This is a genomic window from Microbacterium sp. W1-4-2, from assembly GCF_058349885.2.
Genome location: NZ_JBYRJC020000004.1, coordinates 1 through 57267 on the forward strand (window position 1 = coordinate 1; position 57267 = coordinate 57267).

General features: G+C 70.6%; 50 protein-coding genes (1 of these 50 only partly in view). 28 read left to right on the plus strand and 22 right to left on the minus strand.

What is annotated here, in order from left to right:
• From AC3RX0_RS15345 to AC3RX0_RS15385, 9 genes are all read left to right on the plus strand, one after another.
• The coding region (locus tag AC3RX0_RS15345; protein ID WP_491506876.1) for a DAK2 domain-containing protein at positions 1-416 on the plus strand (416 nt) is incomplete at its 5' end.
• Position 417: 1 nt separating this feature from the next.
• Positions 418-915: a ribose-5-phosphate isomerase gene (locus AC3RX0_RS15350; protein ID WP_491506877.1), complete on the plus strand. Its 498-nt coding sequence runs from the start codon at positions 418-420 to the stop codon at positions 913-915.
• Positions 915-1682, plus strand: a complete 768-nt coding sequence (locus AC3RX0_RS15355; RefSeq protein WP_491506878.1) for a triose-phosphate isomerase family protein — start codon at positions 915-917, stop codon at positions 1680-1682. The genes AC3RX0_RS15350 and AC3RX0_RS15355 overlap by 1 nt, the downstream gene beginning before the upstream one ends.
• 28 nt (positions 1683-1710) lie before the next feature.
• A complete protein-coding gene (locus AC3RX0_RS15360; RefSeq protein ID WP_491506879.1) occupies positions 1711-2532 on the plus strand; it encodes a DeoR/GlpR family DNA-binding transcription regulator in 822 nt (273 codons plus the stop codon).
• The gene (locus AC3RX0_RS15365) at positions 2529-3371 is read left to right on the plus strand and encodes a PfkB family carbohydrate kinase (RefSeq protein WP_491506880.1); all 843 of its coding nucleotides are present in this window, start codon (positions 2529-2531) and stop codon (positions 3369-3371) included. The genes AC3RX0_RS15360 and AC3RX0_RS15365 overlap by 4 nt, the downstream gene beginning before the upstream one ends.
• Before the next feature lie 214 nt (positions 3372-3585).
• Positions 3586-4740: a mannose-6-phosphate isomerase, class I gene (gene manA, locus AC3RX0_RS15370; protein WP_491506881.1), complete on the plus strand. Its 1155-nt coding sequence runs from the start codon at positions 3586-3588 to the stop codon at positions 4738-4740.
• Positions 4741-4809: 69 nt separating this feature from the next.
• The gene (locus AC3RX0_RS15375; RefSeq protein WP_491506882.1) at positions 4810-6108 is read left to right on the plus strand and encodes an FAD-dependent oxidoreductase; all 1299 of its coding nucleotides are present in this window, start codon (positions 4810-4812) and stop codon (positions 6106-6108) included.
• An 83-nt stretch (positions 6109-6191) separates the two neighbouring features.
• Positions 6192-6959 carry an SDR family NAD(P)-dependent oxidoreductase gene (locus AC3RX0_RS15380; protein WP_491506883.1) on the plus strand — a complete coding sequence of 256 codons (768 nt, stop codon included), beginning with the start codon at positions 6192-6194 and terminating at the stop codon, positions 6957-6959.
• Between the two features lie 54 nt (positions 6960-7013).
• The gene (locus AC3RX0_RS15385; protein WP_491506884.1) at positions 7014-8369 is read left to right on the plus strand and encodes an NAD(P)/FAD-dependent oxidoreductase; all 1356 of its coding nucleotides are present in this window, start codon (positions 7014-7016) and stop codon (positions 8367-8369) included.
• A 34-nt stretch (positions 8370-8403) separates the two neighbouring features.
• Here the strand turns inward: AC3RX0_RS15385 and AC3RX0_RS15390 are convergent, their stop codons facing one another.
• The 3 genes from AC3RX0_RS15390 to coaBC form a co-directional block, all read right to left on the minus strand.
• Positions 8404-8787 (minus strand): YbaB/EbfC family nucleoid-associated protein, encoded by a 384-nt coding sequence (locus AC3RX0_RS15390; protein ID WP_491506885.1) that lies wholly within the window; start codon positions 8785-8787, stop codon positions 8404-8406.
• Positions 8788-8940: 153 nt separating this feature from the next.
• Entirely contained in the window at positions 8941-10116 is a 1176-nt protein-coding gene (locus AC3RX0_RS15395; protein WP_491506886.1) for a phospholipase effector Tle1 domain-containing protein, read from the minus strand.
• 53 nt (positions 10117-10169) lie between these two features.
• Complete coding sequence (gene coaBC / locus AC3RX0_RS15400; RefSeq protein ID WP_491506887.1) at positions 10170-11372, minus strand: bifunctional phosphopantothenoylcysteine decarboxylase/phosphopantothenate--cysteine ligase CoaBC; 1203 nt, start codon at positions 11370-11372, stop codon at positions 10170-10172.
• Positions 11373-11417: 45 nt separating this feature from the next.
• Between coaBC and AC3RX0_RS15405 the strand changes: the two genes are divergently transcribed.
• Both AC3RX0_RS15405 and AC3RX0_RS15410 read left to right on the plus strand, forming a co-directional pair.
• A complete protein-coding gene (locus AC3RX0_RS15405) occupies positions 11418-12212 on the plus strand; it encodes an NRDE family protein (RefSeq protein WP_491506888.1) in 795 nt (264 codons plus the stop codon).
• Between the two features lie 198 nt (positions 12213-12410).
• A complete protein-coding gene (locus AC3RX0_RS15410; RefSeq protein WP_491506889.1) occupies positions 12411-12863 on the plus strand; it encodes a hypothetical protein in 453 nt (150 codons plus the stop codon).
• Positions 12864-13093: 230 nt separating this feature from the next.
• On the opposite strand, the gene AC3RX0_RS15415 is transcribed toward AC3RX0_RS15410, so the two are convergent.
• From AC3RX0_RS15415 to AC3RX0_RS15425, 3 genes are all read right to left on the minus strand, one after another.
• Complete coding sequence (locus AC3RX0_RS15415) at positions 13094-14899, minus strand: gamma-glutamyltransferase family protein (protein WP_491506890.1); 1806 nt, start codon at positions 14897-14899, stop codon at positions 13094-13096.
• Between the two features lie 194 nt (positions 14900-15093).
• Complete coding sequence (locus AC3RX0_RS15420) at positions 15094-16158, minus strand: TM2 domain-containing protein (protein WP_491506891.1); 1065 nt, start codon at positions 16156-16158, stop codon at positions 15094-15096.
• Positions 16159-16201: 43 nt separating this feature from the next.
• Positions 16202-16807, minus strand: a complete 606-nt coding sequence (locus AC3RX0_RS15425; protein WP_491506892.1) for a hypothetical protein — start codon at positions 16805-16807, stop codon at positions 16202-16204.
• 191 nt (positions 16808-16998) lie between these two features.
• On the opposite strand from AC3RX0_RS15425, the gene AC3RX0_RS15430 reads away from it, so the two are divergent.
• From AC3RX0_RS15430 to AC3RX0_RS15445, 4 genes are read left to right on the plus strand one after another with little or no spacing between them, the layout of a single operon-like run.
• Positions 16999-19017 carry a hypothetical protein gene (locus AC3RX0_RS15430; RefSeq protein WP_491506893.1) on the plus strand — a complete coding sequence of 673 codons (2019 nt, stop codon included), beginning with the start codon at positions 16999-17001 and terminating at the stop codon, positions 19015-19017.
• A 9-nt stretch (positions 19018-19026) separates the two neighbouring features.
• Entirely contained in the window at positions 19027-20715 is a 1689-nt protein-coding gene (locus tag AC3RX0_RS15435; RefSeq protein ID WP_491506894.1) for a class I SAM-dependent DNA methyltransferase, read from the plus strand.
• A complete protein-coding gene (locus tag AC3RX0_RS15440) occupies positions 20712-21926 on the plus strand; it encodes a restriction endonuclease subunit S (RefSeq protein WP_491506895.1) in 1215 nt (404 codons plus the stop codon). Before AC3RX0_RS15435 ends, AC3RX0_RS15440 begins: the two co-directional genes overlap by 4 nt.
• A gap of 53 nt (positions 21927-21979) precedes the next feature.
• Complete coding sequence (locus tag AC3RX0_RS15445; protein WP_491506896.1) at positions 21980-22456, plus strand: hypothetical protein; 477 nt, start codon at positions 21980-21982, stop codon at positions 22454-22456.
• Between the two features lie 42 nt (positions 22457-22498).
• Here AC3RX0_RS15445 and AC3RX0_RS15450 read toward each other — a convergent pair whose 3' ends face one another.
• Together AC3RX0_RS15450 and AC3RX0_RS15455 are read right to left on the minus strand one after the other, a co-directional pair.
• A complete protein-coding gene (locus AC3RX0_RS15450; protein WP_491506897.1) occupies positions 22499-22930 on the minus strand; it encodes a type II toxin-antitoxin system VapC family toxin in 432 nt (143 codons plus the stop codon).
• Entirely contained in the window at positions 22927-23220 is a 294-nt protein-coding gene (locus AC3RX0_RS15455) for a type II toxin-antitoxin system Phd/YefM family antitoxin (RefSeq protein WP_491506983.1), read from the minus strand. Before AC3RX0_RS15455 ends, AC3RX0_RS15450 begins: the two co-directional genes overlap by 4 nt.
• 177 nt (positions 23221-23397) lie before the next feature.
• On the opposite strand from AC3RX0_RS15455, the gene AC3RX0_RS15460 reads away from it, so the two are divergent.
• Positions 23398-26583 carry a type I restriction endonuclease subunit R gene (locus AC3RX0_RS15460; RefSeq protein ID WP_491506898.1) on the plus strand — a complete coding sequence of 1062 codons (3186 nt, stop codon included), beginning with the start codon at positions 23398-23400 and terminating at the stop codon, positions 26581-26583.
• A 19-nt stretch (positions 26584-26602) separates the two neighbouring features.
• Positions 26603-27619 carry a hypothetical protein gene (locus tag AC3RX0_RS15465; protein WP_491506899.1) on the plus strand — a complete coding sequence of 339 codons (1017 nt, stop codon included), beginning with the start codon at positions 26603-26605 and terminating at the stop codon, positions 27617-27619.
• Positions 27620-27652: 33 nt separating this feature from the next.
• Here the strand turns inward: AC3RX0_RS15465 and AC3RX0_RS15470 are convergent, their stop codons facing one another.
• The 3 genes from AC3RX0_RS15470 to AC3RX0_RS15480 all read right to left on the minus strand — a co-directional run bounded on the left by AC3RX0_RS15470 (position 27653) and on the right by AC3RX0_RS15480 (position 30649).
• Positions 27653-28279 (minus strand): FMN-binding negative transcriptional regulator, encoded by a 627-nt coding sequence (locus AC3RX0_RS15470; protein WP_491506900.1) that lies wholly within the window; start codon positions 28277-28279, stop codon positions 27653-27655.
• 94 nt (positions 28280-28373) lie between these two features.
• On the minus strand, positions 28374-30017 hold the full coding sequence (locus AC3RX0_RS15475) for an MDR family MFS transporter (protein ID WP_491506901.1): 1644 nt from the start codon (positions 30015-30017) through the stop codon (positions 28374-28376).
• Positions 30014-30649, minus strand: coding sequence for a TetR/AcrR family transcriptional regulator (locus AC3RX0_RS15480; RefSeq protein WP_491506902.1), 636 nt, complete (start codon positions 30647-30649; stop codon positions 30014-30016). Before AC3RX0_RS15480 ends, AC3RX0_RS15475 begins: the two co-directional genes overlap by 4 nt.
• A gap of 216 nt (positions 30650-30865) precedes the next feature.
• On the opposite strand from AC3RX0_RS15480, the gene AC3RX0_RS15485 reads away from it, so the two are divergent.
• The 7 genes from AC3RX0_RS15485 to AC3RX0_RS15515 all read left to right on the plus strand — a co-directional run bounded on the left by AC3RX0_RS15485 (position 30866) and on the right by AC3RX0_RS15515 (position 40208).
• Positions 30866-31534, plus strand: coding sequence for a GTP pyrophosphokinase (locus tag AC3RX0_RS15485; protein WP_491506984.1), 669 nt, complete (start codon positions 30866-30868; stop codon positions 31532-31534).
• 112 nt (positions 31535-31646) lie between these two features.
• Positions 31647-32135 (plus strand): glutaminase, encoded by a 489-nt coding sequence (locus AC3RX0_RS15490; protein ID WP_491506903.1) that lies wholly within the window; start codon positions 31647-31649, stop codon positions 32133-32135.
• A gap of 233 nt (positions 32136-32368) precedes the next feature.
• Positions 32369-34567 carry a glycogen debranching protein GlgX gene (gene glgX / locus AC3RX0_RS15495; protein ID WP_491506985.1) on the plus strand — a complete coding sequence of 733 codons (2199 nt, stop codon included), beginning with the start codon at positions 32369-32371 and terminating at the stop codon, positions 34565-34567.
• Between the two features lie 60 nt (positions 34568-34627).
• Entirely contained in the window at positions 34628-35254 is a 627-nt protein-coding gene (locus AC3RX0_RS15500) for an RNA polymerase sigma factor (RefSeq protein ID WP_491506904.1), read from the plus strand.
• Entirely contained in the window at positions 35244-35726 is a 483-nt protein-coding gene (locus AC3RX0_RS15505) for a hypothetical protein (RefSeq protein WP_491506905.1), read from the plus strand. Before AC3RX0_RS15500 ends, AC3RX0_RS15505 begins: the two co-directional genes overlap by 11 nt.
• 112 nt (positions 35727-35838) lie before the next feature.
• A complete protein-coding gene (locus tag AC3RX0_RS15510; protein WP_491506906.1) occupies positions 35839-38274 on the plus strand; it encodes a CHAT domain-containing protein in 2436 nt (811 codons plus the stop codon).
• Between the two features lie 260 nt (positions 38275-38534).
• On the plus strand, positions 38535-40208 hold the full coding sequence (locus AC3RX0_RS15515) for a S8/S53 family peptidase (RefSeq protein ID WP_491506907.1): 1674 nt from the start codon (positions 38535-38537) through the stop codon (positions 40206-40208).
• Positions 40209-40229: 21 nt separating this feature from the next.
• Here AC3RX0_RS15515 and AC3RX0_RS15520 read toward each other — a convergent pair whose 3' ends face one another.
• The 3 genes from AC3RX0_RS15520 to AC3RX0_RS15530 form a co-directional block, all read right to left on the minus strand.
• On the minus strand, positions 40230-40973 hold the full coding sequence (locus tag AC3RX0_RS15520; protein WP_491506908.1) for a LysR substrate-binding domain-containing protein: 744 nt from the start codon (positions 40971-40973) through the stop codon (positions 40230-40232).
• A 153-nt stretch (positions 40974-41126) separates the two neighbouring features.
• Positions 41127-42530 (minus strand): aspartate aminotransferase family protein, encoded by a 1404-nt coding sequence (locus tag AC3RX0_RS15525; protein ID WP_491506909.1) that lies wholly within the window; start codon positions 42528-42530, stop codon positions 41127-41129.
• Entirely contained in the window at positions 42527-42991 is a 465-nt protein-coding gene (locus AC3RX0_RS15530) for an Lrp/AsnC family transcriptional regulator (protein WP_491506986.1), read from the minus strand. The genes AC3RX0_RS15525 and AC3RX0_RS15530 overlap by 4 nt, the downstream gene beginning before the upstream one ends.
• A gap of 143 nt (positions 42992-43134) precedes the next feature.
• On the opposite strand from AC3RX0_RS15530, the gene AC3RX0_RS15535 reads away from it, so the two are divergent.
• Positions 43135-44523 carry an NAD(P)/FAD-dependent oxidoreductase gene (locus tag AC3RX0_RS15535; protein WP_491506987.1) on the plus strand — a complete coding sequence of 463 codons (1389 nt, stop codon included), beginning with the start codon at positions 43135-43137 and terminating at the stop codon, positions 44521-44523.
• A 180-nt stretch (positions 44524-44703) separates the two neighbouring features.
• Here AC3RX0_RS15535 and AC3RX0_RS15540 read toward each other — a convergent pair whose 3' ends face one another.
• The 7 genes from AC3RX0_RS15540 to AC3RX0_RS15570 all read right to left on the minus strand — a co-directional run bounded on the left by AC3RX0_RS15540 (position 44704) and on the right by AC3RX0_RS15570 (position 52799).
• Positions 44704-46128 (minus strand): gamma-aminobutyraldehyde dehydrogenase, encoded by a 1425-nt coding sequence (locus AC3RX0_RS15540; RefSeq protein ID WP_491506910.1) that lies wholly within the window; start codon positions 46126-46128, stop codon positions 44704-44706.
• Between the two features lie 10 nt (positions 46129-46138).
• Positions 46139-47500 carry an aspartate aminotransferase family protein gene (locus AC3RX0_RS15545; RefSeq protein WP_491506911.1) on the minus strand — a complete coding sequence of 454 codons (1362 nt, stop codon included), beginning with the start codon at positions 47498-47500 and terminating at the stop codon, positions 46139-46141.
• Positions 47501-47613: 113 nt separating this feature from the next.
• Positions 47614-49173: a CoA-acylating methylmalonate-semialdehyde dehydrogenase gene (locus AC3RX0_RS15550; RefSeq protein ID WP_491506912.1), complete on the minus strand. Its 1560-nt coding sequence runs from the start codon at positions 49171-49173 to the stop codon at positions 47614-47616.
• Between the two features lie 285 nt (positions 49174-49458).
• On the minus strand, positions 49459-49866 hold the full coding sequence (locus tag AC3RX0_RS15555; protein ID WP_491506988.1) for a transferase: 408 nt from the start codon (positions 49864-49866) through the stop codon (positions 49459-49461).
• Positions 49867-49922: 56 nt separating this feature from the next.
• Complete coding sequence (locus tag AC3RX0_RS15560) at positions 49923-51707, minus strand: MFS transporter (protein ID WP_498166013.1); 1785 nt, start codon at positions 51705-51707, stop codon at positions 49923-49925.
• Positions 51708-51732: 25 nt separating this feature from the next.
• Positions 51733-52350 (minus strand): TetR/AcrR family transcriptional regulator, encoded by a 618-nt coding sequence (locus tag AC3RX0_RS15565; RefSeq protein WP_491506914.1) that lies wholly within the window; start codon positions 52348-52350, stop codon positions 51733-51735.
• A 74-nt stretch (positions 52351-52424) separates the two neighbouring features.
• Positions 52425-52799, minus strand: a complete 375-nt coding sequence (locus AC3RX0_RS15570) for an SPW repeat protein (RefSeq protein WP_491506915.1) — start codon at positions 52797-52799, stop codon at positions 52425-52427.
• A 168-nt stretch (positions 52800-52967) separates the two neighbouring features.
• On the opposite strand from AC3RX0_RS15570, the gene AC3RX0_RS15575 reads away from it, so the two are divergent.
• Positions 52968-54593 (plus strand): PucR family transcriptional regulator, encoded by a 1626-nt coding sequence (locus AC3RX0_RS15575; protein WP_491506916.1) that lies wholly within the window; start codon positions 52968-52970, stop codon positions 54591-54593.
• 6 nt (positions 54594-54599) lie between these two features.
• Here AC3RX0_RS15575 and AC3RX0_RS15580 read toward each other — a convergent pair whose 3' ends face one another.
• Positions 54600-55229, minus strand: coding sequence for a TetR/AcrR family transcriptional regulator (locus tag AC3RX0_RS15580; protein ID WP_491506917.1), 630 nt, complete (start codon positions 55227-55229; stop codon positions 54600-54602).
• Between the two features lie 77 nt (positions 55230-55306).
• Between AC3RX0_RS15580 and AC3RX0_RS15585 the strand changes: the two genes are divergently transcribed.
• Entirely contained in the window at positions 55307-56443 is a 1137-nt protein-coding gene (locus AC3RX0_RS15585; protein ID WP_491506918.1) for an agmatine deiminase family protein, read from the plus strand.
• 1 nt (position 56444) lies between these two features.
• A protein-coding gene (locus tag AC3RX0_RS15590) for an amidase (protein ID WP_491506919.1) crosses the window boundary here: on the plus strand, positions 56445-57267 show its 5' end (the start). The gene runs 863 nt beyond the window's last position; only the first 823 of its 1686 coding nucleotides appear in the window; its start codon is at positions 56445-56447; its stop codon lies off the right edge, out of view.

Sequence of the window (57267 nt, forward strand, 5' to 3'; positions counted from 1 at the left end):
CGCTGTGGGGCGCCGGCCTGTGCGCGGCCGGGGACCGCATCGGCGACGCCGCCGCCCCCGACGCGGCTGCGGTCGCTGCGGCCGTCGCCGCGGCCCGCGACGCCGTGCAGTCGTTCGGCAAGGCGCAGGTCGGCGACAAGACGCTCGTCGACGCCCTCGTTCCGTTCGCGCGACGCCTCGCCGAGCGCGCCGAGGACGGCGGCGAGCTCGCCCCCGCGTGGACGGATGCCGCAGCCGCGGCGACGACGGCCGCCGAGGCGACCGCCGACCTGGTGCCGCAGGTGGGCCGGGCACGCACGCACGGGCAGAAGAGCGTGGGAACCCCCGACCCGGGGGCGATCTCGTTCGCACGCGCGATGACGGCGGTGGCCGCGGTCATCGGGCAACGCGAGACATATGAACAGAAGGAGAACTGAGATGGCCCGCACATGGCGTGTGATCGTCGGATCCGACGACGCCGGGTTCCAGTACAAAGAGGCGCTCAAAGCGGACCTCGAGGCCGACCCGCGGGTCGCCGAAGTCGTCGACGTCGGGGTGGACGCGCAGTCGCACACGCCGTACCCGACCGTCGCGATCGCGGCGGCCGAGAAGGTCGCCGCCGGTGAGGCCGACCGGGCGCTGCTCGTGTGCGGCACGGGCCTGGGCGTCGCGATCGCGGCGAACAAGGTGCCCGGCATCCGCGCGGTCACCGCGCACGACAGCTACAGCGTCGAGCGCAGTGTGCTCAGCAACAACGCGCAGGTCCTCACGTTCGGGCAGCGGGTGGTGGGCCTCGAGCTCGCGCGGCGCCTCGCCCGCGAGTGGCTCGGCTACGAGTTCGACGAATCCTCGGCGTCCGCGGCGAAGGTCGCGGTGGTCGTGGACTACGAGAACGCGAAGCCCGGCGACGGTCCGTCGTCGGGAGACGCTTCCTGATGGGCGGACGCGCCGGGGTCACCCTGGGCGTGAGCCTCAAGCTCTACCTCGACATCCCCCGCACGGTCCGCTGGGCGAAGGAGGTCGCCTCGATCGCGCGCCGGCATCCGGCGGTGCGCGCGGGCGACGTCCGACTCATCGCGCTGCCGTCGCTGCCCGCACTCGACGCGACGCGCACCGCGCTCGCCGACAGCGGCGTCGAGCTGGGCGCGCAGGACCTGTTCTGGGAGGACCGCGGCGCCTACACCGGAGCCGTCAGCGGCAGCGACCTGCGGCAGGCGGGCTGCGCCTACGTCGAGATCGGCCACGCCGAGCGCCGGGCCCTGTTCGGCGAGGACGACGACATGATCCGACGCAAGCTCGCCGCGGCCGTCCGCAACCGGCTGGTCCCCATCCTGTGCGTGGGCGAGGCCACGCGGGGGGAGGATGCCGCGCAGGCCTGCGTCGCGCAGCTCACCTCGGCGCTGGACGGGCTCGACTCGGCCGCGGTCCTCGACGAGCTCATCGTCGCGTACGAGCCGGTCTGGGCGATCGGCGCACGCCGGCCCGCCCCGGCCGAGGACGTGACCGGCGTGATCGCCGCCCTGCGGCGGGCCCTGGACGACGATCCGCGGGTGGCCGCGGCATCCGTCATCTACGGCGGCAGCGCCGGACCCGGCCAGCTGGGCACGCTCGGCCGGGGCGTGGACGGACTGTTCCTCGGCCGCTTCGCGCACGACCCCGCCCAGCTCGAACGCGTGCTCGACGAGGCCGCGACGATACTCTGAACCAAATCGGGACGTGGGGGGAGAGGCCGTGAGCGCACCGACGAGCGCGCCGCTGTCACGCCAGAGCCGACAGCAGGCGCGGCAGCGCGAGATCACCGAGGCGGTCATGGCCGAGGGCGCCATCCGCATCGAGCAGCTCGCCGATCGTTTCAAGATCAGCGTCATGACCGTCCACCGCGACCTCGACGAGCTCGAAGGGCGCGGCCTGCTGCGCAAGGACCGCGGGGTGGCCACGGCGATGTCGACCGCGCTCGTCGAATCCAGCGACGTCTACCGCTCCAGCCGCCAGCTGGCCGAGAAGGACGCCCTCGCGCGCGCCGCGCTCGAGTTCATCGAGCCGGGGCAGGCGATCATCCTCGACGACTCGACGACCACCCTGCACCTGGTGCCGCTGCTGCACACCAAGACGCCGCTGACGGTCATCACCAACACGCTCACGATCATGGAGCAGCTCAAGGGCACCCGGGGGATCACGCTGCTGTCGGTCGGCGGCCAGTTCTACAACTGGTGCTCGGCGTTCATGGGCCGCATGGCCGTCGAGGCGTTCTCGTCGCTGCGCGCCGACGTGCTCGTCATGTCGACCTCGGCGATCACCGACGACATCGCGTTCCATCAGACGCTCGAGACCGTGGACGTCAAACGCGCCATGTTCGAGTCGGCGAGCACCCGGATCCTGCTCGCCGACCACACGAAGTTCGAGCGGCGCGCGCTGCACGCGATGCTGCCGCTGAGCGAGTTCGACGCCGTCGTGGTCGACGCCGAGACCGACCGCGCCCACGTGGAACGACTGCGCAAGCGCGGCGTCACGGTCGTGATCGCCAAGAAGGCCGGGCGGGACGGCCGGCCGTGAACGCCTCGTCGGCGCCTCGCCTCGACGTCCTCGGCGCCATCAACCAGGACGTCGTCGCACGGGTGCAGCGGGCGCCGGCCCTCGGCGAGACGGTGGCCGACGGCATCCTCACCCATCAGCCCGGGGGCAAGGGCGCCAACCAGGCGACCGCGGCGGCCCGGCTGGGGGCGTCGGTGCGGATGCTGGGGGCGGTGGGTCAGGATGCCGCGGCCCGGCAGATGCGCGACGCCCTGGCCTCGGCGGGGGTCGACGTGTCGGCCGTGCAGACCGCCGACGACGCGACCGGCACGGCCCTGATCGTGGTCGACGCGGCCGGCGAGAACTCGATCGTCGTGTGCCCCGGAGCCAACCTGCGGATCGACCCGGCGCGCCTCGACCGCGATCCGGCGGTGCCGGTGCTCGCCCAGCTCGAGGTCGCCCCCGACGTCGTCGACCACGTCGCGCGCACGGGCACCGGCCTGTTCGCGTTGAACGTGTCGCCGGCGCGCGAGCTGAGCTCGGTGCTGTGGGAGCGGACCGGCCTGTTCATCGTGAACGAGGGCGAGTACGCGGCGCTGCCGCGCCTGGCCACCGCGCCCCTGGTGGCGCTGACCCTCGGCGCGGACGGCGCGGTGATGCTGCGGCACGGCCGGCAGATCGCGTCGGCGCCCTCGACGCCGACCTCGGTGGTCAGCACCGTCGGGGCCGGCGACGCGTTCGCGGCGGCCTTGACCGTCGCGATGCTGCGCGGCATCGACGACGAGGCCGCGCTGCGCGCCGCGTGCGCGGTCGGGGCCGCCGCCGTCGCCGACGAGCGCAGCCAGCCGTTGCTGCAGCCGCTCGACGCCTACCTCGGGTGAGCTCCTGCCCCCTCTCTCCTGTCCCCTCTCTCCTGTCCACTCTCTCCTGTCCCTCGCCGAATCCATAGGGATTGGGCGAGTCCATAACCTATGGCCCATGGAGTCGCCGAATCCATAGGGATTGGGCGACGGGACGTCGGGCATCGCGGGGATCTCGGAGCGCACCGTACGCTGGATGGGCACGCGACCCTGGGCGCGCGACCGGAAGGATGCCATGACCTCCCTCATCCCGCTGACCAACACTGCTCGCGACTACGCCTGGGGGGCCGTCGACGGCGTCGCCCGCGTCCTGGGCTGGGATGCCACCGGGGGTCCGCAGGCCGAGCTGTGGCTCGGCGCGCATCCGCTGTCGCCGAGCCGCCCGGCCGGCGCCGACCAGCCGTGGGCCGACCTCGCCGAGTGGGAGCAGCGGTCGGGCGTGGCACTGCCGTATCTGCTGAAGGTGCTCGCCGCTGCAGCACCCTTGTCGCTGCAGGCGCACCCCACACCCGAGCAGGCGGCCGAGGGCTTCGCCCGCGAAGAGGGCTCCGGCATCCCGCTCACGGCGCGCGAGCGCAACTACAAGGACCCGAACGCCAAGCCCGAGCTGATCGTCGCGATCGACGACGGGTTCGAGGCGCTGTGCGGCTTCCGGCCGGCCGGCGAGACCGTCGCGCTCATCGACGCGTTGACCGCCCAGGCAGGGCCCGGCGACACCGAGGCGCTCGCCGACTGGCGGCGTGAGGCCGACGCCGGGGTGCAGGGCGCGTTCGCGTGGCTGCTGTCGGGCGATGCCGACGTCGAGCGGGCGGTGGACGCGGCATCCCGCATCGCGCAGGCCCACCCGCGGCGCTTCGAGCTGCTCGACCGGCTCTCGCGCGAATACCCGGGCGATGCGGGCGTGCTGGTCGCGCAGATGCTCAACCACGTGACGCTCGCGGCCGGTGAGTCGCTGTGGCTGCCGGCCGGCAACATCCACGCCTACCTGCGCGGCACCGGCGTCGAGCTCATGGGGCCGAGCGACAACGTGCTGCGCGGAGGCCTGACACCCAAGCACGTCGACCGCGACGAGCTGCAGAAGGTGCTCGACTTCACGCCCGGCCCCGCATCCTGGCTGAAGCCGACGACGGTGTCGCCGAACGTCGTGTCGTACCGCCCGGCGTCGCTGCCGTCGGGCGAGGGCGTCGACTTCGAGCTGCTGCTGGTGACCGGCGACGCCGAGTTCACGACCGGGTCGGCGGCCATCGCCGTGGGCGTCGAGGGCACGTTCGCCCTGACCGTGGAGGGGAAGGATGCCGCGGCCGCCCGCGGCGACATCGTCTTCGTCGACGAGCCGGCCGAGGTGCGCGCGGCCGGCTCCGGCCGCCTCTTCGTCGCTACCGGCATCTGACCGGCCGCCCGCCGACGCCGGGCCGGGCGGACTCTGGCGGGGCCGGGGCGCCGCGCGTAGTCTGCGCGTGTGACCACCCTGCACACGGACGTCGCGATCGCCGGGGGCGGCCCCGCCGGGGTCATGCTCGGGCTGCTCCTGGCCCGGCAGGGCGTGGACGTGACGATCCTCGAGAAGCACGACGACTTCTTCCGCGACTTCCGGGGCGACACGGTGCACCCGTCGACCCTGAACATCATCGACGCGCTCGGACTGCGCGAGCGTTTCGACGCCATCACGCACAAGCCGCTGCCGCGGATGGATGCCGTGGTCAACGGGATCCGGATCCACCTGGTCGACTTCTCGACGCTGCCGCCGCCGAACCGCTTCGTCACCCTCATGCCGCAATGGGACCTGCTCGACCTGCTGGCCGACGCGGGGGCGCAGCATCCCTCATTCCACCTGCGGATGGGCGCCGACGTCACCGGCGTGATCGAGCGCGACGGACGGGTGCGCGGCGTGCGCGCGCAGACCGCCGAGGGAGAGCTCGAGGTCGAGGCGACCCTGGTCGTCGGCGCCGATGGCCGCACCTCGACGGTGCGCGAGGCTGCCGGGTTCGCGCCGCACGCCTACGACGTGGACCTGGACGTGTTGTGGTTCCGCGTGCCGCGGCCGCAGCGTCCCCTGCCCGACACGCTCGGCTGGGCGGGCCCCGGGGGCCTTGTCATCACGATCCCGCGGCCCGCGTACCTGCAGTGCGCGCAGCTGATCCCCAAGGGCACGTTCGACGACGTGCGCACCGCCGGGATCGCCGCGTTCCGCGACCGCATCGTGCAGATCGTGCCGCGGCTGTCCGAGGTGATCGACGCGGTCGGGTCGTTCGACGACGTCAAGCTGCTCTCGGTGCGCATCGACCGGCTGCCGCGCTGGTGGCGGCCCGGCCTGCTGTGCATCGGCGATGCCGCCCACGCGATGTCGCCCGTGTTCGGCGTCGGGATCAATTACGCGGTCCAGGATGCCGTGGCCGCCGCGCGGGTGCTCGCCCCGGTGCTGCGGGGTCGAGGTGCGGGGACGGATGCCGCCGGGGCGGGTGCGGACGGTGCCGCGGGGCTCGTTCGCCCCGATCACGCGGCGATCGACCGGGCGTGCGCGGCGGTGCAGCGCCGGCGGGGCTGGCCGACCGCCGCGATGCAGGGGATCCAGCGCCTGGCCCACCGCCTGATCGACACCGGCCGGGTGTCGGGCCTGCTCGACAATCCGCCGACACGCGCCCAGCGCGCGTGGCTGCGCTACGTCCTGCCGGTGGTGCGCCCCCGCGTCGTGCGGATGGTCGGCTACGGCTTCCGCCCCGAGCGTCTGGAGCGGCCTGGCCGCGATCGCTCTGCGTGACGGAATCCGGCCGTCCGCAACCCCCTTCGCATCACGGTCTCTGAGCGGTTGACTGCCCGATATCGAGGTGAAGGAGGCCGAGCATGCTGCTCGAAGGGAAGTGCGTCATCGTCACCGGTGGCAACAGCGGGATCGGCGAGGCCATCGCGCTGGCCGCAGCCAGAGAAGGCGCGAACATCGTGATCGACTACGTCGCGCACGAGAGCGATGCCGAGTCGCTGGTCGACCGCATCCGCTCCGGCGGCGGGCAAGCCGTCAGCGTCGACGCGGATGTCAGCAAGGTCGACGATGTGCATCGCATGGTGGATGCCGCGGTCAAGGCCTTCGGGCGACTGGATGTGATGGTCAACAACGCGGGGATCGAGACCCGCACCTCGGTGCTCGACACGACCGAGGAGCAGTACGACAAGGTGCTCGACGTCAACCTCAAGAGCGCGTTCTTCGGAACCCAGATAGCGGCCAAGCAGTTCCTCGCGCAGGGTGGCGGCGGCGTCGTGGTCAACATCTCTTCGGTGCACGAGGACTGGCCGATGCCCGGCAACACCGCGTACTGCCTGTCGAAAGGCGCGGAGCGGATGCTGGCGCGCACGGCGGGGGTCGAGCTCGGACCCCACGGCATCCGCGTCGTGAACATCTGCCCGGGCGCGGTGGACACGCCGATCAACACCTCGACCCTGGACGACCCCGACAAGGCCGAGAAGCTGAAGGCCGCCATCCCGCTCGGTCGCGTGGCGCAGCCCTCGGACATCGGGGATGCGGTCGTGTTCGTGGCATCCGACCGCGGCGCCTACATCACGGCGACGAGCGTGACCGTCGACGGCGGCATCATGCAGGGCAGCGTCGGACTGTGAGCACTCGATGAGCGGTCGTCCAGACGGGCGATGGAAGAACGGGCAGGAGGAGAAGTGAGCACACCACACGTACTCGTCGTCGGCGGAGGATTCGCCGGCCTGTACACCGCCTACGGGCTCAAGCGGGCAGCGAGACGCGGCGACGTGACGGTCACCATCGTCGAGCCGAGCCCCTACATGACCTACAAGCCGCTGCTGCCCGAAGTGGCCGGCGGCGAGACGCACCCCCGTGACGTGGCGGTCCTGCTGCGGCGCGCGCTGCGCCACTGCTCCCTGGTCGCCGGCCGGCTGGAGTCGCTCGACAGCGACGCCCGCACGGCGACCGCCCGACGTCTGGACGGGACCACGGCCGAGCTCCACTACGACCAGGCCGTGCTCGCGACCGGCGCCATCACGCGGGTGATCCCGACGCCGGGCCTGGCCGAGCAGGGCATCGGCTTCTCGACGCTCGAAGAGGCGATCCACCTGCGCGACCACGTGCTGGACTGCGTTCGGTCCGCGGCATCCACGCACGACCGCGATGCGCGATCCAGGGCGCTGACGTTCGTCTTCGTGGGCGGCGGCTACACCGGCGTCGAGGCGATCACCGAACTGCAGGACCTCGCCGCGCGCGCCATCGACTGCCACCGGGAGCTGGCCGGAATGACGCCTCGCTGGCTGCTCGTCGAAGCGGCCGACGCGGTCGCCGTCGAACTCGGGAGCGAGTTGGCGCAGTGGACCGAGGACCGGCTTCGGCAGCGCGGCATCGACGTGCTGACGCGCACCACCATGACCTCATGCGAGAAGGGCAAGGTCGTGCTCGACAACGGCACGACGGTGCGGGCCGACACCATCGTCTGGACCGCCGGTGAGACGCCGAATCCCGTCCTCGACGGCACCGATCTGCCGCGCGGACCCAAGGGCCATGTGGTCGCCAACGCGCGCCTGCAGGTCGTTCGCGGCGACGGAACGGTCGTCGCGGGCGCGTGGGCCCTGGGCGACAACGCGCAGGTGCCCGATCTCACCCAGAAGAAGCAGCCGGCGTACTACCCGCCGACCGCGCAGAACGCGGTGCGCCAGGCGAAGCAGCTCGCGCGCAACATCGAGAGCGTGCTCACCGGACGAGAGCCGGCCGACTTCCGTCATCCATCCCTCGGGACGATGGCGAGCTATGGACCGCACCGCGGAGCGGCGGTCATCAAGGGCGTCAAACTGCGCGGCCTGCCGGCGTGGATCGTCGACCGGCTGTACCACGGCGTGGCGATGCCGACCCTCTCGCGCAAGATCCGGCTGTTCGCCGGCTGGGCGACCGACGCGATCGTCGATCGCGACCTCGTCTCCACGTCAGCCGCACTGCATCCCCGCCGTCCGTTCAAGGCCGCCGCCGCGGTCGCTGCGGCCAGGAAGGGCGCCCAGAAGAAGCACGACTGACCACCCGCCCCCCCTCACCCTCGCGACAGGGCGGTCAGCGCTCGGCGGCGTCGGTGCGGGAATCGAGTTCGGCGCGCAGCCGGTCCACGACGGGGGAGTTCTCGCCGAAGGCGCGGGATGCCACGGCCATCGCCTGTTCGCCGGCGTCGCGCTGGGCGGCACCGGCCGTCTCGATGATCAACCGCCCGAGCTCCTTCGCCCGCAGGTCGAGCGCCGCGTCGGCGATGTCGATGTCGACGAGACGTCCCGACGCATCGACCGTCACAGCCACCTCCCGCCGCGGCGAGGTCGCCGTGCCGCGCAGGGCCTCGACCTCGGCGCGCATCTGCTGGGCGGCCTGCGCGCGCTGCTGCGCCTGCGCGACCTGCTCCTGCACGCGCGCGATCAGGATGTCGGGGTCTTCGGCGAACTCGTCCACCGTTCCACACTATGCGACCCCATGGATCGTGCCCAGCCTCCGCCGCCTCCCGCCCGAGTCATCCCCGCGAAGGTACAGCTGACGGGCGAGGGGCAGGGAAACACCCACACCCTCGCCCGTCAGCTGCACCCTCGCGGATCGGTGGGCGGATTCTTACGCCGCCTCGGGGGTTTCGATCGTGGGAAGGGATGCCTCGACCCGCGGCATCCACCATTCGGCGTCGGTCCAGCGGTCGGCGTCGTCGGCACGGGCGAGGCGCGGAAGGTACGCGGGGATCGCGGCGCGGCGTTCGCGCACGGACTCGTGCAGCACGGCGTCGTCGGGGATGCGCCGGCGCAGCGGAAGCAGCAGGTTCCACGCCCAGGCGTTGACGTGGGTGGGGCCGTGCGTCGCGAAGCTCCGCTCGACGCCGCAGTAGCGTCGGTAGATCTCGGCGGCCATGCGGTCGCGCAGCAGCAGCCGGTCGCACACCCCGTCGAACACCCACTTCAGCGCGACGGTGGCCAGCTCGTGCTCGGCGAACGTGCCGCCCACGTCGCAGTGCACGCCGGGGAACCAGGCCTCTTCGAATCCGTCGCGGCGATCGACCGGCAGGTAGCGGAACGGGCGTCGCGCCTCGTCGATCGAGACCGCGTGGCGCAGCTTCTTGACGTTCCACAGCGACGCGGTGTCGGGCCAGTCGAGGCTGCCGAGGCCCGCGAACCACGCCTCGACGGTGTCCCAGATGCCCAGGTACTCGATCGGGATCGCGTGGACGTCCTGTCTCAGCTCGTCGTCGACGGATTCCGCGAACCCGCCGGACGCGCCGGCGATCGGCTCGCCGTCGGTGCCCCAGCACAGCGCGTCGGCGAACGCCTTGGCCTCGCGGGCCCGCTGGGCGACCGCCTTGCGGGTGCCGGCTGGCTTGACATACTGTGCGACGGCGTAGTCGACCAGGTGCTCCGACCCGGCGCGCAGCAGGCCCGGGCGGGCCAGCAGCGCGGCCAGCGCCCGCGCCGTGTACGCGCCGCGGCTGAATCCGAAGATGAAGAGGCGGTCGCCCGGCTGGTAGTGCTCGACCAGCCAGGCGTAGGCCCGGCTGACCTTGCCGCGCATGCCGAAGCCGAACGCGAGCCCGCACAGCTGCGACAGTCCACGCTCGATCGATCCGCGCGCCGTCGCCGACGGCAGGGTGCCCACTCCGGGGTCGTAGTACGCGATCTGCGTCGTGGGGTCGTCGAGATCGAGCATCATGAACACCTTGGCGGCGTTCGTCGGATGGTGATCGAGCTCATTGCTCGTGCCGTCGAGGCACACGACGATGTTCTTGGGATTGAGCGGCGTGGTCATGGCGAACCTCCCATGAACGAGGAGGCGCCGTGCCCGGCTCTTGATACGGGGCGTCAGCGGGCGGCGCGCACCACGTCCCACACGGCGTCTGCGACCTCGCGCTTGGTGCCGGATGTCTCGGCCACGACCTCACCGCCGGCCGCCAGCACGACGACCGTATTGGCCCCCTGCTCGAACCCGGTCTGCCAGCCCACCTCGTTGACCACGAGCAGGTCGCAGCCCTTGCGCTCGAGCTTGCGCCGCCCGCGCTCGAGCAGCTCGTCGCCGTGCGAGGTCTCGGCGGCGAACCCGACGATCGTCTGGCCTTCGCGCCGGCCACGCACCAGCGCGGCGAGCACGTCCTCGGTCTCGACGAGCTCGAGCGTGCGCCCGGGTCGGCCGGCGGACTCCTTCGTCAGCTTTGCGTCCGACGACGACGCCGGGCGGTAGTCGGCGACTGCGGCGGCCATGACGACCACATCGGCGTCGGCCGCGGCATCCGTCATCGCGGTCTTGAGGTCGGCGGCGGTGCCCGCCCGCATCACGGCGATGCGGGGGTGGGATGCCTCGGCCAGCACACCGTCGTCGACGTGCGCGGCGACCAGCACGACATCGGCGCCACGATCGGCGGCCGCGCGCGCGAGGGCGGCGCCCTGCCGCCCGCTCGACCGGTTGCCGATGAAGCGGACGGGGTCGATCGGCTCGCGGGTGCCCCCGGTCGACACGGCCACGCGCAGACCCGCGAGGTCTTGCGGGCGGCTGAGCGCGAGTGCCTGGGCGACGATGTCGTCGGGCTCGAGCATGCGCCCGGGGCCCGAATCGCCGCCGGTGAGCTCGCCGTCGGCGGGGCCCAGGATGTGCACCCCCCGCGCGACGAGCGTCGCGATGTTCTGCCGGGTCGCGGGGTGGCCCCACATCTCGGTGTGCATCGCGGGGGCGACGACGACCGGCGCGGTGGTGGCCAGCAGCGTCGTGCCGAGCAGGTCGTCGGCGATGCCCACGGCCATCTTGGCCAGCGTGTTCGCCGTGGCGGGAGCCACGATCACCAGGTCGGCGGCCTGGCCCAGGGCGACGTGGCGCACGCGCGGCACGTCGTCGTGCACACTCGTCGTGACGGGGTTGCGGCTCGTCGCCTCCCACGTGGGCAGGCCGACGAATCGCAGCGCGTCGTCGGTCGGGACCACGTGCACGTCGTGCCCCGCCTTCACGAGGAGCCGTACGATGTTGACGGCCTTGTAGGCCGCGATTCCGCCGGTGACGCCCACGACGATGAACATGGTCCGATCCTGCCACCGATCGCCGACATGCATGAAGGAGGCCCCGTGTGCACCGTGATCCTGCGTGTGCCCGAGACCGCCGGTGACCCGGTGCGCATGCTCGCCGTGCGCGACGAGGACCCCGACCGTCCGTGGCAGCCGCTCGGTGCGTGGTGGCCCGTGCAGCCCGGCGTGGTCGGCGTGCGCGATCTGCGCGCGGGGGGAGCGTGGCTGGCGGCGGATGAGGCGGCGGGCCGCCTCGCGGTGCTGCTGAATCGGCACAGCCCCGAGCTGCCCGCGGAGGTCACCCCCGTCTCGCGCGGGTCGGTGGCGTTGGATGCCGTGGCCGGCCGTCCCCCGCAGCCGACGCCGGCGATGCCCGGGTTCAACCTCGTCGACATCGGACCCGACGGCGTGCGGGTCGTGACGTGGGACGGGACGTCGCGCGAGGAGCTGCTCGTGCCGCCGGGCACGCACATGATCGCGCACCACGACCTCGACGATCCGCGCACCGCCCGGATCGTCGCGTGGCACGACGCGTTCGACGCCGCCCCGACCGGCGACGGCGTCGGGCCGCTGCATGCCGCTGCCGACGGCGGCCACCCGACCATCGGCGGCGTGGGCGCGGCATCCTGGGCCCGCCCGTGGCTCGAGATCCTCGCCCGCAGCGCGGAGCTCGACCCCACCGACGAGCGGGCGATCATCCGCGACAACCGTCCCGCCGGCTGGCCTACCCAGTCGCTGCTGCTGTGCGTTGCTTCGATCGGCGCCGACGGCCTCGAGGTGGAGTACGGCGCCCTCGCGCATCCCGGCCGCTGGAATCCGGTCGATCTCGTCCCCCCGGTCGCTGCCGCCGAGTGACAGCGGCGGGTCGCCGGAGCAGGTGCCCCCGGAGGGATCCCGCTGCGTGCGCTCACGTCGCGGCGGCGAGACGTATTCCTGCACTTCCCAAAGGCAGACAACCCGCGCGCGTTCTGCCATCATGAGCGGAACGGGGGAGGTGCCGTGTCGAACGCAGCCGAGCCGCAGACCGACGTCCGAGTGCTGCCGGGGCACGCCGTGATCGCTCGCATCCGTGGCGTGCTTGTGGCCACGGCGGTGCTCGCGTTGATCTATTCGGCCGTCATGACGGCGTCGAAGGGATCCTGCCCCGGCGGGTACTCGGGCGATGGCGGATACCTCGACGCCCGAGGCAATCCCACAGTCGCTGCGCCGCAGTGCGTGAACCTGACATTGCATCCGAGCATCGTCGTCTACGTCTTCCTCGTCGCCGCGCTATTCTTCGCCCTTACCCGCGTGCTGCGGCGCGCCCACAGTGAGGCCGCCGCGCTGCACACGTTCGATCTGACGGTGCGCGTGATGGTGATCGTGGTGGTCGCGTCGGTGATTGTCGCGCACGTGTGGTTCGCTTTGATTCCTCTGGAATCGTGGGACGGCTACGGGGGCACGTTCTTCTATCCGTTCCCGTTCGGCGGAGTCGACATGACCGTCACGCCGATGCAGGCGGGGTGACGACGGCGCCTGGCCCGGTCGGGGTCAGGCCGGGACGTTCGTGTCGGCGAGGGCCCGCTCAGTCATTGCGCAGGAGTGCCATGAGCCGGTCGGTCGTCTGCGGACTGCCACTGCGTCCGTTCATTCTCGCGACGATGCGCTCACCGCGACTGCGCGCTTCTGTCGCGTGCACGAAGCGAAGCGATGCGCCGTCGGCGGCGGCGTCGACTTCATCGCCCTCGGCGAACCCTTCAGCGCCCGCAGGCGTATCCCTGCATGCCGCGCGGGTTGGCGCCGGCGCGGACGACGCCGCTGTGCGGGTCCCGGGCGACCGCGCACAGCCGCCCGAGCGTCCACGGCCCCGTCACGGTGAGCCGGTGGCCGCGCGCCGCCAGGTCGGCACGGGCGAACGGTGACACCCGGTCTTCGACGATCAACGATGCCGGTTCGAACGTCCGAGGGTAGAACGACGCCGGCAGGCTCGCCGTGTGCCATGCGGGCCCGTCGATGGCCTCTTGCAGAGCCTGTCCGCCGACCAGGTGACGCAGCAGCAGGATGAGCTGCCACTGGTCCTGCTGGTCGCCGCCCGGTGACCCGCACGCGAGGATCGGCCGGCCCTCTTGCAGCACCATGGTCGGGCTCAGCGTCGTGCGCGGGCGCCTTCCGGGCACGAGCGAGCTGGGCAGGCCTTCTTCGAGCCAGAGCATCTGCAGCCGGCTGCCCAGAGGGAACCCCAGCTGCGGAATCGTCGGAGAGCTCTGCAGCCACCCGCCGCTCGGCATGGCCGAGATCATGTTGCCCCAGCGGTCGACGACGTCGACGTGGCACGTGTCGCCCTTGGTGACGCCGTCGGCGTCGACGGTCGGCTCGCCCAGCGACGGGTTCGAGCGCGCGCTCTCCATTGCCGTCCCCGCCTTCAGCTGCTCGATGACGTGGGCCGACAGCACGGGTTCGCGTCCGTCCGGGCTGCCGGGGCGCACATCGGTGGAAGCGTGATGACCGATCAGCCGGGCTCTCGTCTCGGCGTACGCAGGCGAAAGGAGCGTGTCGAGCGGAACGTCGTCCGTGTCGCCGTACCAGGCCTCACGGTCGGCGAATGCGAGCTTGAGGCACTCCGTCACGACGTGGATGCCCGAGCCGGAATCCAGCTCGAGATCATGCGGGTCGCCGAGTGCGTCGAGCAGTCTCAACGATTGAAGGAGCGCCGGTCCCTGCCCCCAGGCGCGGGTCTTGGCAACGGTCGTCCCCTGCCAGTCGATGGTCGCCGGCTCTTCCCAGGCGGCCTGGTACGCAGCGAGGTCGTCGCCCGTGATCACGCCCGCATGCCGCTCGCCGCTGGAGTCGCGGGAGGGCCGCCGTGCGAACTCGTCGACGGCGTCGGCGACGAATCCCTGACTCCAGGCCTGCCGTGCCGCGTCGATCCTGGCTTCGCGGCTGCCGTGAGCCGCTTTGGACTCGTCGACCAGACGCTGAAGGGTCTGGCCATAGGCCGGGTTGCGCATGAGCGTTCCGGGCTGCGGCGCTCGCCCATCTGCCAGCCACTGCTGCGCAGAAGTGGGCCAGTCCTGCTCGAACAGCTGCCGGACGCTCTCCACGGTCGTGGCGACCCGCTCGAGCACCGGCGTGCCGGTGCTCGCATACGCGATGGCCGGTGCCAGGACCTCTTCGAGTGTCTTCGTGCCGTAGTCGCGAAGGAGCAGCAGCCACGCATCGACAGCACCGGGAACCGCCGCCGCCAGCAGGCCCGCGCCGGGGATCATGTCGAATCCCAGCGACCGGTAGTGGTCGATCGTCGCCTTCTGGGGCGCCGGGCCCTGACCGGCCAGGACGCGCGGCCTCCCGTCGCCTGCCGCCCAGATGATCGCCGGCACTTCACCGCCCGGCCCGTTCAGATGTGGCTCGCACACGTGGAGCGTGAATCCTGCGGCCACCGCGGCATCGAACGCGTTGCCGTCCTTTTCAAGTACACCCATGGCGACCTGGGATGCGATCCAGTGGGTCGACGAGACCATTCCGAAGGTCCCCTCCAGCGTCGGGCGGGTCGTGAACGCGGCCATTGCGTCCTTTCCTCGATTCGTCACGGGTGCTCTACGAGTATGGCCTGCGCGCCGTCGGGCCGAGCGCGACATCGAATGCTGCAGCATCCTGCACATGCGCCCGTGTTTCACCCGGCGCTGCAGATCCCCACTGATGCGGCAGGAAAACCCTGGCGCATCAGCGGGAAAGTGCAGCCCGTGGCGAAGGGAGGCGTCTATTCGGCCTTGAGAGTCCACGCGCCGTCGGCCTGCACCGTGAGGATCGACGGGCCCGCCGACATCGGGACGGTGCCCGAGTACTTGCCGATCTCGTTCACGAGCAGCCCCATGCTGAACATCTCGCTCGTTTCTTCGTAGACCACGAAGTTCTGCGTCCCGCGGTGGGTGGCGGTCAGCGCCGCGGCATCTCCGTTGTAGAGCATCACGGTGTCGCCGGTGCCCTTGGCCGACCCGGTGAACGGCTTCGCCGTCGAGAACGGGGCGATCGTGATCGTCCACGCACCGTCCGCCGTGACCTGAAGACGGACGCCCTCGCTCAGCGACATCAGACCCCACGCGGTGGTCCCCGAGTATCGGCCGATCGTGTTCACGAGCAGCTCACCGGTCGATTGGTTCGAGGCATCCAGCACGGCGATCGCGAAGTTGCGCTGCCCCTTGTGCGTCGCGATGACGATTCCTCCGGTCGCGCCCTTCGGCAGGGTGATGACCGTATCGCCGTGGCCCGATTTCTTCACCGCCTTGAACGAGCCGAAGGTGTCGTCTGCCCAGCCGGCGGCGACGTTCACCGGCGCTGCGGGTTCGACCGGCTCTGCCGCCGCGGGGGTGGATGCCTCGGCCGACGGTGCTGCCTTCGCCGGCGCGCTGGCGCGTTGTGACGGCTGCGACACAGCACCGCCCGAAGAGACCGGGCTCAGATCCGGCGCGTTCGACGACGCGTTCGCACCGCCGATCGACCCGATCACGATGCCCAGCACGACGAGCGCCCCGGTGACGATCCAGGCGATCTTCTTGTGCGCGTCGTATCCGACGAGCGGGCGACCGACCCGGTCGCGCATCGCACCGGTCAGGATCAGCACCAGGTCGACAAGCCACCAGATGCCGAGGCCGCCGAGAGTGATGAGTTTCAGGATACCGGTGCCGACCTTGCCGAGATAGAACCGGTCGACGCCCAGCGCGCCGAGAAAGTACGAGAGCAGCCACGCGGCGAGGAACAGCCTGCCGTCGGCCGGTGGGGTGGCCGCCGGCGCCGGCGGGGGTGCGTACGGGGTGGGAGTGGTCATGACATTGCCTTTCGTGGGTGTCGGGGATGGGAAGGAGCGTCGGCTACAGCGCGAGATATGAGCCCAACGCGCTCATGTAGAGCGCTGTGGTGGAGTCCGGCACGGTGTAGACCTCGACGCCGGTGAACTTCTGGCCCTTGTAGAGCGAAGGCGACCCCGACAGGGACTCCTCGTCGGTGACGACGCTCGCTGACTGGTAGAGGTTGCCGTCCTGGTCGGCGATCTGCCAGTCGAACATCTCGACGCCGGGGTCGACCGCCTCGCTGCTCAGGCCGGTGAAGGTGGCCTTGACGATCACATAGTGGTAGCAGCGCGGCGCCTTGTCGTTGAACTGATTCGCGGCGGCGATCTTCTTGTCGGCGTTGGCGGCGACGAGGGTGAACATGACCGAGTAATAGTCCTCGCCGTTCTGCGAGATCGTGGCCGTGTGCCCCTTCGGGAACGGGTTCTCGAGCGTGCCTGCCTCGGGTGTCGCCGGTTCCGGATCCGAGGGTTCGCTGGTCGCGTCAGGACCATACCCGTCGGGATAGACCACGTTCGGTGTGGAGGATGCGGTCTGCTCGGAACTCGATACGGTCGTCACCGCGCCACAGGCCGTGAGGGTGACCGCGGCAGCCAGTGCGATGGCGGCGGTGATGATGCGCTTCATGCTGATTCCCCGTTCTGTTGCTGTGTGAGCGAGCGGGCAGCGACCCCAGTCCCCTCGCCGCCCGCTCTGACGGCGTGCCGTTGAATGTGAAAGTAGACGCCTCGCCCGAACACAGAGACATTTATGCTGATAAGACCTCTTATCAATATGGACAATTGCGCGATGTCGGCGGCCGACGCTACGTTCAGTTCATGCCCACGCATGCCACTGCCGCAGACGAGCCGCTGCTCATCTCGTTGGCCGGCGTGGCCGAGCTTGCGGGTGTGCGCCGGCCCGTGGCATCCATGTGGCGCACCCGGTCACAGCGCGGCGACTCGCCGTTCCCGGCCGCGGTCGCCCGCGAGTCTGGGCGTGACCTGTTCGACGCCGATGCGGTGGCGGCGTGGCTGGTCGCGACCGGCCACGGACACAACCCCGATGCGGTGGGGGATGCCGCGGCCTGGGCCGACGGTGTCGGCATCGACTTCTCGGACCCGGCCGAGGTCGCCGAACTCGCCGCGCTGATCACGCTGCGCGCACACGCGGGCGTCGAACTCGCCGCAGTCGACGATCTGGCCGCCCTGGCCGCGCAGGTCGATCCGGCCGACACGTTCCTGCGCACCGAGATCGAGCGGCATGTCGCCCGCGACCCGTCATGGGCGGGCTATGCCGACAAGCTCATCGACGCTGCGTACTCGCCCGATGCGGCGCTCGCGCACGTGCAGCGCCGTGCGTCACGCAGCCAGCGCGCACACGGATCGGCGGGCGCGCTCGGCGCTGACGCCCGGGGCCTGGTGACGGCGCTGGTGACGGCGCTGGCCGCTCGTGCTGGCCGCTCGGCCATTCGCATCGGAGCGGGAATCGACACGACGCTGTTCGACGCCGTGGTGCGCGCGTTCGACGGCGAGGTCGACGTCGTGTGGCCTGCCGGGGACGAGACCCGGCCGCTGCGACGCCGCAACGTGTGCAGCGGCATCCCGACCGATGCGGCCGCTGCCGGCGACAGCGCCGTGCTGCTCGCTCGGGTGCCGGCGACCGCGGGTGCATCGATCGACGAGATCCTCACCGCGACCGACGATGTCGTCCTGGGTCTTGGTCCCGACGACTCCGCGGTGGTCGTCGGCCCCGCCCGTGCGCTCGTCGACGCGCTGTTGCCCGCGCGCGCGGCCGTGCGGGCCGACGTGCTGCGCACCGGGCGTGTGCGAGCGATCGTGCGCCTTGACGCAGGTCACGTGACGAGTGCGTCACGCGAGGCGCTCGCGGTGTGGGTGTTGGGACCCGCGGCCGACATCGCGTTGGCGGATCGCGTCATCGCGCTTGCCGATCTCACCGGCGTCGCGCTCACCGCGGCGACTGTGACAGATCTGGTCAGCGACATCCTCGCGAACCTCGGCGGGCCGGCGCAGGCCCGGGCGCATGCCTTTCGCTTCGCACGGCTGCAGCGCACGTCGTCGGTGCTCGCCCGGTCGGGTGCGCTGGTGGCTGAGGCCGCGCTGCGGCGGCCAGCCGTGGCATCCCGCGACCTCGCAGCACTGCTCGACGCGGCGCTGGCGCAGGCAGGTGACGACGCGCCCGCGCTCGAGGCCGCGTCGCACGCGCAGCCGCTCACCACGCCGAACACGACAACGGTCGAAGCTGCGGTGCGCGACGCGCACGCCCGCGTGCTGCCGGGCACCCGCCTGGCGGCGGAAGAATTCGGTGAGAGGGGTCTGAACGTCGTCACGGCTGACGATCTCGACGACCCCGAACGCATCGGACCACGACGTGTCGACCAGCTCGCGTTCGCCGCGGCGCACCCGAAGGCGGCGTTGACGAGGCCCGGCGACATCGTGTTCCGCACGAGCCCGAACGCCCGGGCATGGGTCGACCGCGAAGGCTCGCACGTCGTCGCCTACCCCGCGCGCGTGCTGCGTATCAGCGCGGCCGATCCCGGCGGCCTCGTACCCGAACTCGTCGCCGATGACATCGCCGCGGGTGCGGCCGGGCCCGCCGCGTGGAAGCGGTGGCGTCTGCGCATCATCGATCCCGCGCAAACGGCTCCGCTTCGTGCGGCGCTGGCCGCGGCATCCCGCACCCGCGCCGAGTTGCGCGAACGGCTGGACCGGCTCGACGATCTCACTCGCACCTTGTCTGACGCCGTCGCCGCCCGCGCCGTCGTCTTGCCTCCGGTCGTTGAGCGAGCCCGCGCGGAGCGCGAGCGAGACGAAACGCCCGCCGACCCCACCCGATAAGAAGGAACCATGCCCAGAACCGCGAAGAAAGCCGCCCCGCAGGCGCCGTCGACCATGAAGCAGCTCAAAGACACGCTGTGGAAGGCCGCCGACAAGCTGCGCGGATCGATGGATGCCTCGCAGTACAAAGACGTGATCTTGGGCCTGGTGTTCTTGAAGTACGCGTCCGACGCGTTCGACGAGAGGCGCGGGCAGATCCGCGCCGAACTCGCCGCCGACGGCTATGACGACGAGCAGATCGCCGAGCTGATCGACGATGTCGAGGAGTACACGGGCAGCGGAGTGTTCTGGGTCGATGGCACTGCCCGGTGGTCGTTTCTCTCTGAGCACGCCAAGGGACTACCGGCATCGCTGAACGAGCCCGAGAAGTCGATCGGTCAGCTGATCGATCACGCGATGGATGCTCTCATGCAGGCGAATTCGAGTCTGTCGGGCACGCTGCCCCGCATCTACAACCGCGACAACGTCGACCAGCGGCGCCTCGGGGAGCTGGTCGACCTGTTCAACACGGCGCGATTCGCGGGGCAGGGGCAGTCAGGGGCCGACGGGCGTCGTGCGCGTGACCTGCTGGGCGAGGTGTACGAGTACTTCTTGGAGAAGTTCGCCGCCGCCGAGGGCAAGCGGGGTGGCGAGTTCTATACGCCGGCCGGAGTCGTGCGGGTGCTCGTGGCGATGCTGCGGCCCACGCACGGCCGCGTATACGACCCGTGCTGCGGGTCGGGGGGCATGTTCGTGCAGGCCGAGAAGTTCATCGACGCGCACCACGGCGAGGGTTCGGACATCTCGATCTATGGGCAGGAGCTCAACGAGCGCACGTGGCGCATGGCGAAGATGAACCTCGCGATCCACGGGCTCAGCGGCAACCTCGGGCCGCGGTGGGGCGACACGTTTGCGCGCGACCTGCACCCCGAGCTGCAGGCCGACTTCGTCATGGCGAACCCGCCGTTCAACATCAAAGACTGGGCGAGATCGGAGTCTGACCCGCGGTGGCGCTACGGTGTGCCGCCGGCCGGCAACGCGAACTACGCGTGGATCCAGCACATCCTCTCGAAGCTCGCTCCCGGCGGGCAGGCCGGCGTCGTCATGGCGAACGGTTCGATGTCGTCGAACTCGGGCGGCGAAGGGCAGATCCGCGCCGAGATCGTCGAAGCCGACCTGGTGTCGTGCATGGTGGCGCTGCCGACGCAGCTGTTCCGGTCGACGGGCATTCCGGTGTGCGTGTGGTTCTTCGCCCGCGACAAGGGCGCCCGTGCCGGCGAGGTGCTGTTCATCGATGCCCGGAACCTGGGCCACATGGTCGATCGCGCCGAGCGCGCTCTATCCGACGACGACATCGCCCGCATCGCCGACACCTACCATGCCTGGCTCGGTACCCCCGATCCCACCCGGTCGTTGAGCGAGCGAAGCGAGTCGAAACGCCCTGAACCCACGCGCTCGTTGAGCGAGGAGCGCAGCGACGAGTCGAAACGCCCCTACGAGAACATCCCCGGCTTCTGTTACTCGGCAACGCTCGCCGAGATCAAGGCCGCCGACTACGCCCTGACGCCCGGCCGCTACGTCGGAGCCCCCGAGGCAGAAGACGACGGCGAGCCCATCGAAGAGAAGCTGGCCCGCCTGCGCACCGGGCTCGAGGCCCAGTTCGCCGAGTCGGCACGCCTGGCTGACGTCGTGCGCGAACAGCTCGGGAGGGTCTCGTGAACCGACGTGATTACACCGCAAATCTCGTCGGTTGGGAGCAGCGTCGACTTGGAAACCTTCTGCGGGTGAAACACGGCTTCGCGTTTCCTGGCTCTGGTTTCGGCGAGGATCCGAATGCTCCCCAGGTCTTGACGCCGGGCAACTTTGCGATCGGTGGTGGGTTTCGGCAGGCAAAGTCCAAGTCGTTCACTGGCGACTACCCGCAGGAATTTCTGCTGAATGACCACGAAATCGTGGTGACGATGACGGATCTGAGCAGGGCCGGGGACACCCTTGGCTACGCGGCGAAGCTCCCCGATGGTGAGTTCCTGCACAATCAGCGGATCGGACTTGTTGAAGTCACCAACACCGACGCCCTTGACGCCGACTTCTTCCATTACCTCACCCGAACGGCGGCATATCGCGGCTATGTCGTCGCGACCGCCAGCGGTAGCACCGTAAAGCACACCAGCCCCGGGCGGATCTCAGACTTTGAAGCACTTTTCCCACCCCTCCCCGAGCAGCAGGCGATCGCCGAGGTCCTGGGCGCCCTCGACGACAAGATCGCCGCCAACACCAAGCTCGCCGCAACCGCCGACGAGCTTGTGCGCGCAGAGTACGGGTCACTGGAATCGTCCTCGACAGCGCGAGTCGGTGATGTTGCCCACTCGCCGCGTGATGCCATCGATCCGGCAGGGGTTCGCCCAGACACGCTGTATGTCGGTCTCGAACACATCCCACGTCGACTGATGTGGCTAAGCGACTCGGGCGTAGCCGCCGACGTTGCGAGCACGAAGTCGCAGTTCGATACGAGCGACGTGTTGTTCGGGAAGCTCCGCCCCTACTTCCACAAAGTGGCGTGCGCTCCATCTCCCGGCATCTGTTCGACGGACGTTCTCGTTGTCCGGGCACAGGACCCTCGGACGACCGCCACCCTTCTTGCGGCTCTGAGTAGCGACGACGTGATCTCAGCAGTTTCGGCAGCGAGTGAAGGGACACGAATGCCCAGGACCAGCTGGCGAGACCTCGCCGCACTCGAGGTCTCGTGGCCGAGGCCAGAAGAAGCTGTGGGGCTTGAGTCGCGATTGTCCGCGATCCGCGGAGCCACGCTGAGCGCTGTCGCCGAGAATCGCATCCTCGCTGCGACCCGCGACGCGCTTCTGCCACAACTCATGTCCGGAAAGCTTCGCGTCCGTGACGTCGAAGCTGCGGCATCCCGAATCGGCGTTTGACGCGCGAACAACGAACGCACCGCATCCAGCGAACCAACTCGAAAGCGAGCATCATGCACGTCAGACCGTTCCTTGCCACTTCTGCGCTCGTCTTGGCGGCGGCCATCGCTCTCACCGGCTGCAGCGTCTCCGGCAGCCAGACCGCCGGCAATTCCGCACCACTCGCAGCTGAGAAGCAGACGTCGGCACCGGCGCCGCAGCCGGTGAACCTCGACGGCAGATGGAAGCAGATGAACGCGAAGAGCGACACGAACTATCAGCAGGCAACGATCGCCGGCGGCGTGATCTCGATCGACTGGGTCGCCGACAGCGGCGACACGACCTCGATCTATTGGGTCGGCTCGGTGACGCTCCCGGGCGACGCCAGCCAGACGTTCACGTGGGATTCGACGCGCGACAAGGCGAAGACCGAGAACGCGCTGCTCGCCTCACGGGACGACACCAAGACGTTCACGTATGCGGACGGCGAGATCAGCTACAAGGTGACGGCGCTCGGCACGACGACCACCGTGCGGCTGGGAAGGCAGTGAGGACATGATCGGATGAGAGGGCGTAGCAGCTTGCACAGCACCTCACCCGGACTCCTGCCGTCGGGTGAGGTCGCGGGGATAGGCGACATCGATCTCGGAGATGTCTCGCGAGAAGTCCTTGCTGTTGTTCGTGAGGAATACGTCGGCGCCGGCTGCGACGGCCGTCGCGAGGTGTGTGGCGTCCGCGGCCCGCAAGCCATACCTGACGGCGAGCGTGAGAGCGAGCCGCGAGGTCGGCTCATCGAGAGGGCGCAGATCGAGGCGAGCGAGCAGACTCGTGAGCGCCGCGACCTCTTGCGACCGTGGGTCGGTGCGCAGTGGCTTCGTGAGGACCTCCGGAATCAGCAACACCGAACCGACCCCGGCGGCGCCGTCGATGCCATCGAACAGCTGCGCCACGCTCGCACCGAGGGGGTGGTCGAGGTCCGCCGCATAGATCAGCACATCCGCATCGAAAGCAATCAGCTCACTCATCGCGTGTCGCGCCCGTTGCGTATGTCGGCGACGAGTTCTTCGGCGCGACCCGCACCCAGTGCGACACGTTGTACCGGCTTCTTTCGTGCTGCCTCGAGCAGGTCGCCGATCTCGTCGGCTTCTTGCCATGCACGGCGCGCACGTCGCGTGGCAAGCGTGGTCGGGTTGACCAAGACGGCAACGACCCGCCCGTGGCGCGTGATCTCGACCTCTTCGCCCTTCTCGACGCGATCCAACTGCGCGGGCAACGTCTGCCGCGCCTCGCTTGCACTGATGATTGCCATGACCATATTGTACACTGCCGTACGATCACGTACGCTCTGTGTACTCATGACCGATCGCGACCGGCTTATGAGTAACGGCATTACTCATAAACCGACGGCCACGAATTATGAGTACGAGGGTGCGCATCGCTCCGCAAGCGGCCGGCCTGCGGCATCCATACCGACAACCAAAGGAGCCCTCACATGACCGGCATCCCTGAGTCCGAATGGGAGCGCGCGGCGCTCGACGCGTTCGCCGAGCCGCTCATGTGGCGGCCGCTGGCCGGTGAGAAGATCGCGCCCGGCACGGGTGAGCGCGAGAGCTGGGACGAGTTGCTGATCCGCCCCCGCCTGCTCGAGGCGATGCGGCGGCTGAACCCGACGGTGCCCGGTCATTACCTGCAGCAGGCGCTCGGCGAGATCGCTTCGCCTCGGTCGCAAGATGCGATCACCGAGAACTTCCGCATGCACCGGTACCTCACCGGTGGGTATCCGATGAGCTATCTCGACGCCGACGGCATCGAGCAGAACCCCCGCATCCGCCTGGTCAGCACGAACCCCGACGAGAACGACTGGCTCGCCGTCAACCAGGTGACCGTACGGGATCGCGACGTGCACCGCCGCTTCGACATCGTGCTGTACGTGAACGGGATGCCGCTCTCGATCATCGAGCTCAAGCGGGCGGGTGCGGCGTCGGTGGGGGTCGATGACGCGTACTGGCAGCTGCGAACGTACCTCGACGAGCTGCCGATGGCGTTCCGCTTCTGCGTGTTCACGCTCGCCAGCGACGGCACCGACGCCCGGTACGGCACGCCGTTCACTCCGCTGAACCACTTCGCGCCGTGGAACGTCGACGACGACGGCGCTCCGCTGCCGCAGCCGCGCATCGAACACGATGAGAGCATCACGCCGCTCGACGACGCCTTGAACGGCCTGTACAACCAAGAGCGCTTTCTGCAGCTGCTGCGTGGGTTCACCGCGTTCGACGAGGGCGCCGAGGGCCTGGTCAAGCGCATCGCCAAACCGCATCAGTACTTCGCGGTCACCAAGGCCGTGGGAAAGACCGCCGAAGCCGTCGCGAGCGACGGCAAGGCCGGCGTGGTCTGGCACACGCAGGGCTCGGGCAAGTCCATGGAGATGGAGTTGTATGCGAACCTCGTGGCCCGCCGGCCCGAACTGCGAAACCCCACGCTGGTCGTGGTTACCGATCGCAACGAGCTTGACGGGCAGTTGTTCCAGACGTTCGCGCAGAGCACGCTGCTGCCCGAAAAGCCCCAGCAGGTCCACGAGCGCGCCGAGCTGCGCGACGAACTCGCAGGGCGTGTGACGGGCGGCATCTATTTCACGACCCTGCAGAAGTTCTCGCTGTCGAAGGCTGAGAAGGATGCCGGGGCGCGGCATCCACTTCTCACAGACCGACGCAATGTCATCGTCATCGTCGACGAGGCGCACCGCAGCCACTATGACGACCTCGACGGCTACGCCCGCCACCTGCGCGACGCACTGCCGCACGCCACGCTGATCGCTTTCACCGGCACCCCGATCTCGTTCGCCGAGCGTGACACCCGCGCCGTGTTCGGCGACTACATCGATATCTACGACCTCACCCGGGCCGTCACCGACGGGGCGACCGTGCCGGTCTCGTTCGAACCGCGGCTGATCAAGGTGGCCTTCGCCGACGACACCACTGAAGAAGACATCGACCGGGCCGCCGACGAAGCGACGCTGGGGCTGGATGACGCGGAACGCGCGCGAGTCGAGGCATCCGTCGCCGTCGTCAACGCCGTGTACGGCGCGCCCGAGCGCATCGAGCGGCTCGCCGCCGACCTCGTCGAGCACTGGGAGGAACGCCGCGCCCGCATGCGCGAGTTCATCGGCGGGCCGGGCAAGGCGATGATCGTGGGCGGCACCCGCGAGATCTGCGCGCGCCTGTATGATGCCATCGTCGCATTGCGGCCCGACTGGCATTCCGACGCGCTGGACGCCGGGCGCATCAAGGTCGTCTATTCGGGCACGCCGGCCGACCCGCCGCCGGTGCGCGACCACGTGCGACGCGATTCGCAGAACAACGCGGTCAAGGCGCGGTTGAAGGATGCCGATGACGAGCTCGAACTGGTCATCGTGAAGGACATGATGCTGACCGGGTTCGACGCGCCGCCGTTGCACACGCTGTATCTCGATCGGCCGCTGAAGGGCGCCCTGCTCATGCAGACGCTTGCGCGCGTCAACCGCACCTACCGCGGCAAGCAGGACGGCCTGCTGGTCGCCTACGCCCCGCTGGCCGAGAACCTCGCTTCGGCGCTGTCGGAATACACCGTCGATGACCAGCAGATGCGGCCGATCGGCCGCGGCGTCGAAGAGGCCGTCGAGATCGCGCTGGAGCTCGTGGGCGAGATCCGCGAGATGCTGCACGACTGCGACTGGCGCGCGATCTTGCAGCGCGGCGGGCCGCGGGCGATGCTCACCGCCGTCACGGCGACGGTGAACTTCGTGCGCGACGCGCAGAATCCGCTGAACGCGCCGCAGCTCGAGGGCGAGCGGCTGAAGGCCCGCTATCGGGCTGCGAGCGGAGCGCTCGCGCGGGCATGGGCGCTCGCGTCGCGCCAGCCTGGACTGGTCGAACTGCACGACGAGATCGCGTTCTATGAAGAAGTGCGCGTGTGGATGGCGAAGTTCGACGCCAGCGAGCGGCAGGCGCGCGACGAGCCCATCTCGGACGAGATCGCCCGCCTGCTCGGGCAGCTCGTGATCGAGGCGGTCGCGACCGGCGGGGTCGTCAACATCTATGAGGCGGCAGGGCTGCCACAGATCGCCTTGAGCGACATGGGGCCCGATTTTCTGGCCAAGGCCCAGCAGGCGCGCAACCCGCAACTCGCGATCGAAGCGCTGCGGGCGATGCTGCTGGGTGAGGCATCGGTGGCCACCCGCGGCAACCTCGTGCGCGAGCGTGCGTTCAGCGAGCGGATCGGCGAGATCATGCTGCGCTACACGAATCAGCAGCTCACGTCGGCCGAAGTCATCGCCGAACTCGTCGCCATGGCGCAGGAAGTCACGGCCGAGGCATCCCGCGGAGACACGTTCTCGCCGCCGCTGTCGCACGACGAGCTCGCGTTCTATGACGCCGTCGCGCAGAACGAGTCCGCCGTCAGCGAGCAGGGCACCGATGTTCTGGCGGCCATCGCCCGCGAACTCGTGGCGATCATGCGCCGCGACGTGCGCACCGACTGGACCGTGCGCGACGACGTGCGCGCCAAGCTGCGATCATCGATCAAACGGCTGCTCGTGAAGTACAAGTACCCGCCAGACCGGCAGCCCGGCGCGATCACGCTGGTCATGGACCAGATGGAGGCGATGGCGCCGCGCTACGCCGACGAGCGCGAGGCGCGGTGAGGCTCGGTACTCTGGCCCCATGGCAGAACTCACGTTCGTGCAGCACGACATCACCGCCCGCGTGCCGGAGCTGATGGATCCCACGTCCATCGTCGAGGTTCCGCTGCAAGTGCGCGTCGATCCGCTCACCGGGCGCACGGCGCGCATCATCACGGGCACGCGGCTGGCACCCGAATCGCGCCCCGACCTGTCGGAGTTGACGGCCAAGCCCCCGTTCTGCCCGTTCTGCGCCGACCGCATCGAGACCGCCACCGGCAGCTTCGACCCGTCGATCACGGACGAAGGCCGCATCCGCCGCGGCTCGGCCGTCGTCGTGCCCAACGTGATGGCCTATTCGGAGTTCTCGTCGGTCGGTGTCTACGACACGGCCGAGCACTTCCTGGATCTGCCCGAGCTGACCGCCCCGCGCGTGGCCGACCTGCTGCAGGCGTTCACCGCCTACACCAGGGGTGTGCACGGCCTGCGGCCGATGTGGTCGTCGATCAACGCCAACTATCTGCCGCCCAGCGGCAGCTCGCTCATCCACCCGCACGGCCAATCGGCCCATGACGACGTCGGCACGACCCTCCAGCGCGAGCTGGTGCAGCGGTCGGCGCAGTGGCCGGGCGAGGAGTCGTACTGGGATGCTCTTCTCCAGCACGAGGAGGGCGGTGAGCGCTGGATCGGCCGCCGTGGGCGTGTGTCCGTGCTGACCCCGTGGGCACCCGTGGGGTTCCACGAGGTGTGGGCGGTCGTGAGCGGAGCGCACGACATCACCGACCTCACCGACGACGATTGCACGGACCTCGGCTGGGTGATGTCGGCGGTGTTCCGCGCCTACCACACGCTGAACCTCACGTCGTTCAACTGGGCGATGTACGGCGGCGGCCCCGTGCCTTCGGACCGATACTCGCTGCTGCTGCGGATGGTCAGCCGCGCCAATATCGACCCGTTCTATCGCAGCGACGTCACGTACTTCGAGCACCTGCACGCCGAGGCCATGGTCGACACGTCGCCCGAAGACACGGCGTCGAAGGTGCGCAGCCACGTCGCCTGACCGGCGGGTTGCCGACATGCCCACCGACGGCCGTCAGAGCACGCCGCCCCGCACGTGCGCGGCGGGAACCGGCTTGCCTTCTGCCTCATAGCCGGCGACGACGCCGGCGCGGTCGGCCTCCGAACGGTTCTGGCTCCACTTCGCCTTCGCATCGACCTGTTCGACCTGCAGCTCCACGCCGACGATCGCCCGCAGCTGGCCCGCGACGTACTTCTCGGGCGCATCGGTCACAGCCCACGGGTGGGAGCGCGTGCCCTCGTGCCGATCGGTGAGACGTGTCACGGCATCCCGAAGCCACTCCGGATCGTCGTGCACCGTCACGGGTCCGCGCAGCTGCACGGCCGAGTAGTTCCACGTCGGCACGACCTTGCCGTGCTCGGCCTTCGCGGCATACCACGACGGGGTCACGTACGCCTCGGGGCCCGAGACCACGATCAGACCCGGCGCACCGTCGGCGATGCGCTTCCAGTGCTCGTTCGCGCGCGCGAAGTGCGCGACGACGCGGTCACCCGTGTCGCCACAGTCCCACAGGATCGGCAGGAGCGTGGCATCCGGAACCCCGTCCGCCCCCGCCGTGATCAGCAGTCCGACCGCGGCCTGTCGCACGAATGCCCGCGCGGCGTCGAGATCGTCGATGCGGTTGAAGTGGGGCACATACATGACTCGACGCTACCCCGCTATGGTCGGGCATCCGGTACAGGCAGGTCCGCGCGAAGCCCTGCCCGCCCGCCCCGGCCCGTGGAGGACGGGCGGGTCAGTGGGCGGGAGACGTCCCCTCGGCGACGACCGTGATGCGGCCGGTGGTCGCGGCCACCGCGTTCGAGCCGTCGATCTCGAGGCTCTCGGCCGTGACGTCGCCGCGGTCGATCGTCTTCTTCAGCGGCACTTCCTTCACGAAGCACACGAGCACCGTCGCCAGCAGGATCAGCGGCAGGATGTACAGGAAGATCGGCGTCAGCGCGTCGTTGTACGCCCCGATGATCACGGTGCGGATCGGCGCGGGCAGACCCTTGACCAGCTCGGGGGTGAGGCTGTTGGACGACCCCGTGGCAGCGCCCGCGCCGGCGGGCATCCGCTCGGCGAGCAGGTTGATCAGCCGCGCGGTGAACAGGCTGCCCACGATGGCCGAGCCGAGCGACGCCCCGATCTGGCGGAAGTAGTTGTTCGTCGCGGTGGCGACGCCCACCTCGGAGTTCGGGAACGTGTTCTGCACGACGAGCACGAAGATCTGCATGCACAGGCCGAGCCCGAGGCCCATGACGCCCAGGTAGACGCACATGACCCACACCGGCAGGGTGCTGGTCATGGTCGACAGCAGCACCATGCCCCCGGCGGTCACCAGGGTGCCCGCGATCGGCGCCCACTTGTACCGGCCGGTGCGGGTGACCAGGGCGCCCGACACGATCGCGGCGACGAGCACGGTGCCCATCATCGGGATCATGAGCAGCCCCGACTGGGTGGCATTGGCCCCGGTGACCATCTGCAGGTAGGTCGGGATGTAGGCGAGTGTGCCGAACATCGCGACGCCGATGGCCAGGCCCGCGGCGGTCATGAGGTTGAAGTTGAGCTTGCGGAACAGGTGCAGCGGCATGACCGGCTCGCTCGCGCGCAGCTCGACGAACACGAACGCCACTGCGGCGGCCACGGTACCGGCGATGAGGCCGATGATCTGCGGCGAGCCCCACGCGTAGCCGTACGGCGCGTCATGACCGCCCCACGTGCTGATCAGGACGATGCCGGTGGATGCCAGAGCCAGCAGCGCGATCCCGAGCACATCGAGACGCACCTTGCGCTTGGGGTGGTGCGGCAGGTGCAGGAAGGCCGCGGCCGCGAGGATCGCGAGGATGCCGAGCGGGATGTTCATCCACAGGCCCCAGCGCCAGGTGAGGTCGTCGGTGAACCAGCCGCCCAGCAGCGGCCCCGCCACCGACGAGATGGCGAAGACGCCGCCCATGATGCCCATGTACTTGCCACGCTCGCGGGCGGGCACCACGTCGGCGATGATCGCCTGCGACAGGATCATGAGCCCGCCGCCGCCGATGCCCTGCACACCGCGGCCGACGATCAGCCAGGCCATGTCCTGCGACCAGCCGCCGATGATCGATCCGATGATGAACACCGAGATCGCACCGATGAAGATGCCCTTGCGCCCGATCAGGTCGCCGAGCTTGCCGTAGACGGGCAGCATGATCGTCGAGGCGAGGATGTAGATCGTGATGACCCAGCTCATCTCGTCGACCCCGTGCAGGTCGCCGACGATCGTGGGCAGCGCGGTGCTGAAGATCGTCTGGTCCAGCGACGCCAGCAGCATCGTGACCATCAGTCCTGCGAACACCAGCAGGACGTTCCGGGTGTGATGCGGCTCGAGGACCGGTTCTGGTTCTGGCGTGGTGCTCATGAGAGCCTTTCGGTGGTTTCGCGGACGAGCGCGGCGGCCCGGGTGTGCAGCCGCGCGAGAGATTCATCGGTGGTCAGGTCGGCGTGCTCGCGGGTGAGCTCGAGCATCGCAGCGCGCAGCGCCGCGCCGCACATCATGAGCACCACCTGGGCGCGCGCGCGGACGTCGGCCGCGGCATCCTCACCCGGCTCGGCGCGGCCCATCAGCGCCTGCACGCCGTCGGTGAGCGGGTCGAGCATGCGTCCCATGTGCCCGAAATGACGGCCGAGCAGCTCGGGATGCCGCCGCAGCACGGCGCGGCGCCGCTCGCGCAGGTCGCGGTCGAGCATCGCGCTGTCGCTCACGCGGATCAGCATGTCGAGCACGTTGTCGACCAGCGGCGCGGGGGCGAGCTCGGCGACGACGGCCTCGACCAGGCGCCGTGTGTCGTCCTCGGTGCGCAACCCGAGGATCGCGTCTTCCTTGCTGTCGAAGTAGTTGAAGAACGTGCGCGCAGATACCTCGGCGCGTTCGCTGACCGCGTCGATCGTCAGGCACTCGAGGCCCGATTCGTCGACGATCGCGACCGCCGCCACCTCGAGACGGTGGCGGGTCTGCTGCTTCTTGCGCTCGCGCAGGCCGGGAGCGGGCATGTCTTGCACTCCAGAAGTGTGCGCCTCGATGAAAACCTGCGCAAGCGCAAAAATGCATTCGTGCATGATTTGCGGTGGATTCATAGCAGCGGGGCCTCGGCGCAAACGGCACTGTCAGACATCCCCCGTAGGGTGAGCCGCATGCTCGATCAGTCCGACATCGACCAGCCCGATCAGCCCGACGTCGATCAGCCCGACATCGACCGGCCCGTCGAGATGTCACCGGCGCAGCTGCGGGTGATGAGGGACGAACTGCAGCGCTTCCTGCTGCCGTACCGGTTCGGTCTGCAGGAGGTCGGGACCAAGATCGACATCCTGCGCGACGAGTTCCTGTACCTGCACGATTACAACCCGATCGAGCACGTCTCGAGCCGGGTGAAGTCGCCCGACAGCCTCGTCGAGAAGATCGCGCGCAAGGGCGTCGAGCCCGAATTCGAGGCGATCCGCGCGCACATCACCGACATCGCCGGCATCCGCATCACGACGAGCTTCACCGCCGACGCGTACCGCCTGTTCGACCTGCTCACTGCGCAGGATGACATCACGGTGCGCAAGGTCAAGGACTACATCTCCCGGCCCAAGCCCAACGGCTACAAGAGCCTGCACGCGATCGTCGGGGTGCCGGTGTTCCTGTCGACCGGACCGGTCGAGGTGCCCGTCGAAGTGCAGTTCCGCACGATCGCGATGGACTTCTGGGCGAGCCTCGAGCACAAGATCTACTACAAGTACGCGCGGCAGGTGCCGGCCGAGCTGCTGGCCGAGTTGAAGGATGCCGCCGAGTCGGCCGCCCTGCTCGACGAGCGCATGGAGCGGCTGCACCGAGAGCTGCACGGCGGGCAGCGCCGGCTCGAGGCCGCGACCGACGACCGGATCGTCATCGTCTGACCCGTGCACGCCGTCGTCGAGGACGCGCGCAGCGCGGCCGTCGGCCGGGACATGCCGTTTCGGCTCGCGGCGCTCGCTCAACGACCGGTGAGCCGCTGGGTACGCTTCTTGCGTGGAGATCGCCGAGATGATGGATGCCGCGCGGCGGCGTCTGGGCGACGCTCCGCGTGAGCGGTTGGGCGCCGTGGTGCACCCGCGGCGGATCCTCGGTTTCGCCCGTGCTGCGCGGGTCGTGCCCGACGCGCCGGTGTGGCACCTGGGCGCGTTGCTGCTCGGCGACGATGCCGTGTTCGCGACCGGCGAGATCGTGCGGGCCCGCGAGGAGGTGCGGCGCGGCTTCACGGCCGAGTCGCAGCGCGAGCGGGCGGCGCTGGCCGGCGCCGCCCGCCGCGGCGGCTTCGCCGAGGGCGAAATCGTGCACGTGGGCTGGCAGGCGATCGACCTCGACGCGCTCGCCCGGGGCGAGGCATCCGGCCCCCTCGCGCTGATCGACGGGACGCCGAGCATCCGCTGGGGCCGGGACTCCGGCTACGCCCCGCTGGGACCCTATCTGGATGAGCGCATCGAGCTGCTGCGGCATCCACCCGCCGGTGCGACCTGAACCCCCTCGGCCACCGGACGTGCGGCCACCTCCGCGCTCACAGGGTTCGGAGCATCTGACGGACCGCGGATGATTTCGGCGAAATCGTCCGAACTTCGTGCGATCCTCCGATGTCTGTGAGCGCGAAGATCGGGCAACGGCGGCGCGCCGCCCAGCGGGCGGACCGGCCGTGTGAACAGCGCGGCCCTGCGGGCGCGGGTACGCTGGGGCAGTTGGAGAAAGGGATGATGAACGTGGAGACGTGGCCCGGGACGGCCTACCCGCTGGGGGCGACGTACGACGGCAACGGCACGAACTTCGCCCTGTTCAGCGAGGGTGCCGAGCGTGTCGAGCTGTGCCTGTTCGACGACCACGGCGACGAGACCCGCGTCGACCTGGTGGACGTCGACGCTCATGTATGGCACGCGTACCTGCCGCACGTCGCGCCGGGACAGCGGTATGGCTATCGCGTGCACGGCGTCTATGACCCCGCCACGGGCAAGCGGTTCAACGAGTTCAAGCTGCTGCTGGACCCGTACGCGAAGGCGGTCGACGGGCAGCCGACGTTCGGCCAGCCCCTGTTCGGCTACGACCTGGACGACCCGACGCAGCGCAACGACGACGACTCCGCCTCGTCGATGATGACGTCGGTCGTCATCAACCCGTTCTTCGACTGGGGCGGCGACTATCCGCCGCGCACCCCGTACGGCCGGACCCTGATCTACGAAGCGCACGTGAAGGGACTGACCGAACGCCACCCCGACGTGCCCGAAGAGATCCGCGGCACCTACAGCGCCATCGCGCACCCGGCGGTCATCGCGCACCTGCAGAAGATCGGCGTCACGGCGATCGAGCTCATGCCGGTGCACCAGTTCGTCGCCGACGCCTCGGCCCTGCCGGGCGCGCCGAGCAACTACTGGGGCTACAACACGATCGCCTTCCTGGCGCCGCACAACGGCTATGCGTCGCGGGGACAGCGCGGCCAGCAGGTGCAGGAGTTCAAGGCGATGGTGCGCGCCCTGCACACCGCGGGCATCGAGGTGATCCTCGACGTCGTCTACAACCACACCGCCGAAGGCAACGAGCTCGGGCCGACTCTCAGCATGCGCGGCATCGACAACCACGCGTACTACAAGCTGGACGAGAAGGATCCGTCGAAGTACACCGACTACACCGGCACCGGCAACAGCCTGAACGTGAGCCACCCGCACACGCTGCAGCTGATCATGGACTCGCTGCGGTACTGGGTGCTCGAGATGCACGTGGACGGGTTCCGGTTCGACCTGGCCTCGGCCCTCGCGCGCGAGTTCTACGAGGTCGACCGGCTCAGCGCCTTCTTCGACATCGTGCAGCAGGACCCGGTGATCTCGCAGGTCAAGCTCATCGCCGAGCCGTGGGACCTCGGCCCCGGCGGCTACCAGGTCGGCAACTTCCCGCCCCTGTGGACCGAGTGGAACGGGCAGTACCGTGACACCGTGCGCGACTTCTGGCGCGGCGAGCCGCAGGCGCTCGGCGAGTTCGCGTCGCGGTTGACCGGGTCGAGCGACCTGTACGCGCACTCGGGGCGGCGGCCCGTGGCATCCGTCAACTTCGTCACCGCGCACGACGGCTTCACGCTGCGCGATCTCGTGTCGTACAACGACAAGCACAACGAGGCCAACGGCGAGCAGAACCGCGACGGCACCGACGACAACCGGTCGTGGAACGGCGGGGTGGAAGGGCCGACCGACGACCCGGCGATCCTTGCGCTGCGCGCCCGGCAGCAGCGCAACTTCATCGCCACGCTGCTGCTGAGCCAGGGCGTGCCGATGCTCTCGCACGGCGACGAGCTGGGGCGCACCCAGCTGGGCAACAACAATGCGTACAACCAGGACGGTCCGCTCACCTGGATCGACTGGGATGCCGCGGACAAGCCGCTGATCGAGTTCACCGCGACGCTGTCGAAGCTGCGTCGCGAGCACCCGACCTTCCGTCGCAGCCGGTTCTTCGACGGCCGGCCCGTCGCGCGCGAAGAGGGCGACCCGGTGCCCGACATCGCCTGGCTGCGCCCGGACGGCACGTTGATGCGGCCCGAGGACTGGGAGTCGGGGTTCGGCCGCGCGATCGCGGTGTTCCTCAACGGCAATGGCATCCGCGGGCGGGACGCGCGCGGGCGCGAGATCACCGACCGGCATTTCATCGTGCTGTTCAACGCCGGAGACTCGCCGGTGGACTTCTCGATGCCGAAGGTGCGGTACAGCCCGGACTGGGACGTCGTCGTCGAGACGGGCGCCGCCGTCGACGGCCACGGCCCGATCGCGCCGGGCGCGACGGTCACGCTCGAGGCGAAGGCGCTGGCCGTGCTCGGCGCGCACGCGGACGACACGGGCGTCGACCACTCTGTCGAGGCGTCGCTGTCGGCGACCGGCAACGTGCGCACCGGACCCGTTCGCCGACGCACGCGCAAGAGGTAGGGCCGGACGTATCAGATCGCACGGTTCCGATCTCTGTGCAGTGTGGAGACAATAGTCGGTATGACGACGCTGAGCGACGCCGAGCCGGCGGATCGGGAACGGCCGGATGCGGCGACCCCGCGCTGGGAGCGCGCGGGCGACCTGTTCGCGGCCTGGCGGGACGGGGACGCGCACGCCATGGACGAGCTGGTGCGGCTGATGACGCCGCCGCTGTGGCACACGGTGCGGGCGTACGGCCTCGACAGCGCGCTCGCCGAGGACGTCGTGCAGACGACCTGGCTCACCCTGGTGCGCCGGCACGAGGCGATCGACGATCCGCGCGCCGTCTCGGGCTGGCTTTCCACGACCGCGCGCCGTGAGGCGTGGCGGGTCATGCGCGCGCAGCGCCGGGCCGACCCCACCGAGACAGAGCGGATCGAGCCGCGGCTGGGCACGGCCGAATCCGCCGAGGAGTCCGCCGAGCGGGCGCTCGGCGCGCGCCGGCTGTGGGCAGCGGTGGCCGAGCTGACCGAGCGGTGCCAGCGACTGCTGCGCATCGTCGCCTTCGACGACCGCCCCGACTACGCGCGCATCGCGCACGACCTGGCGATGCCGGTCGGTTCGATCGGTCCGACGCGGCAGCGCTGCCTCGCCAAGCTGCGCGCAGTGCTCGACGACGAGACGCAGGCGGTGCGCCATGGTGTATGACGGAATCCGGTCGGACCCGCCGCCCACGGACGACGAGCTGTTCGCGCGACTGCGCTCGGTGTGGGAGCAGAGCGACCCGCTGCCGGGTGGTCTCGTGGATCGCATGATCGCCGCTGCCGCGGCATCCGACATCGCCCGCGAGTACGCGCTGCTCACCCTTGTCGAGAACGCGCTGCAGCCGGTGCGCTCCGACACCGACGCGCTGACGCTGCAGTTCAGCGACGGGCGGACGACGGTGCTGCTGCACGTCACCGAGCTCGCCGAGGGCAGGCGGCGCATCGATGGGTGGGTGGATGCCGCGGCCGTCACGGTGACCCTGGACCAGGCCGGGGTCGAGCGTCACGCAGAGCCGGGCGACGCGGCCCGCTTCGCGTTCGACGACGTGCGGCCGGGCCTGTCGCGCATCCTGCTCACCGTGCAGGAACCGGACGGGCGGGTCAGCGGATTCCAGACTCCGCGATTCGAGGTCTGAGCATCCGGCGCTGCGCGGACTGAGCGCGTCGGCGCTGCGCGGACTGAGCGCGTCGGCGCTGCGCCATGATAGGGGGATGGGGCAGTCCGCCGAGGAACTGCATCATCGCGCGGTGGAACTGAGCATCCGGGGCAAGAACGGCGAAGCCGAACGCGCGCTGATGAGCGCATGGGAGTTGTCGCGCGACGATGACATGCGCGCGCGCATCCTGGGGACGCGCGCGGTGATCCTGCAGCGCACGGGGCACGCGGCCGAGGCCGAGCGCGTGCTGAGCGAGGCGATGGCGCTGGGCCGGCTGCGCGCGCACACCCGGGCCGTGCTGATGGGGCAGCTGGGCGCGCTCGCGCTGGGTGCCGGACGGCTGCAGGATGCCGAGCATGCGCTGACGGTCGCCATCCGCGGTCTCGAAGACGACCCGGTCGCCGCAGCCCGCGTGCGGATGAACCGCAGCGTCGCCCGACTGCAGCTGCGGGATGCCGTCGGGGCGGGAGAGGATCTGTCGACCGCCGCCGACATCTTCGCGCAGGCGGGCCTGACCGTCGACGAGGGGCAGGCGCAGCACAACCGCGCCTATGTCGCGCTGCTGCAGGGCGACCTCGTCGCGGCGCTGCGCGGCATGGAGGACGCACGGCCCCGGGCCGCGGCATCCCCCGCCGCCGGCGGCATCTGCGACGCCGACCGCGCCGAAGTGCTGCGCGACGCCGGCCTCACCCGCGACGCCGAGCAGCTGCTGGCCAGCGCCGCCGCCGTGTTCGGGACGCACCGGATGCCGATCTCGCGCGCCGAGGCCGAGTACCACCTCGCGGTGTCGCAGCTGCGGCACGACCCGGTGCGCGCCGAGCGCACGGCCACTGCGGCGATGCGGCGGTTCCGCACCCTTGGCAACGACACCTGGGCGAACCGCGCCGAGGCGCTGCGGCTGCGCGCGGGCCTGCGCGGCGGCACCGTGCGGCGCGGCGGCGGCCGGGCCCCCGATCCGCACCGGGTGCCGACGGCCGAGCACGTCGAGGCGACCGCGGCCGCCCTGCACGCGGGCGGATCGACGGACGAGGCTGCGGCCCTGCGGCTGACCTACGCCGCCTGGCTGGCGCGGCACGGGACGCCGCCGACCGGCCGGCTGCACGCTCCCCGTGCGGCGGCGATCGATGTGCGACTGCTGGCCGACGAGGCGCGCGCGGCGCGGGCGCTCGCCCAATCCCGCCCCGCGCAGGCGCGACGCTACGCCGCGGCCGGACTCGACGAGCTCGCCCAGTGGCAGGCGTCGTTCGGCAGTCTCGACCTGCAGACCTCCGTGGCGATGCACGGCAACGGGCTGATCCTCGTCGGGCTCGGCAGCGCCGTCCGCTCGGGGCGGCCCGACGTGCTCTTCGAATGGTCCGAGCGCGCACGGCTGCTCAGCCAGCAGGTCGTGCCGCTGCGGCCGCCGCCCGATCCGCACCTGGCCGCCGACCTCGCCGAGCTGCGGATGCTGCGCGCCGACCACCCGGACTGGCTCGCCCTGCCCCGCGCGGCCGAGCTGCGCCAACGCGCCCGCTCGCGGCAGTGGCAGCAGACCGGCGCCGACCGTGCGCAGCGACGCTGCACGCTCGCCGAGCTCACGGCCGCCCTCGATGATCGCACGGCGCTGGTGTCGTTCGTGTTCTCGGGCGACGCCCTGACGGCCCTGGTGGCCACCGCGGAGGGGCAGGCGATCGTGCCGATCCCCGCGGCCGACGCCGGCCGGGCCGAGCTGCCCGGACTGCGCGCAGACCTCGACATGGCCGCGTCGGTCTCGACCGGGCCGATGGCCGCCGTCGTGCGGCGGACGCTGCAGGCGCGGCTGGCCGCGATCTCGGACGTGCTGCTCGCGCCGGTGCTGCCGCTGATCGACGATCGCCGTGTCGTCCTCACCGTCCCGGGCGTGCTCGCCGGCATCCCCTGGGCGATGCTCCCCGGCATGCACGGGCGCACGTTCACCCTCGCGACGTCGGCGAGCGGGTGGCTGCACGATCGCACCCACGCGGGCGCCGTGCCCGGCGCGGCGGGGTTCGTGGCGGGGCCGCGCGTGGCCCGCGGCGACGAAGAGGTGCGAGCCGCGGCATCCATGTGGCCACGGGCCACGGTCGTCACCGGCGCCGACGCGACCACGGACGCCGTGGCCGCGCTCGCCGCCGACGCCGACGTGCTGCACATCGCCGCGCACGGCCGGCATGCCGCCGACAACCCGCTGTTCTCGGGTCTCGAGCTGATCGATGGGGCGCTGTTCGGCTACGATGTCGACCTCATCCCGCGCGTGCCCACGACCGTGGTGCTGTCGGCCTGCGAGGGCGGGCGCTCGTCGGTGCGCTGGGGCGAAGAGGCCGTCGGGATGGCGCGGGTCTGGCTGCACGCCGGTGCGCGCAGCGTCGTGGCCACGCCCGTCATCGTCTCGGACGGCGAGGCCTGCGACCTGCTCGCCGCGATGCACGAGGGGCTGGCTACGGGGCAGGCGCCGGCAGAAGCGCTGGCCGCGGCATCCCTCGCCACGGGCCTGGTCACGTCGTTCCAGGTGCACGGCTCGGGATTCTGAGTTTGTTTTCGGAGCCGATGTATCAGAGACCGTGCGGGCCGCTCTTCCACGGTGGGACGGCGCTGCGTCGCGGTCGGGCACTGGGGAGTGCGACCCATCGGGGAGACGCGGGGCCGTGTCGACGGAGGAATCTGGGGGCCGTCGACCCGCCCGTCGGGAAGGACGTCGGTCGAACGGCCGGCGTCCTTCTCCGCGAGCGATGACGTCGGGGGACCGGCAGCGATAGAGTCCGGTCAGCGCGATCGTGCAGGGAGGCACCGATGGACGCAGGGGATCAGCAGAGGGATGCCGCGGCCCGGGGTGAAAGCGCGGGTTCGGGCGCTTCGGGCGGCGGGTCCGACGGGGCGATGCGCGGGGGCACGGGCGCAGGCGCGGCGTCGGGTGCGGGCTGGCGCGAGCGGGAGCGCGCCATCAAGCCGCTCGGGGTCGTACTGCAGCCGCCGGCCGACCGACATGCGGGCGAGATCTTCCCGACCGTGTACATCCCCGACCGGCTGCTCGTGTCGCGGCGGCGCGATGTCGCCGAGGTCGTCGAGACGCTGAACCGCGCGTTCACGCAGGCGGGCTGGCGCTTCCAGCCGCAGCCGGTCGTCGCGATCGAGCGGCGCGCACGGTGGCGCACGGCATCCCCCGGTTCCGATGCCGCGTCGGGTGTCACCCGGGTGCAGGTGCTGGCCGAAGGCGCCGCGGCAGGATCCGTCCCCGACGCGTGGGCCGTGCTGGACGCCGCGCGATCGCTGGGCGTCGATCTCGACGGCGTCGGGCTCGACCACCTGCTGACGGTCGCACCGGTGGGCATGAACCCGTTCACGTCGACGAACCCGTTCGGCTCGACGAACCCCTTCACGTCCACGAACCCGTTCACCTCGACCAATCCGTTCACCTCGACGAACCCGTTCGGCTCGACCAACCCGGCCGCGGCGGGACTGGGCGGCTATGCGCTGCCCGGATTCGGTGGACGCCAGGCCGTGGCCTGCATCGGCGCCGCCCCGCATCGCGCCCGCCGGAGCGAGGCCCGGCGCCCGGTGGTGATGGTGCTCGACACCGGGTGCGCGCCGCATCCGTGGTTCGCGCCGGGCGTCGTGCACACCCGGGTCGAGCTGGACGGCGTGCCGATCGGACTCGACGATCCCGCGCAGGACCCCGATCTGAACCCCGACCTGGTCGGGCCCCTCGACGGACAGATCGACCCCGTGTCGGGGCACGGCACGTTCGTGGCGGGCATCGTGCTGCAGGCGTGCCCGGACGCGACGATCCTCGCGCCACGCATCGCCGACAGCCTCGGCCGGGTCGTCGAATCGGACCTGTCCGACACGCTCGAGCAGATCGCCGAGCTCGTGCGGCGGCACGCGCAGGGGCTGAAGGGCGGTCGCCGCATCGACGTGCTGAACCTGTCGCTGGGCTACTACCACGAGACGCCCGAGGACGTGCTCTACAGCGCCGCCCTGCGCGATGTGATCCTCGAGATCGCCGACGCCGGCTGCGCGGTCGTGTGCAGCGCGGGCAACGATGCGACCGATCGGCCGATGTTCCCGGCGGCCTTCCCTGGCGAGGCGGGCGCGGCGCCGATGCTCGCCGTCGGGGCGAAGAACCCGAGCGGCCGCAGTGTCGCCCTGTTCAGCAACACCGCGCCGTGGGTGGACCTGTACGCCTGCGGCGTCTCGGTGCTCTCGACCTTTCCGGCGTTCGACGGCGGAGCGCAGGCGGTGACCCGGCGCGATGCGCACGGGCAGCGGCGCGAGTCGTTCGACCCCGACGACTTCACGGCCGGTTTCGCGCTGTGGAGCGGCACGTCCTTCGCCGCTCCGCTGATCGCGGGCACGATCGCGCGGCGGCTCGACGAGCTCGGCGATCTCGAGAAGCCGGATGCCGCGGCCCGCGCCGCGCGTGCGGCTCAGGTCGTCGACGGCCTGCGCGACGACCGCGGTCGTTGACCGGCGCAGCGCACACGAGCGTCAGCGCGACGAGTTCGCCGTGCGGCCGCGGACGATCCCGACGAAGGTCTCGACCAGCGGCGTGGTGCACTCGGCGTCCCAGACCAGGGCGACCGTCGAGACCGGGCCGCCGCGCAGCGGACGATAGGCGACGTCCTTGCGGTGGTGCAGCCGAGCCAGCGACATCGGCACGACGACGATCCCGACGCCCGCGGCGACCGTGGCCACGGCATCCTCCGTCGTCTCGGGCGGGGCGAACGCCGGCCCGACCGTCCCGGGCACCTGGAACCCGAGCACGTCGTCGGCGGGCGTGATGAGCACCTCGCCCGCAAGATCCGCGGCGTCGAGCTCGTCGGCGGCGGTGAGGTCGGAGTCCGCCGACATCACCACGACCGGCACCTCGTCGTACAAGGTGATCACGTGCAGCCCGTCGCGCTCGATCGGCAGGCGGACCAGGGCGGCATCGAGCTCGGCGAGCTGTTCGCGCTGCGCGGAGGCCGAGATCGGCACGAGCTCGAGCGGGTTGTGCGGCATCCGCTCGTTCCAGATGCCGATCCACTTGCCGGGCGTCGCGCCGGGGACGGCGCCGAGCCGGAACGGCCCGGGCGGGCGAGTGGATGCCGCAGCCGCGGCGGTCTCGTCGGCCCTCGGCCGCTTCGCCGCGGGTCTGGGCCCCGGTTTCTTGCCGGCTGCGGGCTTCTTGGCGGCGGGCTTGCGCGGCGACGCCGACCTGTGCGGTCGTCCACCCGGTCGCTTGTTCGCCATCCCTCCACGATAGGTCCCCTCGCGAGGGTTCACCTGACGGGCGAGGGTATGGGTGCTTCCCCACCCCTCGGCGGCCAGTTGTACCCTCGCGGTCAGGTGGTGCCGCGCGGTGGTGATCCGCGCCGCGTCCTGGGCGTGCGTCACTGACGGGCGTCAGAGGCGGGTCCAGGCCTCGGTCAGCACGCCGCGCAGGATCTGCTCGATCTCGTCGAACTCCGGCTGCCCGATCGTCAGCGGCGGGGCGAGCTGGATCACCGGGTCGCCCCGGTCGTCGGCGCGGCAGTAGAGCCCGGCGTCGAACAGGGCCTTCGACAGGAACCCGCGCAGCAGCCGCTCGGACTCGGCGTCGTCGAACGTCTCTTTCGTCGCCTTGTCCTTGACCAGCTCGATGCCGAAGAAGTAGCCGTCGCCGCGCACGTCGCCCACGATCGGCAGATCGGTGAGCTTCTCGAGCGTCGAGCGGAACGCGGGCGAGTTCTCGCGCACGTGCGCGAGCAGCCCCTCCTCTTCGTAGATGTCGAGGTTCTCCAGCGCCACGGCCGCTGACACCGGGTGGCCGCCGAACGTGTAGCCGTGGGGGAAGGATGCCTCGCCGTGCGCGAACGGCTCGTAGATCCTGTCGCTCACGATCGTGCCGCCCAGCGGCGCGTAGCCGCTCGTGACGGCCTTGGCGAACGTGATCATGTCGGGCTGGTAGCCGTACGCGTCGCACGCGAAGTACTCGCCGATGCGGCCGAACGCGCAGATGACCTCGTCCGAGATCAGCAGCACGTCGTACGTGTCGCAGATCTCGCGCACGCGCTGGAAGTAGCCGGCCGGCGGCGGGAAGCACCCGCCGGAGTTCTGCACCGGCTCGAGGAAGACCGCGGCGACCGTGTCGGGCCCCTCGAACTGGATCATCTCCTCGATGCGGTTGGCCGCCCACTGCCCGAACTGCTCGGGGGTGCCGCCCGGAAAGCCCATCTCGTCGGCGCGGTAGTAGTTCGTGTTCGGCACCCGGAAGCCGCCGGGCGTCACCGGCTCGAACATGGACTTCATGCCGGGCAGCCCGGTGATCGCCAACGCCCCCTGGGTCGTGCCGTGGTACGCGATGAACCGCGAGATCACCTTGTGCTTGGTGGGCTTGCCCTGCAGCTTCCAGTAGTACTTCGCGAGCTTGAACGCCGTCTCGACGGCCTCGCCGCCGCCGGTGGAGAAGAAGACGTGGTTCAGGTCCGCGGGCGCGTAGCCGGCCAGGCGATCGGCGAGCTCGATCGCCGCCGGATGCGCGTACGACCAGATGGGGAAGAACGCGAGCTGCTCGGACTGGCGGGCAGCTCGCACCGCCAACCGGCGCCTGCCGTGCCCGGCGTTGACGACGAACAGACCGCTCAGCCCGTCGATGTACTTCTTGCCGTGCGAGTCCCAGATGTGGTGGCCCTCGCCGCGCACGATGATCGGCACGCCGGGGCCGTCGGTCATGACGGACTGCCGTGCGAAGTGCATCCACAGATGGTCGCGGGCCATCTGCTGGAGCTCGGCCTCGGTGCGGGTCGAGGTGGTGGGTGTGAGAGTCATCGTGTCCCCCAGTCGTAGAGCTGCTTGTGCAGTCGCAGATAGACGAACGTCTCGGTCGAGACGACGCCGTCGAGCCCGCGGAAGTCGCGGTTGAGGATCGTGATCAGCTCGTCGTCGCTCTCGCACACGACCTCGACGAGCAGGTCGAACGAGCCCGCCGTCATCACGACGTACGTGACGCCGGCGACCTGGGCGAGCGCGTCGGCGACGACGCCGATGTCGCCGGCGACCTTGACGCCGATCATGGCCTGGCGTGCGAAACCGAGCTGCATCGGGTCGGTGACGGCGACGATCTGCATGACGCCGCTGTCGGTGAGCCGTTGCACGCGCTGGCGCACGGCGGCTTCGCTCAGGCCGACGACGCGGGCGATGTCGGCGTACGAGCGGCGGCCGTCGGCCTGCAGCTGCTCGATGATCGCCTTGGAGGTGTCGTCGAGCGTTGCGGCCAGTGGCCGCGGCATGCCGGGCATCGTTCGCCTCCTTCGCGTGTGGCTACGGTATCAGTCGAGGGATGCCGCTGACAAGCGCGGATCCGAAGGTAGAGTGGGCATCTACCGACGAAAACCGCACATGAGCGAGGATGGTCAGCGTGGCGGACGGAGTGATGGACGACGTGGACGGTGGGCTGGACGACGGCGTGCGCAACGGCGGCGTGTCGTTCTGGTGGCAGCAGCTCGGCATGCCGGCGGCGCGCCCGCCGCTGCCGGGCGATCTCGACGTCGACGTGTGCATCGTGGGCGCCGGGTTCACCGGGATGTGGACCGCGTACTACCTGCGCAAGGCCGATCCGTCGGTGCGGGTCGCGGTCGTCGAGGCGCGATTCGCCGGGTTCGGCGCCTCGGGACGCAACGGCGGGTGGCTGACGAACTCGGTGACCGGCGGCCGCGAGCGGTACGGCCGCGACGGCGGGGTGCGGCAGCAGGCGGCGCTGAACGGCGCGGTCGACGAGGTGATCCGGGTGGCGGATGCCGAGGGCATCGACGCCGACATCGCCAAGGGCGGCGAGCTGAACGTCGCCTACACGCCGGCGCAGCTTGCGCGGATGCGTGCGTTCGCGGCCGACGAAGCGTCCTGGCCCGGAGCCGACGTGGTCGAACTGTCGGTCGCCGAGACCGTCGAGCGGGTCGGCGTCGAGCGTCCGCTGGGCGCGGTGTGGCATCCACACTGCGCGCGGGTGCACCCGGCCAAGCTCGTGCGGGGGCTCGCCGCGGCGGTCGAGCGCGCGGGCGCCGTGATCTACGAGGACACCCCGGCGGTCGCGCTGGCGCCCGGGCGGGTCGAGACGGCGCGCGGCACGGTGCGTGCGGCGCACGTGCTGCGGGCGACCGAGGGGTTCACCGCGAAGCTGCGCGGCGAGCACCGCACCTGGCTGCCGATGAACTCGTCGCTCATCGTGACCGAGCCGCTGCCGGATGCCGTGTGGGACGAGATCGGCTGGGCGCACGCCGACACGCTCGGCGACCTCGCCCACGTGTACACGTACGCGCAGCGCACCGCCGACGGACGCATCGCGTTCGGCGGACGCGGCGTGCCCTACCGGTACGGGTCGCGCGTCGACACCGACGGGCGCACACAGGAGCGGACGATCGCCGGGCTGACCCGGCTGCTGCACGGGGCGTTCCCGGCGACGGCGCAGGTGCCGATCGCGCACGCGTGGTCGGGTGTGCTGGGTGTGCCGCGGGACTGGGCGGCGGGCGTGTCGTACGACCGCGCGTCGGGGATGGGGTGGGGCGGCGGCTACGTCGGCACCGGAGTGACTGCGACGAACCTCGCCGGCCGAACGCTCGCCGATCTCGTGCTCGGGCGCACGACGGACCTCGTGACGCTGCCCTGGGTCGGGCATCGGATGCGCCGGTGGGAGGTCGAGCCGCTGCGGTGGCTCGCAGTGAACGCGATCTACGCGGCCTACGGCCTCGCCGATCGGCAGGAGGCGCGCGGCCGCGCGACGACGTCCCCGCTTGCGAGGCTCGCCGACCTGATCTCGGGCCACTGAGGCCGGGCCGCGGCATCCCGATCCGGTCATCGCAGATGGCGGCTCAGGATGCCGCGCGCTGCGCGTTCAGAACTCCGTCGAAACGACGTGTCGGGGTCTGAAATGGGTCGAATCGGTGCTGTTCGTGTCGACTTTGGATGAGTTCTGAACGGCAAAGCGGTGCGCTCGGCCCACCCGCGGCTACGCGAGGCTCGACATGACGTGCTTGAGGCGCGTGTAGTCCTCGAAGCCGTAGATCGAGAGGTCCTTGCCGTAGCCGGACTGCTTGAACCCGCCGTGCGGCATGTCCGACACGAACGGGATGTGCGCGTTGATCCACACGCAGCCGAAGTCCAGCGTCCGGCTCATCCGCATCGCGGTGGCGTGGTCGGTTGTCCACGTCGAGGCGGCCAGTGCGTAGGGGACTCCGTTCGCGAGGGCTGCAGCATCCTCTTCGGTGTCGAACGGCTGCACGGTCAGCACGGGGCCGAAGACCTCGGACTGGACGATCTCGTCATCCTGCCGCACGCCGGTGACCACGGTGGGCTCGAAGAAGTACCCCGTCGTGCCCTGGCGACGACCGCCGGTCTCGACGCGCGCGTGCGCGGGCAGCCGGTCGATGAACTCGGTCACGCGCTCGAGCTGCCCCGGATTGTTCACCGGGCCGAAGAACGCGCCCGAGTCCGGGGCGCCGGCCCGCACCTGCGACTCGACGTACGCCACGAGCTCGCGCACGAACGCATCGTGCACCGATGCGTGCACGATCACGCGGGTCGCGGCGGTGCAGTCCTGGCCGGCGTTGAAGTATGCGGCCTGTGCGATGCCTTCGGCCGCGCGGGCCAGGTCGGCGTCGGCGAACACGACCGCGGGGGCCTTGCCGCCGAGTTCGAGGTGCACGCGCTTGAGCTGCGTCGCCGCAGTGGATGCCACGGCCATGCCGGCGCGCACCGATCCGGTGATCGCGACCAGCGCGGGTGTCGGGTGCTCCGTCAAGAGCGCTCCGGTCGACCGGTCGCCGAGCACCACGTTGAACACGCCCGCGGGCAGGATCTCGGCGGCGAGCTGCGCGAGGCGCACGGTCGTCGACGGCGTGGTCTCGCTCGGCTTGAGCACGACCGTGTTGCCGGCGGCCAGGGCCGGCCCGATCTTCCAGATCGCCATGTTCAGCGGATAGTTCCACGGCGTGACCTGCGCGACGACGCCGATCGGCTCGCGGCGCACGTACGACGTGAAGCCCTCGGTGTACTCGGCGGCCGCCCGGCCGTTCAGCTCGCGGGCGGCTCCGGCGAAGAACCGCAGCTGGTCGACCGACTGGTCGATCTCGTCGGCGACCAGGCTCGCGCGCGGCTTGCCGGTGTCGCGCGACTCGAGATCGGCGAACTCCTCGGCGTGCGCGGCCAGGGCGTCGGCCAGGCGGAACAGCGCCAACTGCCGCTGCGCCGGGGTCGCATCGCGCCAGGCCGGAAAGGCACGGGATGCCGCGGCGAAAGCGGCATCCACCTCTTCGGCCGTCGAAATCGGCGCACGGCCGTACACCTCTTCGGTCGCCGGGTCGACGAGGTCGAGCAGAGGCCCGGTCGAGGCGACGGCGACCCCGTCGACGATGTTGGGCAGGGTGTCGGTCATGTCCGCAGCCTCACACGTACTCGTCGGCGGCGTGCAGGGCGGCGTCGATGATGTCGAGCCCGCGCACCAGGTCGGCCTCGTCGATGATCAGGGGAGGGGCGACATGCACGCGGTTGAAGTGCGTGAACGGCCACAGCCCTGCCTTCTTGCACGCCGCCGAGACCGCCGCGACGGGCGCGGCATCCTTCCCCGACGCGTTGAAGGGCACGAGCGGCTCGCGCGTCTCGCGGTCTTTCACGAGCTCGATCGCCCAGAACAGTCCGCGGCCGCGCACGTCGCCCACCGACGGATGGCGGCGTGCGATCTCGTGCAGCCGCGGCTCGACGACCCGCGATCCGAGCTCGCGCACCCGCTCGAGGATGCGGTCGCGCTCGAACACCTCGAACGTCGCGACGCCCGCGGCACAGGCGAGGGGGTGGCCCGAGTAGGTCAGCCCGCCCTGGAACGGCACGGTGTCGAAGTGCGCGGCGATGTGGTCCGCGATGACGACGCCGCCCAGCGGCACGTATCCCGAGTTGACGCCCTTCGCGAACGTGATGAGGTCGGGCGCCGCGTCGAACGCCTGGAACGCGAACCACTCGCCCATGCGGCCGAAGCCAACCATGACCTCGTCGGCGATGTAGACGATGCCGTACCGGTCGCACAGCTCGCGCACCCCGGCGAGATACCCGGGCGGCGGAACGATCACGCCGTTGGTGCCCACGACGGTCTCGATGATGATGGCGGCGATCGTCGAGGCGCCCTCGAGCACGATCGTCTGCTCGAGGTGCTCGAGCGCGCGCTGCGCCTCCTGCTCGGGCGAGGTGGCGTGGAACGGCGAGCGGTACGGGTACGGGCCGAAGAAGTGCGCGACCGAGCCGTCGGCCGGCTCGTTCGCCCAGCGGCGCGGGTCGCCCGTCAGCGCGATCGCGGTCGACGTATTGCCGTGGTAGCTGCGGTACATCGCCAGCACCTTGCGCCGGCCGGTGTAGGCGCGCGCCATGCGCACGGCGTTCTCGTTCGCGTCGGCGCCGCCGTTCGTGAAGAACACCTTCTCGAACCCGTCGGGCGCGACCTCGCTGATGCGGCGGGCCAGCTCGCCGCGCACGTCGTTGGCCGCCGACGGCTGGATCGTCGCGAGACGCCCGGCCTGCTCCTGGACGGCGGCGACGAGATCGGGATGCTGGTGCCCGAGGTTCAGGTTGATCAGCTGACTCGAGAAGTCGAGGTAGGTATTGCCGGCGTAGTCCCAGAACGAGGCGCCGGCACCTCCGGCGATCGGCATGGGGTCGATGAGCGCCTGGGCGCTCCACGAGTGGAACACGTGCGCGCGGTCGTCGGCGCGCACGCGCGCGTCGGCGTCGAGGTCGACGGTGGTGAGGATGTCGGTCATGATTTTCTCCTTGCTCCCGGTTGTTGAGCGAGGCCGCGCGAAGCGCGACCGAGTCGAAACGGCGTCGGCGCCTGTCGTTTCGACTCGCTGCGCTCGCTCAACGACCGAGCAGGTCAGTCGTTCTGGGGGAAGCCGAGGTCGATGCCCCGGTGGTGTGCAGTGTCGGTGGCGGGGTCGATCCAGCGGGTGGTGATGGCCTTCTCGCGGGTGAAGAAGTCGAATCCGTGCGTGCCGTACGCCTTCGCGTCCCCGAACAGCGAGCTCTTCCACCCGCCGAACGAGTGGTACGCGACGGGCACCGGGATGGGCACGTTGATGCCGATCATGCCGACCTGGATCTCGGACTGGAACCGGCGGGCCGCGCCCCCGTCGTTCGTGAAGATCGCGGTGCCGTTGCCGAACTGCCCCGAGTTGATCAGGTCGACGCCCTCTTGGAAGGACTGGACGCGCACGATCGACAGCACCGGGCCGAAGATCTCTTCCTGGTAGGCGCGCGAGGTGGTCGGGATGCCGTCGATCAGGGTGGGTCCGAACCAGAAGCCGTCCTCGTGCCCGTCGACGGTGAACCCGCGACCGTCCACGACGATGTCGGCGCCGTCGGCCTCGGCGATGTCGACGTAGGAGGCGACCTTGTCGCGATGGGCGCCGCTGATCAGCGGACCCATGTCGGGTTCGGCCCCGTCCACGGTGCCGGCGCCGTCGCCGATGCGCAGCTTCGCGATCCGCTCCTGGATCTTGCGCGACAGCTCGTCGGCGACGGGCTCCACCGCGAGGACGACCGACACGGCCATGCAGCGTTCCCCGGCGGCGCCGTAGCCGGCGTTGATGGCCTGGTCGGCGACCAGGTCGAGATCGGCGTCGGGCAGCACCAGCATGTGGTTCTTCGCCCCGCCCAACGCCTGCACCCGCTTGCCGGTCTTGGCGGCCTGCTCGTAGATGTACTGGGCGATCGGGGTCGACCCGACGAACGAGACGGCCTGCACGGCATCCGATGCAAGCAGGCCGTCCACGGCCTGCTTGTCACCCTGCAGCACCGTGAACACCCCTGCGGGCAGCCCGGCTTCGGCCCAGAGCGCAGCGATCCACAGCGCCGCCGAGGGGTCCTTCTCGCTGGGCTTGAGGATCACGCTGTTGCCGGCCGCGATCGCGATCGGGAAGAACCACAGCGGCACCATCGCGGGGAAGTTGAACGGGCTGATGATCGCGGTCACCCCCAGCGGCTGGCGCAGCGTGTACACGTCGATCCCCGTCGACGCGTTCTCCGTGAACCCGCCCTTCAGCAGCGTCGGGAACCCACAGGCCAGATCGACGACCTCGAGCCCGCGGGCGACCTCGCCGGCCGCGTCCGAGAGCACCTTGCCGTGCTCGGACGTGATGATCGCCGCGAGCTCGCCCCGGCGCGCGTTCAGCAGCTCGCGGAATGCGAACAGCACCGCCTGGCGCTTGGCGACCGAGAACCGGCTCCAGGTCTCGAACCCCGCCTGCGCCGACGCGATCGCCGCTGCGATCTCGTCGTCGTCGGCGAGGGCGACCTGCGCCTGGGTGCGACCGGTCGCGGGGTTGAACACCGGGGCCGTGCGGCCGCTTGCCGACCCCCGCGGCGCCCCGTCGATCCAGTGCCCGATCACGGTCTGCGTCGCGTCGTCGGCGAGCTCGGTCTGCGCGATGGTCATGCGGGTCCTTCCGGGAGGGCGGTGGCGTGGCGGGTGGGATGCCTCGGCCGCCCCGTCCGGTGGTCCGGACAGATCGACCGATGGCGTCGCCCCCGTGTCCTCCCAGTGTCGCAATCGCGCGGTTGGCGACGCAGGCCCGATCCGTCGCGAACTCCGCGCCGGGCCGGACGCTCTGTCCGGTGCGGCGGGCCGCGCGGTGGTCGCGACCCTTCGTTCGGCGGGGCCGCGGGGGATCGCGGCCACTTCGCATGGTGCGATAGCGCCCGCCCGCTCAACGAGCGAACGTCAGGCGGCCAGGCGTAATCCCCGCTTGTCGGTGGCGATGCGCTCGCCGTCGCCGATCGTCTCATCGTCGCCGATCAGCGAGCCGACCGCGACATACGCGTGGTCGCCGACGTGCGTGCGCACTCCGATCTTGGCCTTCGCGCCGATCGACGCGTGCGGCCCGATGTGCGCGTGCGCCGCGATGTCGGCCTCGGGGCCGATCACGACGTCCTGTTCGATCCACGCGCCGCGGCCGACGTGCACGCCCGCGGCGATCTGGGCACCCGGTTCGACATACGCGCCCGCCTCGACGACGGCGCTCGGGTGCACCTTCGCTCCATGGGCGATCAGGCCGCGACCGTTCGCATGCTTGCGATAGCGCAGCGTGTCGCCCTGGTCGTTCTCGATGTCGATGTAGTTCTTACCCACAACGTCCTCCCGCGGCATCTACCCAGTGCCGCTTATAGGAATAACTCTGTAAGAAATCATCTCATTCCCGATCGCCGAGACGAAACCGGGTCGCCGTAGGCGTATTTGCCGCCGCGCAGCACCGAGGCGACCGCGGCGATCAGGCAGGCGGCGATCGCGAACGCGAACGCGACGGTCAGCCCGTCGGCGAACGGCCCGGTGATCAGCGACGGGAAGAACGCGCGACCGGTCAGATAGGTGACCGAGGATGCCGGCAGGTGCCCCAGCACGGCGGGCCCGAGCAGCGTCTGCACCGGGTTGTAGCCGAGCAGCGAGGCGAACAGCACGCTCACCGGGGGCAGGGCCGCGACCCGGGCGGCGGCCGCCGCCGGCACGCCGTGCGCGACCAGTCCGCCCGTGAGCGTCTCGGGCAGGGATGTCGCCAGCCCCGTGATCATGAGCGAGAAGAAGATGCCGATCGACAGCACCATCGCCGCGTTCTGGAAGACGGTGCTCATGCCTGCGCCCACGCCTCGCTCGCCGGGCGGCAGGCTGTTCATGATGCCGGCCCGGTTGGGCGCGGCGAACACGCCCATGCCGATGCCGTTCACAAGCAGCGCCGCCGCGAACGGCAGATAGCCGAAGTCGACCGGCAGCTCGAGCAGCCAGAAGAAGCTGGCCGCCGCCAGCAGCATGCCGCCGGTGGCGAACGCCCGCGCGCCGAACCGGTCGCTGAGCCAGCCCGACACCGGTCCCGCGATCAAGAACCCCGCCGTCAGCGGCAGCATGTAGATGCCCGCCCACAGCGGCGTCGACGTGAAGTCGTACCCGTGCTGGGGCAGCCAGATGCCCTGCAGCCAGATGATCAGCACGAACATCAGCCCGCCGCGGCCGAGCGACGACATCAGCGAGGCGAGGTTGCCGGCCGTGAACGCCCGGATGCGGAACAGCGCGAGATGGAACATGGGCTCGGCGACGCGGGTCTCGATCACGCAGAAGACGATGAGGACGAGGATGCCGCCGCCCAGCGCCCCGAGCACCCAGGGGTTCGTCCAGCCCATCGTCAGACCGTCGTACGGCTGGATGCCGTAGGTGATGCCGACCAGCACGGCGATCAGCCCGGCCGCGAACGTGACGTTGCCCCACCAGTCCATGCGGGCGGGGCGCCGCACGCCGGTGTCGTGCAGGCTCACGTACGCCCACACGGTGCCGACGATGCCCACCGGAACCGAGACCAGGAACACCAGCCGCCAGTCGATCGGGCCCAGCAGTCCGCCGATGATGAGGCCGAGGAACGACCCGGCGATGCCGGCCACCTGGTTCAGTCCCAGGGCGAGCCCGCGCTGGTCGACCGGGAACGCGTCGGTGATGATGGCGTTCGAGTTCGCGAACAGCATCGCGCCGCCCACACCCTGCAGGATGCGCATCACGATCATCCAGAGGGCGCCCGAGGTGCCCTGCATCCAGGTGACCGAGAGCAGGATCGAGAAGATCGTGAAGATCGCGAACCCCGCGTTGTACATCCGCACTCGGCCGAACATGTCACCCAGGCGCCCGAAGCTGACCACGAGCACGGCCGTGACGACCATGTAGCCCATGATCAGCCAGAGCAGCAGGCTGGTGTTGCCCGGATCGAGGGGGTTGACGGCGATGCCGCGGAAGATGTCGGGCAGCGCGATCAGCAGGATCGACGCGTTGATCGACGCCATCAGCACGCCGAGGGTGGTGTTCGACAGCACGATCCAGCGGTAGTGAGGGCTCGCGGTGAGTCGTGCGGCGCGGCGCGCTCGCCGCATCGAACGCGTGTCGAGGCGCGCGCGGCGCGGAGTCGTGGGCGCCGTGCGCGATCGCTGCGTGCTCACGCGGTCGTCCCGTGAGATGTCGCCATCACGGCGTCACCGTCTTCGGAACCCACGCCTGCAGACCGGCGCTCAGCAGCCGCGCGATCGCGCGCAGACTGGTCGCTTCGTGCAGGCGGGTGCGCCGGCCGGTGCCTTCGGCTGCCGGCGACTCCAGCGGCCGCGCCGTGATCGTGGCCGCCCATGCCGCGGCAGCCGCCCGCACCGCGTCCTCGTCGACGGGTGCGGGCAGACTTGCGACCAGCGCACGTTCCACCGCGTCGTGCAGGGCGCGTCGGTAGCGGGTGAGCGCTGCGCCCACCTCGGGCCTGGTATGCGATTCGTGCCAGATGATCTCGCGCAGCACATCGGATGCCGCGTGGTCGTTCAGGACGCGCTCGCCGAGGTTGAGGAGGGTCTGAACGGGATCGCCCGGCACCGTGAGCGACGCCGGATCGAGGGAATCCGTGCCGAGCCGCTCTTCGATGAGGGCGGCGAGCATGTCGGGCTTGGTCGGGAAGTAGTAGAACAGCAGACCCTTCGGCACCCCCGCGGTGTGCGCGACGCGCGCTGTGGAGGTGCCGTCGAAGCCGTGCTGTGCGAAGAGGGCCTCTGCGGCATCCAGGATCCGCGCGCGACTGCGCACCGGGTCGACCTTCTCGCCCATCGGTCCTCCTCGAGATGATCGAGATGACGCGGGGCGGCGGTCGCCCGTCGCCCCGATCTGTGCCGCGATGCGGGTCATGCGTGCGCTGCGCGGGGTCCGCCGTGAGACGAGTGATGCGCCTTCTCGGCGGGCGCGAGCGCCCACAGCCCTGCGATCACGCCGACGCCTCCGCAGATCCACGAGGTCCATGCAGGGCCCATGTCACCGGCGAAGACGGCGACCCACGGGGAGATGAACAGCAGCGCACCGATCACGGCGATGATCCATTCCATCGACACGAGACCGGGGGCTGCCAGGCTCCATACCCCGGCGGCGATCATCAGGATGCCCAGGACGATCATGATGGAGATCGTCGCGCCAGTGCGCGGCGTCGTCCAGATGCTCGCCAGGGCCGCATACAGTCCGGCGGCCACAGCCACCCAGTCCTGCCAGCGTGTCCACCTCTTCATCGAACTCATCCTCCTGTTGTCAGATGGCTCCCGAATCGGGGGTCGATGCTCACTATACGCCGTTGACTGACCAGTCGGTCAAAGAATTCGATGTGAATCGGACGGATCGACCGGACGTGCAATGCTGAAGCATCCTCGTGCCCGCGAGGTGGGGAGAGGATGCCACGTATGACCGCCGAGCACAGCGAGACCGGATCCGAGACGGATCGTCCGGCCGTCCGCGACGTGCTGCCCACGATCCGCGAGGTGCTGCAGCTGGCTGTCGTCGCCGACGGTGTGCCCGAAGTGCTCGCCGGCGCCGACGGACTCGACGCGACCGTGCGCTGGGTGCACGTCTCCGACAGCGCGGGCGTCGCCCGGCTGCTCAACGGTGGGGAGCTGGTGCTGTCGACCGGCTCGGGGTGGCCGGCCGACCCGTCAGCGCTGCGCGGATTCGTCGCCGGGCTCGTCGAGGTGGGTATCGCCGGGCTCGTCCTCGAGCTCGGCACGCACTACCGCTGGGTGCCGACCGTCATCGTCGAGGCTGCCGCCGAGCTCGGGCTCGTGCTGGTGGCGCTGCACCGCGAGGTGAAGTACGTCGCCGTCACCGAGATGGTGCACCGGCTCATCATCGATCGGCAGACGGCGGCCCTGCGCGCGCGGGACGAGGTGCGCGACCGGTTCACGGCGCTGGCGCTGCGCGGGTCGCCCGCGGACTTCGTCGTGCAGCAGCTGGCCCTCACGCTCGGCGCCCCCGTCGTGCTCGAGAACCTCGCGCACGAGGTCGTCGCCGCCGAGGTGCCGTCCGCGCGCGAGCGCGAGCTGCTCGCCGAGTGGGAGCGTCGCTCGCGGGCGGCGGGCCGGCCGGGGGCCGACGAGGACTGGCTGGTGGTGCCGGTGGAGGCGCGCGGGATGCGATGGGGCAACCTGGTCGCGCTGCCCGGGCCCGAGCATCCGGCCGGACGGCTGGGCGTGATGCAGCAGGCCGCGATCGCGCTGGCCCTGGGACGCCTTGCCGACGGGCCGGTCGACGAATGGGAGCGGCAGGCGCGCCGGCGGCTGATCGACCGACTGCTGTCGGGACGGTACGCGACGGCGGCGGGAGCTGCGGCCCGGCTCGCGGCGGCGGGGCTGCCCGTGCAGGGTCGGCAGCTGTTCGGGATGGTGGTCGCGCGTGCGGCGCTGAGTGCGGAGCGGATGGATGCCGCGGCCCGCGCCCGTGCGGCGCGGATCCTGGTGGGCGACGCCCCGGCTGTGACGACGGGGCCCGCGGCGACCGTGCTGGTCTCGTTGCCGTCGGAAGCCGTGTTCGACGACGCCGAGGTGCGTGCGTTCGTGTCGGCCTCGCTCACCGACCGCGAGGCGGTGGCCGTGATATCGATCGGGACGGCGGCGAGCGGGCTGGATGCGGCGCTGACCTCGCTGCAGGAGGCGATCGATCTGTCGCGGGCGCGGTCGGTGCGCTCCGGCCGGTCCGGGCACGAGGTGCGCCGGGCCGATGCGCGCCCGCTCGTGCGCCTGGTCACGAACCTGCGCGACGACCACCGACTGCTCGAGCACGGCGAACGGATGCTGGCACCGCTCGTGGAGCACGACCTGACCCGCGGGGGAGACCTGCTCGACGTGCTGGCGGCGGTGCTCGCGCACCCGGCGAACCGCACGGCGGCGGCCGCGGCATCCCACCTCTCACGCTCGGTGTTCTATCAGCGCATCACGGTGATCGAGCAGCTGCTGGGCGTCGACCTCGACGACGGCGAGACGCAGACGGCGCTGCACCTGGCGCTGCTCGTGCGCCGCGCGAACCCCGGCCGGTAGCCGGGGTCAGAGGTGGGTGGTGACGGCGCCGGGGGCGGCGCCGACGAGGGTCTCGCACGCCTGCGCGAGCCGGGCCGCGAACGGGGCGGGGTCCGTGCCGCGGGTCAGGGCATGCGCCGAGATGCCGTCGATCATGGCGAGGATCTGCCAGGCCACGGCATCCGGGTCGTCGGTGGTGAACAGGCCGGCGGTGCGGCCCTCGCGCACGATGCCGGCCAGGAACGCGCGCCACGCGTCCATCTGCTCGTCGATCGAGGCCGAGAGCGCCGCGTTGCCGCGGCCGAGCGACCAGGCGTCGACCCACACCAGCGTGACGTCGTCGTGGTCGTGGCCGAGCACCGTCGCGAACAGGGTCGCCAGCTGCACGGCGGGATCGGCGGATGCCTCGACGCGCGAGCGCACGTCTTCGAGCTCCGCACCGGTCAGGTCCGCGAAGACCGTGGCGACCAGGTCGTCCATGCTGGTCGCGTAGTGGGCGACGAGCCCGGGGGCGACCCCCGCGCGCTGCGCGATGGCGCGCAGGGTCAGGGCCGCGAGCCCCTCGTCACGCGCGAGCGCGGCGGCCGCGGCGAGGATCTGCGCCGAGCGCTGCGAGGGGGCGAGCCGGGTGCGCGTGCGGGCCTGTGCTGTTGACATCGTCCGTCCAGTGTAGGAACATCCTTGTATTGATCATACGATCAATACCTGTTGCCCGGTCCGCCGAAGGAGACGACATGGCCTGGAGGATGCCTCACGAGGGCGCCGTGCACGAGCGCACCTGGATGGCGTTCCCGCGCGAGGGGATCACCCTGGGCGAGGGCGATGCGTGGCGCGAGGCCGGCTACCGCGCCTGGGCCGACACGGCCCTGGCGATCGCCGAGTTCGAGCCGGTGACGATGATCGTCGACCCGACCGAGACCGCGCGAGCGCGCGACCTGCTCGGCTCTGACGTCGAGATCGTCGAGTCGCCGCTCGACGAGTTCTGGATGCGCGACTTCGGCCCCACGTTCGTGCTCGACGACGAGCGCCCCGGCGTGCTGGGCGCCGTCGACTGGATCTTCAACGGCTGGGGCGCCCCCGCCTGGGCCGAATGGCGGGTGTCGGCGGGCATCGCTCGCATCGTGGCCGAACGGGTCGGCGCAGAGCTCGTCAGCTCGGTGCTCGTGAACGAGGGCGGCGGCATCCACGTCGACGGCGAGGGCACGGTGCTGCTGACCGAGACCGTGCAGCTCGACCCCGCCCGCAACCCCTACGCCGACAAGGCCCGGGTCGAGGCCGAGATGGCCCGCACGATCGGCGCCGAGCACGCCATCTGGCTGCCCCGAGGCCTGACCCGCGACTACGACGAGTTCGGCACCCGCGGCCACGTCGACATCGTCGCCGCGTTCGCCGGTCCCGGGCGCGTGCTGCTGCACGAGCAGCGCGACCCGCAGCATCCCGACTTCGCGGTCACCCGTGACCTCAAGCAGCTGCTGTCGCAGCAGGTGGATGCCGCGGGCCGGGCGCTTCAGATCGTCGACCTGCCCGCACCTGCCACGCTGCGCGACGACGAGGGCTTCGTCGACTGGAGCTACGTCAACCACCTGGTGGTGAACGACGGCGTGATCGCGTGCGGCTTCGGCGAGAGTGAGGCCGACGCCCGGGCGCGCGAGATCCTCGAGGCGGCGTACGGCCGCCCGGCCGTGACCGTGGACGCGCGCCCGATCTTCGCGCGCGGCGGCGGCATCCACTGCATCACCCAGCAGCAGCCGGCCGTGCCCGCTCCGGTCGTTGAACGAGCGCAGCGAGACGAGACGACGTCGTCGGACGACGTTTCGACTCGTCGCTTCGCTCCGCGCTCAGCGCCCGGGCACGACGAGGCGGGGGCCTGACGTGTTCGACGTGGTCGAGGCATCCATCGCCCAGCTGCGCGGGGCGCTCGAAGCGGGCGCGACGACGAGCGTCGGGCTCGTGCAGGCCTACCTCGCGCGCATCGACGCCTACGACGCGCCCGGCACCGCGACGGCGCTGAACGCCGTCGTGGTGCGCAACCCCGACGCGCTCGCCGAGGCCGAGGCCTCGGACGTCCGCCGCGCCCGCGGCGAGAGCCTCGGGCCGCTGGACGGCATCCCGTACACGGCGAAGGACAGCTACCTGGTCAAAGGCCTGACCGCCGCTGCCGGGTCACCTGCGTTCGCCGAGCTCGTCGCCCAGCGCGACGCGTTCACGATCGAGCGGCTGCGCGCCGGCGGCGCGATCTGCCTGGGCCTGACGAACATGCCCCCGATGGCCAACGGCGGCATGCAGCGTGGCGTGTACGGCCGGGCCGAGAGCCCGTACAACGCCGATCGGCTCACCTCGGCGTTCGGCTCGGGCTCGTCGAACGGATCGGGCACGGCGACGGCCGCATCGTTCGCGGCGTTCGGCCTCGGCGAAGAGACCTGGTCGAGCGGTCGGGCGCCCGCGTCGTGCAACGCGCTCGTCGCCTACACGCCCAGCCGCGGGGTGATCTCGGTGCGCGGCAACTGGCCGCTCGTGCCGACCATGGACGTCGTCGTACCGCACGCCCGCACGATGGCCGACCTGTTCGAGGTGCTCGACGTGATCGTCGCCGACGACCCCGACACGCGCGGAGACTTCTGGCGCGCGCAGCCGTGGGTGAAGATCCCGGATGCCTCGGCCGTGCGCCCCGCGTCGTACCCGGCGCTGTCCGGCG

Coding starts and splice junctions, on each gene's coding strand:
- AC3RX0_RS15445 (WP_491506896.1), top strand. CDS start 21,980: ATGCACGTCAGACCGTTCCTTGCCACTTCTGCGCTCGTCTTGGCGGCG.
- AC3RX0_RS15395 (WP_491506886.1), bottom strand. CDS start 10,116: ATGACCACGCCGCTCAATCCCAAGAACATCGTCGTGTGCCTCGACGGC.
- AC3RX0_RS15430 (WP_491506893.1), top strand. CDS start 16,999: ATGCCCACGCATGCCACTGCCGCAGACGAGCCGCTGCTCATCTCGTTG.
- AC3RX0_RS15475 (WP_491506901.1), bottom strand. CDS start 30,017: ATGAGCACCACGCCAGAACCAGAACCGGTCCTCGAGCCGCATCACACC.
- AC3RX0_RS15575 (WP_491506916.1), top strand. CDS start 52,968: ATGACCGCCGAGCACAGCGAGACCGGATCCGAGACGGATCGTCCGGCC.
- AC3RX0_RS15460 (WP_491506898.1), top strand. CDS start 23,398: ATGACCGGCATCCCTGAGTCCGAATGGGAGCGCGCGGCGCTCGACGCG.
- AC3RX0_RS15380 (WP_491506883.1), top strand. CDS start 6,192: ATGCTGCTCGAAGGGAAGTGCGTCATCGTCACCGGTGGCAACAGCGGG.
- AC3RX0_RS15505 (WP_491506905.1), top strand. CDS start 35,244: ATGGTGTATGACGGAATCCGGTCGGACCCGCCGCCCACGGACGACGAG.
- AC3RX0_RS15485 (WP_491506984.1), top strand. CDS start 30,866: ATGTCACCGGCGCAGCTGCGGGTGATGAGGGACGAACTGCAGCGCTTC.
- AC3RX0_RS15425 (WP_491506892.1), bottom strand. CDS start 16,807: ATGAAGCGCATCATCACCGCCGCCATCGCACTGGCTGCCGCGGTCACC.
- AC3RX0_RS15550 (WP_491506912.1), bottom strand. CDS start 49,173: ATGACCATCGCGCAGACCGAGCTCGCCGACGACGCGACGCAGACCGTG.
- AC3RX0_RS15525 (WP_491506909.1), bottom strand. CDS start 42,530: ATGACTCTCACACCCACCACCTCGACCCGCACCGAGGCCGAGCTCCAG.
- AC3RX0_RS15350 (WP_491506877.1), top strand. CDS start 418: ATGGCCCGCACATGGCGTGTGATCGTCGGATCCGACGACGCCGGGTTC.
- AC3RX0_RS15545 (WP_491506911.1), bottom strand. CDS start 47,500: ATGACCGACATCCTCACCACCGTCGACCTCGACGCCGACGCGCGCGTG.
- AC3RX0_RS15455 (WP_491506983.1), bottom strand. CDS start 23,220: ATGGTCATGGCAATCATCAGTGCAAGCGAGGCGCGGCAGACGTTGCCC.
- coaBC (WP_491506887.1), bottom strand. CDS start 11,372: ATGTTCATCGTCGTGGGCGTCACCGGCGGAATCGCGGCCTACAAGGCC.
- AC3RX0_RS15355 (WP_491506878.1), top strand. CDS start 915: ATGGGCGGACGCGCCGGGGTCACCCTGGGCGTGAGCCTCAAGCTCTAC.
- AC3RX0_RS15435 (WP_491506894.1), top strand. CDS start 19,027: ATGCCCAGAACCGCGAAGAAAGCCGCCCCGCAGGCGCCGTCGACCATG.
- AC3RX0_RS15535 (WP_491506987.1), top strand. CDS start 43,135: ATGGACGACGTGGACGGTGGGCTGGACGACGGCGTGCGCAACGGCGGC.
- AC3RX0_RS15570 (WP_491506915.1), bottom strand. CDS start 52,799: ATGAAGAGGTGGACACGCTGGCAGGACTGGGTGGCTGTGGCCGCCGGA.
- AC3RX0_RS15580 (WP_491506917.1), bottom strand. CDS start 55,229: ATGTCAACAGCACAGGCCCGCACGCGCACCCGGCTCGCCCCCTCGCAG.
- AC3RX0_RS15465 (WP_491506899.1), top strand. CDS start 26,603: ATGGCAGAACTCACGTTCGTGCAGCACGACATCACCGCCCGCGTGCCG.
- manA (WP_491506881.1), top strand. CDS start 3,586: ATGACCTCCCTCATCCCGCTGACCAACACTGCTCGCGACTACGCCTGG.
- AC3RX0_RS15500 (WP_491506904.1), top strand. CDS start 34,628: ATGACGACGCTGAGCGACGCCGAGCCGGCGGATCGGGAACGGCCGGAT.
- AC3RX0_RS15415 (WP_491506890.1), bottom strand. CDS start 14,899: ATGGCCGCGTTCACGACCCGCCCGACGCTGGAGGGGACCTTCGGAATG.
- AC3RX0_RS15470 (WP_491506900.1), bottom strand. CDS start 28,279: ATGTATGTGCCCCACTTCAACCGCATCGACGATCTCGACGCCGCGCGG.
- AC3RX0_RS15530 (WP_491506986.1), bottom strand. CDS start 42,991: ATGCCGCGGCCACTGGCCGCAACGCTCGACGACACCTCCAAGGCGATC.
- AC3RX0_RS15585 (WP_491506918.1), top strand. CDS start 55,307: ATGGCCTGGAGGATGCCTCACGAGGGCGCCGTGCACGAGCGCACCTGG.
- AC3RX0_RS15515 (WP_491506907.1), top strand. CDS start 38,535: ATGGACGCAGGGGATCAGCAGAGGGATGCCGCGGCCCGGGGTGAAAGC.
- AC3RX0_RS15565 (WP_491506914.1), bottom strand. CDS start 52,350: ATGGGCGAGAAGGTCGACCCGGTGCGCAGTCGCGCGCGGATCCTGGAT.
- AC3RX0_RS15520 (WP_491506908.1), bottom strand. CDS start 40,973: ATGGCGAACAAGCGACCGGGTGGACGACCGCACAGGTCGGCGTCGCCG.
- AC3RX0_RS15450 (WP_491506897.1), bottom strand. CDS start 22,930: ATGAGTGAGCTGATTGCTTTCGATGCGGATGTGCTGATCTATGCGGCG.
- AC3RX0_RS15420 (WP_491506891.1), bottom strand. CDS start 16,158: ATGACCACTCCCACCCCGTACGCACCCCCGCCGGCGCCGGCGGCCACC.
- AC3RX0_RS15480 (WP_491506902.1), bottom strand. CDS start 30,649: ATGCCCGCTCCCGGCCTGCGCGAGCGCAAGAAGCAGCAGACCCGCCAC.
- AC3RX0_RS15540 (WP_491506910.1), bottom strand. CDS start 46,128: ATGACCGACACCCTGCCCAACATCGTCGACGGGGTCGCCGTCGCCTCG.